At 66.2% G+C, this 54819-nt stretch carries 55 protein-coding genes and 2 tRNA genes (1 of these 57 running past the window's edge); 21 read left to right on the forward strand and 36 right to left on the reverse strand.

Going from position 1 to position 54819, the window contains the following annotated elements:
• The 3 genes from KIH07_RS15490 to KIH07_RS15500 all read left to right on the forward strand — a co-directional run.
• Positions 1–406, forward strand: the 3' portion of a protein-coding gene (locus tag KIH07_RS15490; protein ID WP_226492823.1) for a glutathione S-transferase family protein. 227 nt of this gene lie to the left of the window's left edge; only the last 406 of its 633 coding nucleotides appear in the window; its start codon lies beyond the left edge, outside the window; its stop codon occupies positions 404–406.
• Positions 407–411: 5 nt separating this feature from the next.
• Positions 412–1383: a pyridoxamine 5'-phosphate oxidase family protein gene (locus KIH07_RS15495; protein ID WP_226492824.1), complete on the forward strand. Its 972-nt coding sequence runs from the start codon at positions 412–414 to the stop codon at positions 1381–1383.
• Positions 1384–1529: 146 nt separating this feature from the next.
• On the forward strand, positions 1530–2207 hold the full coding sequence (locus tag KIH07_RS15500) for a class I SAM-dependent methyltransferase (RefSeq protein WP_226492825.1): 678 nt from the start codon (positions 1530–1532) through the stop codon (positions 2205–2207).
• A gap of 14 nt (positions 2208–2221) precedes the next feature.
• Here KIH07_RS15500 and KIH07_RS15505 read toward each other — a convergent pair whose 3' ends face one another.
• The 5 genes from KIH07_RS15505 to KIH07_RS15525 form a co-directional block, all read right to left on the reverse strand.
• Complete coding sequence (locus KIH07_RS15505; RefSeq protein ID WP_226492826.1) at positions 2222–2860, reverse strand: ATP-binding cassette domain-containing protein; 639 nt, start codon at positions 2858–2860, stop codon at positions 2222–2224.
• A gap of 11 nt (positions 2861–2871) precedes the next feature.
• Positions 2872–3507 carry a general secretion pathway protein GspB gene (locus KIH07_RS15510; RefSeq protein ID WP_226492827.1) on the reverse strand — a complete coding sequence of 212 codons (636 nt, stop codon included), beginning with the start codon at positions 3505–3507 and terminating at the stop codon, positions 2872–2874.
• Positions 3508–3521: 14 nt separating this feature from the next.
• Positions 3522–5207, reverse strand: a complete 1686-nt coding sequence (locus KIH07_RS15515) for an ExeA family protein (protein WP_226492828.1) — start codon at positions 5205–5207, stop codon at positions 3522–3524.
• Positions 5208–5300: 93 nt separating this feature from the next.
• Entirely contained in the window at positions 5301–5912 is a 612-nt protein-coding gene (locus tag KIH07_RS15520) for a bactofilin family protein (protein ID WP_226492829.1), read from the reverse strand.
• 131 nt (positions 5913–6043) lie between these two features.
• Positions 6044–6946, reverse strand: coding sequence for a crotonase/enoyl-CoA hydratase family protein (locus KIH07_RS15525; protein ID WP_226492830.1), 903 nt, complete (start codon positions 6944–6946; stop codon positions 6044–6046).
• Positions 6947–7040: 94 nt separating this feature from the next.
• On the opposite strand from KIH07_RS15525, the gene KIH07_RS15530 reads away from it, so the two are divergent.
• From KIH07_RS15530 to KIH07_RS15540, 3 genes are all read left to right on the forward strand, one after another.
• Positions 7041–7874: a helix-turn-helix transcriptional regulator gene (locus KIH07_RS15530; RefSeq protein ID WP_226492831.1), complete on the forward strand. Its 834-nt coding sequence runs from the start codon at positions 7041–7043 to the stop codon at positions 7872–7874.
• 98 nt (positions 7875–7972) lie between these two features.
• Positions 7973–9676, forward strand: coding sequence for an FAD-dependent monooxygenase (locus KIH07_RS15535; RefSeq protein WP_226492832.1), 1704 nt, complete (start codon positions 7973–7975; stop codon positions 9674–9676).
• Between the two features lie 2 nt (positions 9677–9678).
• Entirely contained in the window at positions 9679–9867 is a 189-nt protein-coding gene (locus KIH07_RS15540; protein ID WP_226492833.1) for a DUF2783 domain-containing protein, read from the forward strand.
• Positions 9868–9894: 27 nt separating this feature from the next.
• Here KIH07_RS15540 and KIH07_RS15545 read toward each other — a convergent pair whose 3' ends face one another.
• Positions 9895–10773: an AraC family transcriptional regulator gene (locus KIH07_RS15545; RefSeq protein ID WP_226492834.1), complete on the reverse strand. Its 879-nt coding sequence runs from the start codon at positions 10771–10773 to the stop codon at positions 9895–9897.
• The gene (locus tag KIH07_RS15550) at positions 10770–11240 is read right to left on the reverse strand and encodes a GyrI-like domain-containing protein (protein WP_226492835.1); all 471 of its coding nucleotides are present in this window, start codon (positions 11238–11240) and stop codon (positions 10770–10772) included. The genes KIH07_RS15545 and KIH07_RS15550 overlap by 4 nt, the downstream gene beginning before the upstream one ends.
• A gap of 160 nt (positions 11241–11400) precedes the next feature.
• Here KIH07_RS15550 and KIH07_RS15555 point away from each other — a divergent pair, with 160 nt between their 5' ends.
• Positions 11401–13785 (forward strand): YgiQ family radical SAM protein, encoded by a 2385-nt coding sequence (locus tag KIH07_RS15555; RefSeq protein WP_226492836.1) that lies wholly within the window; start codon positions 11401–11403, stop codon positions 13783–13785.
• A gap of 22 nt (positions 13786–13807) precedes the next feature.
• Here the strand turns inward: KIH07_RS15555 and choX are convergent, their stop codons facing one another.
• Together choX and betC are read right to left on the reverse strand one after the other, a co-directional pair.
• Positions 13808–14758, reverse strand: a complete 951-nt coding sequence (choX, locus tag KIH07_RS15560; protein WP_413465749.1) for a choline ABC transporter substrate-binding protein — start codon at positions 14756–14758, stop codon at positions 13808–13810.
• Between the two features lie 10 nt (positions 14759–14768).
• A complete protein-coding gene (gene betC / locus KIH07_RS15565) occupies positions 14769–16313 on the reverse strand; it encodes a choline-sulfatase (RefSeq protein WP_226492837.1) in 1545 nt (514 codons plus the stop codon).
• A 122-nt stretch (positions 16314–16435) separates the two neighbouring features.
• Between betC and KIH07_RS15570 the strand changes: the two genes are divergently transcribed.
• A complete protein-coding gene (locus tag KIH07_RS15570; RefSeq protein WP_413465750.1) occupies positions 16436–17425 on the forward strand; it encodes a choline sulfate utilization transcriptional regulator in 990 nt (329 codons plus the stop codon).
• 194 nt (positions 17426–17619) lie between these two features.
• Here the strand turns inward: KIH07_RS15570 and KIH07_RS15575 are convergent, their stop codons facing one another.
• On the reverse strand, positions 17620–18183 hold the full coding sequence (locus KIH07_RS15575; RefSeq protein ID WP_226492839.1) for a hypothetical protein: 564 nt from the start codon (positions 18181–18183) through the stop codon (positions 17620–17622).
• A gap of 222 nt (positions 18184–18405) precedes the next feature.
• On the opposite strand from KIH07_RS15575, the gene KIH07_RS15580 reads away from it, so the two are divergent.
• From KIH07_RS15580 to KIH07_RS15595, 4 genes are all read left to right on the forward strand, one after another.
• Positions 18406–19230 (forward strand): TraB/GumN family protein, encoded by an 825-nt coding sequence (locus KIH07_RS15580; RefSeq protein WP_226492840.1) that lies wholly within the window; start codon positions 18406–18408, stop codon positions 19228–19230.
• A 137-nt stretch (positions 19231–19367) separates the two neighbouring features.
• Complete coding sequence (locus KIH07_RS15585) at positions 19368–19877, forward strand: bacteriohemerythrin (protein ID WP_226492841.1); 510 nt, start codon at positions 19368–19370, stop codon at positions 19875–19877.
• A gap of 75 nt (positions 19878–19952) precedes the next feature.
• Positions 19953–20294: a ParD-like family protein gene (locus KIH07_RS15590; RefSeq protein WP_226492842.1), complete on the forward strand. Its 342-nt coding sequence runs from the start codon at positions 19953–19955 to the stop codon at positions 20292–20294.
• Positions 20295–20306: 12 nt separating this feature from the next.
• Positions 20307–20924: an AAA family ATPase gene (locus tag KIH07_RS15595; protein ID WP_226492843.1), complete on the forward strand. Its 618-nt coding sequence runs from the start codon at positions 20307–20309 to the stop codon at positions 20922–20924.
• A gap of 24 nt (positions 20925–20948) precedes the next feature.
• Here KIH07_RS15595 and KIH07_RS15600 read toward each other — a convergent pair whose 3' ends face one another.
• Positions 20949–21422 (reverse strand): Lrp/AsnC family transcriptional regulator, encoded by a 474-nt coding sequence (locus KIH07_RS15600; RefSeq protein WP_226492844.1) that lies wholly within the window; start codon positions 21420–21422, stop codon positions 20949–20951.
• A 114-nt stretch (positions 21423–21536) separates the two neighbouring features.
• On the opposite strand from KIH07_RS15600, the gene KIH07_RS15605 reads away from it, so the two are divergent.
• Together KIH07_RS15605 and KIH07_RS15610 are read left to right on the forward strand one after the other, a co-directional pair.
• Positions 21537–22229, forward strand: coding sequence for an aspartate/glutamate racemase family protein (locus KIH07_RS15605; RefSeq protein ID WP_226492845.1), 693 nt, complete (start codon positions 21537–21539; stop codon positions 22227–22229).
• Positions 22230–22252: 23 nt separating this feature from the next.
• Entirely contained in the window at positions 22253–23122 is an 870-nt protein-coding gene (locus KIH07_RS15610) for a class II glutamine amidotransferase (RefSeq protein ID WP_226492846.1), read from the forward strand.
• A gap of 9 nt (positions 23123–23131) precedes the next feature.
• Here the strand turns inward: KIH07_RS15610 and KIH07_RS15615 are convergent, their stop codons facing one another.
• Together KIH07_RS15615 and pobA are read right to left on the reverse strand one after the other, a co-directional pair.
• Entirely contained in the window at positions 23132–24052 is a 921-nt protein-coding gene (locus KIH07_RS15615) for a CoA transferase (RefSeq protein WP_226492847.1), read from the reverse strand.
• Between the two features lie 209 nt (positions 24053–24261).
• Positions 24262–25446, reverse strand: a complete 1185-nt coding sequence (pobA, locus tag KIH07_RS15620; RefSeq protein ID WP_226492848.1) for a 4-hydroxybenzoate 3-monooxygenase — start codon at positions 25444–25446, stop codon at positions 24262–24264.
• 232 nt (positions 25447–25678) lie between these two features.
• On the opposite strand from pobA, the gene KIH07_RS15625 reads away from it, so the two are divergent.
• On the forward strand, positions 25679–26461 hold the full coding sequence (locus KIH07_RS15625) for an IclR family transcriptional regulator C-terminal domain-containing protein (RefSeq protein WP_226492849.1): 783 nt from the start codon (positions 25679–25681) through the stop codon (positions 26459–26461).
• A 35-nt stretch (positions 26462–26496) separates the two neighbouring features.
• Here KIH07_RS15625 and KIH07_RS15630 read toward each other — a convergent pair whose 3' ends face one another.
• The 8 genes from KIH07_RS15630 to KIH07_RS15665 form a co-directional block, all read right to left on the reverse strand.
• Complete coding sequence (locus KIH07_RS15630; RefSeq protein WP_226492850.1) at positions 26497–27213, reverse strand: ABC transporter ATP-binding protein; 717 nt, start codon at positions 27211–27213, stop codon at positions 26497–26499.
• The gene (locus KIH07_RS15635) at positions 27210–27974 is read right to left on the reverse strand and encodes an ABC transporter ATP-binding protein (protein WP_226492851.1); all 765 of its coding nucleotides are present in this window, start codon (positions 27972–27974) and stop codon (positions 27210–27212) included. The genes KIH07_RS15630 and KIH07_RS15635 overlap by 4 nt, the downstream gene beginning before the upstream one ends.
• Entirely contained in the window at positions 27967–28968 is a 1002-nt protein-coding gene (locus KIH07_RS15640; RefSeq protein WP_226492852.1) for a branched-chain amino acid ABC transporter permease, read from the reverse strand. Before KIH07_RS15640 ends, KIH07_RS15635 begins: the two co-directional genes overlap by 8 nt.
• Positions 28965–29828, reverse strand: coding sequence for a branched-chain amino acid ABC transporter permease (locus KIH07_RS15645; protein WP_226492853.1), 864 nt, complete (start codon positions 29826–29828; stop codon positions 28965–28967). The genes KIH07_RS15640 and KIH07_RS15645 overlap by 4 nt, the downstream gene beginning before the upstream one ends.
• 75 nt (positions 29829–29903) lie before the next feature.
• Complete coding sequence (locus tag KIH07_RS15650) at positions 29904–31091, reverse strand: ABC transporter substrate-binding protein (RefSeq protein ID WP_226492854.1); 1188 nt, start codon at positions 31089–31091, stop codon at positions 29904–29906.
• A 380-nt stretch (positions 31092–31471) separates the two neighbouring features.
• A tRNA-Arg gene (locus KIH07_RS15655) sits at positions 31472–31548 on the reverse strand.
• A gap of 60 nt (positions 31549–31608) precedes the next feature.
• Positions 31609–31685: transfer RNA gene (locus KIH07_RS15660), tRNA-Pro, on the reverse strand.
• Positions 31686–31745: 60 nt separating this feature from the next.
• Positions 31746–32450: a glutathione binding-like protein gene (locus KIH07_RS15665; protein WP_226492855.1), complete on the reverse strand. Its 705-nt coding sequence runs from the start codon at positions 32448–32450 to the stop codon at positions 31746–31748.
• 73 nt (positions 32451–32523) lie between these two features.
• Here KIH07_RS15665 and KIH07_RS15670 point away from each other — a divergent pair, with 73 nt between their 5' ends.
• A complete protein-coding gene (locus KIH07_RS15670; protein WP_226492856.1) occupies positions 32524–33183 on the forward strand; it encodes a hypothetical protein in 660 nt (219 codons plus the stop codon).
• Positions 33184–33215: 32 nt separating this feature from the next.
• On the opposite strand, the gene KIH07_RS15675 is transcribed toward KIH07_RS15670, so the two are convergent.
• The 5 genes from KIH07_RS15675 to KIH07_RS15695 form a co-directional block, all read right to left on the reverse strand.
• A complete protein-coding gene (locus KIH07_RS15675; RefSeq protein WP_226492857.1) occupies positions 33216–34475 on the reverse strand; it encodes an acyl-CoA dehydrogenase family protein in 1260 nt (419 codons plus the stop codon).
• Between the two features lie 54 nt (positions 34476–34529).
• Positions 34530–35615, reverse strand: a complete 1086-nt coding sequence (locus tag KIH07_RS15680; RefSeq protein ID WP_226492858.1) for a phosphotransferase family protein — start codon at positions 35613–35615, stop codon at positions 34530–34532.
• A gap of 79 nt (positions 35616–35694) precedes the next feature.
• Positions 35695–36414 (reverse strand): Crp/Fnr family transcriptional regulator, encoded by a 720-nt coding sequence (locus tag KIH07_RS15685; protein ID WP_226492859.1) that lies wholly within the window; start codon positions 36412–36414, stop codon positions 35695–35697.
• 124 nt (positions 36415–36538) lie between these two features.
• Positions 36539–37318, reverse strand: a complete 780-nt coding sequence (locus KIH07_RS15690; protein WP_226492860.1) for an oxepin-CoA hydrolase, alternative type — start codon at positions 37316–37318, stop codon at positions 36539–36541.
• A gap of 130 nt (positions 37319–37448) precedes the next feature.
• Positions 37449–38969, reverse strand: a complete 1521-nt coding sequence (locus tag KIH07_RS15695; RefSeq protein WP_226492861.1) for a 3-hydroxyacyl-CoA dehydrogenase — start codon at positions 38967–38969, stop codon at positions 37449–37451.
• Between the two features lie 190 nt (positions 38970–39159).
• Between KIH07_RS15695 and KIH07_RS15700 the strand changes: the two genes are divergently transcribed.
• On the forward strand, positions 39160–41085 hold the full coding sequence (locus tag KIH07_RS15700) for a hypothetical protein (protein WP_226492862.1): 1926 nt from the start codon (positions 39160–39162) through the stop codon (positions 41083–41085).
• Positions 41086–41161: 76 nt separating this feature from the next.
• Here the strand turns inward: KIH07_RS15700 and KIH07_RS15705 are convergent, their stop codons facing one another.
• The 9 genes from KIH07_RS15705 to KIH07_RS15745 form a co-directional block, all read right to left on the reverse strand.
• Complete coding sequence (locus KIH07_RS15705; RefSeq protein WP_226492863.1) at positions 41162–42169, reverse strand: D-2-hydroxyacid dehydrogenase family protein; 1008 nt, start codon at positions 42167–42169, stop codon at positions 41162–41164.
• A gap of 117 nt (positions 42170–42286) precedes the next feature.
• Entirely contained in the window at positions 42287–42667 is a 381-nt protein-coding gene (locus KIH07_RS15710) for a hypothetical protein (protein WP_226492864.1), read from the reverse strand.
• Positions 42668–42802: 135 nt separating this feature from the next.
• Positions 42803–43489, reverse strand: a complete 687-nt coding sequence (lexA, locus tag KIH07_RS15715; protein WP_226492865.1) for a transcriptional repressor LexA — start codon at positions 43487–43489, stop codon at positions 42803–42805.
• A gap of 215 nt (positions 43490–43704) precedes the next feature.
• Entirely contained in the window at positions 43705–44361 is a 657-nt protein-coding gene (gene adk / locus KIH07_RS15720) for an adenylate kinase (RefSeq protein WP_226492866.1), read from the reverse strand.
• A 146-nt stretch (positions 44362–44507) separates the two neighbouring features.
• The gene (kdsB, locus tag KIH07_RS15725) at positions 44508–45302 is read right to left on the reverse strand and encodes a 3-deoxy-manno-octulosonate cytidylyltransferase (protein WP_226492867.1); all 795 of its coding nucleotides are present in this window, start codon (positions 45300–45302) and stop codon (positions 44508–44510) included.
• Positions 45299–45505, reverse strand: a complete 207-nt coding sequence (locus KIH07_RS15730; RefSeq protein ID WP_226492868.1) for a Trm112 family protein — start codon at positions 45503–45505, stop codon at positions 45299–45301. The genes kdsB and KIH07_RS15730 overlap by 4 nt, the downstream gene beginning before the upstream one ends.
• Positions 45506–45543: 38 nt before the next feature.
• A complete protein-coding gene (gene lpxK, locus KIH07_RS15735; protein ID WP_226492869.1) occupies positions 45544–46620 on the reverse strand; it encodes a tetraacyldisaccharide 4'-kinase in 1077 nt (358 codons plus the stop codon).
• A gap of 14 nt (positions 46621–46634) precedes the next feature.
• Positions 46635–47075: an ExbD/TolR family protein gene (locus KIH07_RS15740; protein WP_226492870.1), complete on the reverse strand. Its 441-nt coding sequence runs from the start codon at positions 47073–47075 to the stop codon at positions 46635–46637.
• A complete protein-coding gene (locus tag KIH07_RS15745; protein ID WP_226492871.1) occupies positions 47072–47713 on the reverse strand; it encodes a MotA/TolQ/ExbB proton channel family protein in 642 nt (213 codons plus the stop codon). Before KIH07_RS15745 ends, KIH07_RS15740 begins: the two co-directional genes overlap by 4 nt.
• A gap of 367 nt (positions 47714–48080) precedes the next feature.
• Between KIH07_RS15745 and xseA the strand changes: the two genes are divergently transcribed.
• The 3 genes from xseA to KIH07_RS15760 all read left to right on the forward strand — a co-directional run bounded on the left by xseA (position 48081) and on the right by KIH07_RS15760 (position 52643).
• Complete coding sequence (xseA, locus tag KIH07_RS15750; RefSeq protein ID WP_413465752.1) at positions 48081–49373, forward strand: exodeoxyribonuclease VII large subunit; 1293 nt, start codon at positions 48081–48083, stop codon at positions 49371–49373.
• 134 nt (positions 49374–49507) lie between these two features.
• Positions 49508–50089: a superoxide dismutase gene (locus KIH07_RS15755; RefSeq protein ID WP_226492873.1), complete on the forward strand. Its 582-nt coding sequence runs from the start codon at positions 49508–49510 to the stop codon at positions 50087–50089.
• A gap of 316 nt (positions 50090–50405) precedes the next feature.
• A complete protein-coding gene (locus KIH07_RS15760; protein WP_226492874.1) occupies positions 50406–52643 on the forward strand; it encodes an NADP-dependent isocitrate dehydrogenase in 2238 nt (745 codons plus the stop codon).
• A gap of 159 nt (positions 52644–52802) precedes the next feature.
• Here KIH07_RS15760 and KIH07_RS15765 read toward each other — a convergent pair whose 3' ends face one another.
• Positions 52803–53258, reverse strand: coding sequence for a DUF192 domain-containing protein (locus tag KIH07_RS15765; RefSeq protein ID WP_226492875.1), 456 nt, complete (start codon positions 53256–53258; stop codon positions 52803–52805).
• A gap of 202 nt (positions 53259–53460) precedes the next feature.
• Between KIH07_RS15765 and icd the strand changes: the two genes are divergently transcribed.
• Positions 53461–54714, forward strand: a complete 1254-nt coding sequence (icd, locus tag KIH07_RS15770) for an NADP-dependent isocitrate dehydrogenase (RefSeq protein WP_226492876.1) — start codon at positions 53461–53463, stop codon at positions 54712–54714.
• Positions 54715–54819 lie beyond the last annotated feature (105 nt).

Genomic DNA, 54819 nt, shown 5'->3' on the forward strand with positions numbered 1-54819 from the left:
GGTCTACCTGGCGAGCCGCTACGGCAACGGGCGCTGGCTGCCCACCGACCCGGTCGGCGCGGCGCGGGTGCAGCGCTGGCTCACGGTGGCCGCCGGCCTGGTGGCGTACGGCCCCTGCGCGGCCCGGCTGATCACGGTGTTCAAGATGGACTTCAACGCCAAAGAGGTCATCGCCCGGGCGCATGGCCTGCTGGCGGTGATGGACAAGGAGCTGCAGCGCTCGCCCTTCCTGGTCGGCGAGCGGCCCACCATTGCCGATGTGGCCAACTACAGCTACATCGCCCACGCGCCCGAAGGCAATGTGTCGCTGGCCGACTACCCCAACGTGCGCGCCTGGCTCGCCCGCATCGAGGCCCTGCCGGGTTTTGTGGCGATGCCCCGGACCGCCGCCGGCCTGCTCGCCTGAAGGCCATGGCCGCCGCCCCTTTCCATGCCGGTGAACAGGCGCTGCAGCAGCGCGCCGGCAATCTCGAGCGTCTGGCCGAGATCGGGCCCAGGGTGGTCCGTGCCGCCCTGCCCGAGCAGCACCAGACCTTTTTCGCGCAGTTGCCGTTCGTCGTGGTCGGCAGCGTGGACGCCGACGGCCAGCCCTGGGCGTCGGTGCTGGCCGGTCGGCCCGGCTTCGTGCAGGCCTCGAGCGCCGAGCGCCTGCGCATCGCCGCACACCCCTGGCCGCAGGACCCGCTGGCGCAGCATCTGCGGCCCGGCGCGCCGCTGGGGCTGCTCGGCATCGAGCCCCACACGCGGCGCCGCAACCGCGCCAATGGGCAGGTGGGCGCCATGGACGCGGCGGGTTTCGAACTGCTGGTGTCGCAGAGCTTCGGCAATTGCCCGAAGTACATCCAGGCGCGGGAGGCGCGGTTCGTCGAGCAGGGTGGTGCGGCTCCCCAACCCTTGGCGCGCGGTGATCGGCTCGACGCCGTGGCGCGCCGCCTGATCCAGAACGCCGACACCCTCTTCATCGCCAGCGCCCATCCGGCGGCCCGCACGCCGGCCAGCGCCGCCGAGGGCGTGGACGTCTCGCACCGCGGCGGCCGACCGGGCTTTGTGCGGATCGACGCCGACGACACGCTCACGCTGCCGGATTTCAGCGGCAACGGCTACTTCAACACATTGGGCAATCTGGCCCTGGACGCCCGTGCCGGCCTGCTGTTCATCGACTTCGAGCAGGGCGACATGCTGCAGGTGGCGGCGAGCGCCGAGGTGGTGTGGGATGGCTTCGACGCGGTGGCCTTCGCGGGTGCGGAGCGGCTGTTGCGCCTGCGGGTGTCCACGGTGCAGCACTGGCCGCGCGCCATGCCCTTGCGCTGGGGTGCGTCGGTCTTGTCGCCCCATCTTGCCAGCCGCGACCGGCCCACCGGCACGGCAGGGATGGAGCGGTGACCGTTGGGACACTGCCATGTCTGCGGCAGCCTGTTGCTGCGCGTTGCTCAAGTCGATCCGACAGCTGGTAACAATGGCGTTCGCGCACCCATTGCCGTGGGGCCATGGCGGGCCTATCCTGAAACCCACAGTCTTGTTGGAGTTTCATGCCCAAACCCCCTGTTTCCACGCCGCGCAACCGGACGCCCGACCGCCGCGCGGCCCTGGCGCAATACCGCTCACGCGCCAACGGCTATGACAACGAGTTGGCGCTGTTCGAACCCCTGCGCCGAGAGGCTGTCGCGCGGCTGAACCTGGGCCGCGGCGACACCGTGCTGGACGTGGGCTGCGGCACCGGCCTGAGCTTTGCCTTGCTGGACGACGCGGTGGGCCACCAGGGCCGCATCGTGGGCATCGAACAGTGCCCCGAGATGATGGACAAGGCCCGCGAGCGGATTGCCGCGCAGGGCTGGAAACATGTGAGCCTGGTCCAGGCGCCCGCCGAAACGGCGCATCTGGACGAGCTGGCCGATGCGGCCCTGTTTCACTTCACGCACGACGTGCTGCAATGCCCCGAGGCCATCGCCAACGTGCTGCGCCACCTCAAGCCCGGCGCGCGCGTGGTCGCCACCGGGCTGCATTGGGCGCCGCTGTGGGCCTGGCCGGTGAACCTGTTCGTGCTGGGGGCGGCGCTGTATTCGGTCACCGCCATGGATGGCCTGGGGCAACCCTGGAGCGGGCTGGCCACGCAACTGGACGCATTCGAGGTGGACGACGGCGCGATGATGGGGGGCGTGTACATAGCCACGGGAACGTGGCGGGGCGCGGAACACCGGGGCACTTGAAGTGAACCCCGGCCTCAGCCGCCCGGCGTTTCGCCCAGGGTGAGCACCCGGGCCAGCGGCACACCTTCTGGGGGCTGGTAATCCGCCAGCACCCAGGCCCGGCTGGGGTGATTGGCCGCTTCCTGCAGCAGCTCCAGCAAGAAGCGGATGGAGGGCGCGTCCAGCGCGGCGAAGGGCTGGTCGATCAGCGTGAGCGCGGTGCCGGCGGCAAACGCGGCGCTCAGCCAGACCTTGCGCTTGCTGCCGGCCGAGAGCATGTACAGCGGCTTGTCCAGGTGGGGTTGCAGCGTGAAGCCCGCCACCAGCTCGGTCAGCGCGGCGCGGCTGAAGGCGGGGTAGTGGTGGCTCAGACTGTCCAGGTAGCCGGCGGCGCTGATGGCGTCGTGTGCTTCGGTCTGCGGGTCGATCCAGAACACCTGCTGGCGGTAGGCATCGTGCTGCTGGTCCAGCCGCACACCGTGGACGCTGATCGTGCCGCCCTGGGCCTGCAGGTCGCCCGCCATCAGGCCCAGCAGGGTGCTCTTGCCGCAGCTATCGTCGCCGCGGATCAGGCTGACGCCCGGCGGGATGTTGAAGCTCAGTTCCTGGAACAGGGCCCGGCCGGGCCAGCCAAAGCTCAACCGGTCGGCCAGCAGCACGGGGGGCGTGTCCATGGTGGTGTGCCTCAGTAGTGGATGTTGTAGCGGGTGCCCCGGTGGTTGAGCACGGCGCCGCGCGGGCCGATCACTTCGAGCTTGAGATCGGGCGCGATGTCCTGGCCTTCGTGCACCACCTTGCCATTGGCGATGAGCATGCGGTGCGCCGGGTTTTCGGAGTAGGTGGAGCCGCTGATCTTCACGTCGGGACCCGCGCCGCCGACGTAAGCGGGCAGTGCGTCTGCGGGGCGCGCCGGGGTTGGCGCCGCCGCCACGGGTGGGGCTTCGGCCGGTGTGGCCACAGGCGCCCGTGGTGGGGCGGGCGCCATGACTGGGGGCGCAGCGGGCGGGGGCTCGGGTGCCAGGATGGGCAGCGCTGGGGGCGGCGGCGCTGGGGGCGTTGGCATTGACTGGACCATCTGGGCGGCGGCCAGGGTGGCGGCCGTGGCCGCTTGCGGGGCGGGGGCTGGCGCGCGGCCGCTCCACCACCAGAGCAGCGCCGCGGCCACCGCGAGCACCGTGGTGCCGATCATGAGCGGGCGACGGCCCATGGCCAGGGGGCCGGTCCGGGTCTGGGGGGCCGTGCCGTGGCTGCGCAGGCCCGGCACGTGGCCACGCTCGCGTTCAGCGTCGGCCCGTTGGAGTGCGTCGAGGATGAAGGACATGTTCGGGTGGGGGTTCAGGCAGGGTTCAGGCGGGGCTCGTCAACGCCGCTGGCGCGGTTGACCTGCATGTAGGTGACGGGGCCGGCCCGGCCGTCGGCGTCGATGCCGTGGGCGCGCTGGAAGGCCTGCACGCGGGCGTCCAGATCCTGGGCGTCGGGCGGCAGTTGGCCGGCGGCTTGCAGGCCGCTCAACCGTTGGTCGAGCCATTGGCCGGCGCTGCCACGGGTGCCGTCCGCGAGGCGGGTGGTCTGGCCCGGGGGCAAGCGCCAGAGGGTGGCGAACTCGCCGCGCCAGATGTCGGCCAGCGCGGTCAGGGGAATCTGCCAGCGTTGTTGCCCGGCCTGCAGGGTGGCGGTTTCGGCCGTGATGCCGGTGATCAGGGCCCAGCCCGGGGGCTGGCCCGGCAGGCGCAGCGTCAGCAGCCCCGGGCGGTTGAGCTGGCGCAGGCCGTGCAGCGTCATGCGGCCGGTGCGGTAGCACTGCAGTTGTTGGGCCGGTGCAGCGGCACAGGGTTCGCCTTCCCCGAGATGGGGGCTCCACATCAGGCCCAGGGCGCGCCAGGCCAGCGTTTGAGGGCGCAGCAGGTCGGACGCGGTGGGCAGCGTGGTCAGCGGCGGCGTTGGGAGCGGCGAGGGCGACGGGGTGGCTTCGGCCTCTGCGGGGAAAACGGCCGCAGCCAAGGGCCGGGCTGTGGTCTCGGTGGCGGCTGGCAGCGCACCGGCCGCGGGCCGGGGATCGGCCTCATTGGCCGCCCGAGCCGTCGGGCCCGGCCGCTGCAGCAGTGCCAGCGTCAACAACACGCCCACCGCGGCGCCCGCGCCCAGCCACGCCAGTTGGCCCAGGGGCCGGCGGGGGCGGGCCGGTGTGGTGGTGGCGTGGCCGTCGTCGAACACCTCGCGCGCGGCCTTGTCCACCACCGCCTTGTCCACGGTGTGCCGGCCACCGGCGTACGCGCCGAGCAGGGCGCGGTCGCACAGCAGGTTGATGCGCCGGGGCACGCCGCGCGACAGGGTGTGGATGCGGTGCAGGGCGTTGGCGGCGAAGGGCAGCGGTCCGTGCAGGCCGGCCACCTCCATGCGGTGCTGGATGTACTGGCGCGTTTCGGCCCCGTTGAGCGCGTCGAGGTGGTAGCGCGCGATCACGCGCTGCGCGAGCTGTTCGAGTTCGGGGCGGGCCAGCAGGCGGCGCAGCTCGGGCTGGCCGATCAGCACGATCTGCAGCAGCTTGCGCTCGCTGGTTTCGAGGTTGGTCAAGAGGCGCAGTTGCTCCAGCACGTCGGCCGAGAGGTTCTGGGCCTCATCGATGATGAGCACCGCGTTGCGTCCGGTTGCATGCGATGCAAGCAGAAACGCGTTGAGCGGGTCCAGGTGGTCCTTGACGGTGGCTTCCCCGGGGCCGGTGTGTGGCACCTCGACGCCGAATTCGTCGCAGATGCTGCGCAGCAGCTCGATGACGGTGAGCTTGGGATTGAAGATGTAGGCGACCTGGCATTGCGCCGGGGTCTGCTCCAGAAAGCAGCGGCAGACCGTGGTCTTGCCGGTGCCGATCTCGCCGGTGAGCAGCACGAAACCGCCACCGCCCTGCACGCCGTACAGCAGATGGGCCAGCGCTTCGCGGTGGCGCTCGCTCATGAAGAGGTAGCGCGGGTCTGGCGCGATGGAAAAAGGGTCCTGCTTCAGGCCAAAGAATTCGGCATACATGTCCTGAGCATACCGGGCCCCTCAGGGCCGGACAACGGCGCCCGGCCGCGGGTGGGCCGGGCGAGCGGGGTGCGGCGGCAGAGCGGGCTTCGCTCAGGCCGCGAGCTGCATGGAAGCGGGCTTGCTGGCGGAGGGGCTGGTGGTGGTCGTGTTGCTGGCGCCGCTGGTGCCACCCGCTGCCTTGGCGGCCGAGGCCACCGAGCATTCGATGTCACCCGAGAGCTGGCCGCCTTCTTCGATCACGACCTTGCCGTAGCGGATCTTGCCGGTGACTTTGCCGGTGGCGTAGATCACCAGCTTCTGGCGCACCGTGAGGTTGCCATCGAACACGCCGCGGATCTCGGCGATGTCGATCTCGGCCGAGCCCTTGAAGGCGCCTTGTTCGGCGATCTGGATCACGCGCGAGTCCATCGTGGCCTCCACCAGACCCTCCACCACCAGGGTGTCGCAGTCGGTGATTTCAACGCCCTTGAGCTTGATGTTCGGGCCCACGGTCAGCTTGCTGCCGCCTTCGGGCACCACGGTGCTCGACGCCATCGATGCGCTGCTGGCCACCGGGGCCGGCGCGGCGGGAGTCTGGGGCTGGGCCGGGGTTTGCGGCTGGTTTGAAACGCTGTTGCCGACCGCGCCATAGCGCTGCGGGGTCTGGCCCTGGGTCAGGGGTTTGGGGAGTTCGTTTTCGCGTTTTCCAAAATGCAATGCCATGCCAGCTCCTTCAAAAAGTGAAGCGTTCATGCTAAGGGCCATGCGGCTTACATTCCCGCTGCGACCGTAAGAGTGGTAACGGGATGAACCGTACGTCTGGTTGCGGGTCTTGCATTCTTTCTTGTAACGGCTCAGGGCTGGCGGCGCGCTTCCATGGCCTGGATCAGCGCGCGCGCTTCGTCGCCTTCGGGGATCGGACGGCCGCTGTCGCGCCATTCCACCGCGGCCTTGAAGCCCTGTTCCTGCGCATGGCGGCGGAACCACAGGCCCTCGGGGTTGTGGCGCGTGATGCCGTCGAAGACCGTGGCCATCTGCTGCGACTGCTCCAGCCCCATGGTCAGCATCACCTGGTTGACCACCATCTTGTGCATGGCGAGGTGGCCGCGCGGCACGCCCGCGATGCGGGTGGCCAGTTGCATGGCGGCGGCGTCGAGCTGCTCCAACGGCACCGCTTCGTTGGCCAGGCCCCAGGCGGCGGCGGTGCGGCCGTCGATCACGTCGCCGGTGAACATCATCTGCTTGGCGCGCGTGGGGCCGAGGCGGTAGGTCCACATGGCGGTGGTGGGGCAGCCCCAGACGCGCGTGGGCATGTAGCCGATGCGCGCGTCCTCCGCCATCACCAGCAGATCGCAGCACAGCGCGATGTCGCTGCCACCGGCCACCGCCGCGCCGTGCACCTTGGCGATGGTTGGCTTGGGGCTGCGCCACAGGCTCATGAAGTCTTCGGTGTTGCGCTTCATGCGGGCGTAGTCAACCATCGGGTCCCAGGGCGTGCTCTCCTGCTGGCAGGGGTGTTCGATGTGCTGCTGCGCGGTGTCGGCCAGGTCGTAGCCGCCGCAGAAGCCCTTGCCCGCGCCTTCGACCACGATGACGTGGACCTCCGGCTCGGCATTGGCCCAGTCCACCGCGGCGCGGATCTCGCGCGGCATCTCGTCGTTGACGGCGTTGTAGCGCTCGGGCCGGTTCAGGCGCAGGCGCGCCACGCGCGGGTGCTGTTCATCGGGGGCGATGCTGAGGGTGCTGAAGTCGGGCATGGGGTGTCTCCTGGAATGGAGGGGCGATGCTAGTCCGCCGCCCGGGGCGGGGCAGACGCCTGGGTGACGGCGCCTGCGCTACAGTGCCCGCACCATGACCGATCACTGGGTGCTGGGCAGCCGCCCGGCGTCGTCCATTGCCTTGCCGCTGGCGCAGGTGAGCGCGCTGCTGGCGCGCCTGGGGCAGGCGGAGCGCCACGCCGTGGCCGAGGACCTGTTGCGCCTGGTGGGGGCGCAGCTGCCGCTGGCGCAGTGCACCATCTTTGCGTTCGACGCAGGGCGGCGCCCGGCCATCGTGGCGGTGGGCGACCGCTCGCGCACGCAGGAGCTGCCGAACATCGCCGAGGCCTATGTGAGTCGCTTCCACCAGCTCGACGGCAGCGCCGCCGTGATGCGCGCCGAACTGGCCGCGGCGCAGAAGGCCGGCATGGCAGAACCGCGCATCGTGCTGCACCGCCAGCGCGGCGAAGACATCGCCCACCCCGAATACCGGCGCATCTGCTACGAGCTGCCGCAGGTGGCCGAGCGGCTGGCGGTGCTGGCGCTTTACGAGGGCCGGCGCTGGCTTTCGGTGAACCTGTACCGCGGCACCGAGCACGGCCCGTTCGACGATGCGGCCATTGCCGTGGTGGAGGCGTTTGCGCCGCTGATCGTGCACGCCGTGCGCCTGCACCACACCGGGCAGGCGGTGCATCAGGACGTGTCGGGCCTGCTGCTGGCGCGGCTGGTGCGGCGTTTTCCGGCGCTCACGCAGCGCGACCACGACGTGGTGGCCGCGCTGATGGATGGGCTGTCCACCGAGGCCCTGGCCGCGCGCCTGGGTCTGACGCTGGCCAGCGCCCGGACTTACCAGAAGCGCGTGTACCGCAAGCTCGGCGTGGCCGGGCAGCGCGAACTGCTGGCGCTGCTGCTCGACAGCGGCGCCTGATCGAAGCCTTTGGCGGGTGTGCGGGGAGTTGTTCCCATATGGGGACATGGTGGCGGCGTGTCGTGCCTACACTGCGCCGATCCCCAGGAGACAAAGCCATGCACCAGCCGCACGCCGAACCCCGGCGCTCCATCTACTACCGGTACCAGGTGTTCGACGCCTGGTTGCCCTCGATGCACCCCGGGCCGCAGCGCCACGCCGTGGTGATCGCCGGTGCCGGCCCGATCGGGCTGGTGGCCGCGCTGGAGCTGGCCCGCCACGGCGTGAAGTGTGTGCTGCTCGAATCGGAGCGCCAGGTCTCTGAAGGCAGCCGCGCCATCGTGTTCACGCGCCGCTCCATGGAGATCCTGCAGCAGGTGGGCGTGGCGCACCGCGTCACCCAGAACGGCCTGCCCTGGCGTTTCGGCAACTCGGTCTACCGCGGTCAGCGCGTGTTCCGCATGGAAGCGCCACACGATCCGGACGACCGCTTTTTCCCCATGATCAACCTGCAGCAGCAGTATCTGGAGGAATACCTGGTCGATGCCGTGCGGGCCAACCCGCTGATCGAGTTGCGCTGGGGCAACCGCGTGAACGCCGTGACGCAGGACGGGCAGGGCGCCACGCTGGATGTGGACACGCCCGAGGGCCCGTACACGCTGCAGACCAACTGGCTGGTGGCCGCCGATGGCGCGCGCTCCGGCATCCGCTCGATGCTGGACCTGAAGCTCGAAGGCGCGTCCTACGAAGGCCGCTTCATCATCGCCGACATCCGCATCGACCTGCCGCTGCCCACCGAGCGCTTGGCGTTTTTCGACCCCGACTGGAACCCGGGCAACACCATCCTCATGCACCGCGAGCCGCACGGCATCTGGCGCGTGGACTACCAGCTGCCGCCCGGCGAAGACGCCGAAGCGGCCCTGAAACCCGAGTCGCTCAAGGCCCGCATCGACGCCCAACTGGCCATGATCGGCCACGCTGGCGTGCCCTGGGCCATGGACTGGTGCTCGGTGTATTCGGCGCGCGCGCTCACGTTGCCGGATTACGTGCACGGCCGCGTGCTGTTCACCGGCGACGCGGCGCACCTGCTGCCCATCTTCGGCGTGCGCGGTGCCAACACCGGTTTCCAGGACGCGCAGGCGCTGGCCTGGCGGCTGGCCTTCGTGGTCAAAGGGCTGGCCGCCGCACCGCTGCTGGCGGGCTACAGCAGCGAGCGTGTGGGCGCGGCGCGCGAGATCATCGACGAGGCCGGCAAAAGCACGCGCTTCATGACGCCGCCCACGCGCGGCTTCCGCCTGCTGCGCGACGCCGTGCTCTCGCTCTCGCTCAGCGAACCCTTCGTGGGCCCGCTCTACCACTGGCGCACCTCGCGGCCCCACGAGTACCGCGATTCACCCGCCAACAGCGCGGGCGACGACAACGCGCTGTTCCAGGCCGGGCCGGGCCACGGCGCGCCGCCGCAGAACGTGCGCCTCGGTGCCGACGACCACCTGCTGGACCACCTGGACCACTGCTTTGCGCTGCTGTACTTCACCGAAGACGCCGCCGTGCCCGATGCGCTGACCGAGGTGGTGAACGAACTCCGCGCCAAAGGTCTGCCATTGCGCGTGATCGCCGTGGGCAGCGCCCAGCCCGTCGCCGGCGCTGACGACACCCTGGCCGACGCCGACGGCCACCTGCGCGTGCGCTACGGCGTGCTGGCCAGCGGTGCGGCCTACCTGCTGCGGCCCGACCAGCACGTGTGCGCCCGCTGGATGGGCCTGGATGCGACGCGCCTGCGCGCCGCCCTCGTCAACGCCGCCGGTCTGAACAAGGAGGTCTGAACATGGGCCCGAACACATTGAGCATCCCCGGCCTGGAGCAGGTCTACGACGCGCTGGCCACCGCCATTGACGCGGCTGGCCCGGAGAAGACCGAGCTGTTCCTCGTCAAGCTCGCGCTGCTGAACGCCAACGCACTGGCCGATCCGGCGGTGTTCCAGGTGCACATCGACGCGGCGCTGAAAGACCTGTGATGCGGTTGAAGGCAAAACCGCATGGACTCAGCCAGGCCCAACGGCCGTGGAAGCCGCCAACGGCAGGAAGATGTCGGTCAGCAGATCGGCCGGCGCTGTGTCGCGCGGGCTGTTGAGGTATTCCTCGAACACCGGCTGGTCGGCCAGTCCGTGGCCGGTGGCCACCAGCCAGGTGCCGTAGAGCCAGTGGTAGGCGTCGCGCATGTTGGGGTAGGGGCCTTGGTAGCGCAGCACGGCGCAGGGCGTTCCGCCGACGGTGAAGCGCTGCAAAGGTGGCGCAATGTCGGCGTCGGAGGCAATCGACAGCCCGGCGCGCGAGTTGAGCTGGGCCTCCGGGTAGGCGAACGGGTCGTCCAGGTACTGCGCCAGCCAGCGCGTGTCGGGCCGTATCAGGCCCTGCGCCGCGAGGTGGATCTGCGCGGTCTCGAAGGCCTTGCCGACCCGCATGTAGCTGCCCCGGTGGGCCATGCCTGCCAACTCGACGGCTGGTACCCGCCTGATCTCGACCGGCCAGCCGCTGGCGGCTTGAGCAGCGGTGCTGTGCCAGGGCAGTGCGTCGGTCCGCGTTTCGCGCCAGCTCTGCGGGCTCTGGCCGAAGGTCTGGCGGAACGCGCGGGTGAACGATTGCGGATTCGGGTAACCGCAGCGCCGTGCGATCTCGGTCACGGTCAGCGTGGTCTGCGCCAGGTAACCCGATGCACGGTGCAGCCGCACGCGCCGCACCGTGGCCGCCACCGTTTCACCGATCAGCGCGTGGTAGATGCGGTGCCAGTGGCAGGGGGACAGGTCCGCGACCAAGGCCAGCTCGTTGAGGTCCAGCGGGTCGGCCAGCCGGTCGTGGATGTGGGCGGTGACCCGGGTGAGCTGCGCCCGATAGTCGGTCCATTGCGGCTGGGGGTTGGTCATGGCGTCCCGGGGGTTGGCGCGAGGCCGATGTGAATGTGAATGCTGCCGTCCGGCTGGTAGCGCTCGTAGTCTGCCAGAGTGGTCTTTTTCAGGTCGGTGCGCTGCCAGATGGCTTGCCACGCGGCGCCCACCAGGTCGATACGGCCCCTTTCCACCGGGAACACCGCGCGTGTTGAGGCCGGCGCGACCACATGGGTCAGCCCCTCGGGCGGCAGCTCGGGCGTGTGGCCGGGCACGGCGTGGCCGATGACCAGCGTGTAGCGGCCGCTGTTGTCGGTGCCGGCGTTTTCGAAATTCGTATAGACCGCGTACACGTCGTCCGACAGACGGTGGGGCAACCGCTTGGCGAGTTGCGCCTGGCCGAAGGCGGCCCAGTGGGGCGGGATGGTCTCGAAGGCTTCGCCGTTGTGGGTGCGCAGGGCGATGCCGACGACGTGAAGGGCCTGGGGTTGCTGGATGATTTGCATGGTGGTGCTCCGGGTTGGGGGTGGTCGGGCCATTCTGGAGACGGGATACGGACAATTCTTGCGGTCCTTGCGTCTTTCGCCACGGCGTTATCTGCGCCCCGCCCATTAGCAAGGTTGATGGCCAGCCCCTACACTTGTGGGTTATCCCCCGATTGCCCCTATGAACGCCCCCGTCGACGTCTCCTTTTTCGCGCGCGCCGCCAAGCCGCTGACCAGCTACCGCCCCTACTGGGCCAAGCGGTTCGGCGTGGCGCCGTTCCTGCCCATGAGCCGCGCCGAGATGGAGCAGCTGGGTTGGGACTCGTGCGACATCGTTCTGGTGACGGGCGACGCCTACGTGGACCACCCCAGCTTCGGCATGGCGGTGATCGGGCGCGTGCTGGAGGCGCAAGGCTTTCGCGTCGGCATCATCGCCCAGCCCGACTGGCAGAGCGCCGAGCCCTTCAAGGCGCTGGGCAAGCCCAACCTGTTCTGGGGCGTGACCGCGGGGAACATGGATTCCATGATCAACCGGTACACGGCCGATCGGAAGATCCGCAGCGACGACGCCTACACCCCCGGTGACGTGGGCGGCAAACGCCCCGACCGCGCCGCCATCGTCTACAGCCAGCGCTGCCGCGAGGCCTACAAAGACGTGCCCATCGTGCTCGGCGGCATCGAAGGCAGCCTGCGCCGCATCGCCCACTACGACTACTGGAGCGACAAGGTGCGCCGCAGCATCGTGGTGGACAGCAAATGCGACCTGCTGCTCTACGGCAACGCCGAACGCGCGCTGGTCGAGGTGGCGCACCGCATCGCCGCGCGCGAACCCGTCGAACACATCACCGACGTGCGCGGCACCGCCTTCATCCGCCGTCCGCACGACCCGACCGCCGAGGGCTGGATCGAGTTGGATTCCAGCGAGGTGGACCAGCCGGGCCATGTGGAAGACCACATCAACCCCTACCTGACCACCAGTGAACAAGCGCAGGCGCAGGGCCAGAGCTGTTCGAAGGAAGATGGCTCCCAACCCCCTCTCCCGCCTGCGGGAGAGGGCCGGGGTGAGGGCGCTTCAGCCTACAAACCCATCACCATCCACCGCCCCCAGGGCACCGGCGGCGTGGCCAAGCTGCCGCGCGAACGTACCGTCATCCGCCTGCCCAGCTACGAGCAGGTCAGGAGCGACGCCGTGCTCTACGCCCACGCCAACCGCGTGCTGCATCTGGAAACCAACCCCGGAAACGCCCGCGCGCTGGTACAGGCGCACGGCGAAGGCGCGACCGCGCGCGACGTGTGGATCAACCCACCGCCGATTCCGCTGACCACGGCCGAGATGGACTACGCCTTCGATCTGCCGTACGCCCGCAGCCCGCACCCGGCCTACGCCGACGAACACGGCAAACACGACGGCGCGACCAAGATCCCGGCCTGGGAAATGATCCGCTTCTCGATCAACATCATGCGCGGCTGCTTCGGCGGCTGCACCTTCTGTTCCATCACCGAGCACGAAGGCCGCATCATCCAGAGCCGTTCGGAAGACTCGATCATCAAAGAGGTCGAAGACATCCGCGACAAGGTGGAGGGTTTCACCGGCGTCATTTCCGACCTGGGTGGCCCCACCGCCAACATGTACCGCCTGGGCTGCAAAAGCCCGGTCATTGAAGCGGCCTGCCGCAAGCCCAGCTGCGTCTACCCCGGCATCTGTCAGAACCTGCACACCAACCACGACCCGCTCATCAAGATCTACCGCCGGGCGCGCGCGCTCAAGGGCATCAAGAAGATCCTGATCGGCTCCGGCCTGCGCTACGACCTGGCCGTGAAAAGCCCCGAGTATGTGAAGGAACTGGTGCAGCACCACGTGGGCGGCTACCTCAAGATCGCGCCCGAGCACACCGAAGGCGGGCCACTGTCCAAGATGATGAAGCCCGGCATCGGCAGCTACGACCGCTTCAAGACCATGTTCGAGAAGTACAGCGAAGAGGCGGGCAAGAAGCAGTTCCTCATCCCGTACTTCATCGCCGCCCACCCCGGCACCAGCGACGAGGACATGATGAACCTCGCCATCTGGCTGAAGAAAAACGGCTTCCGCGCCGACCAGGTGCAGACCTTCTACCCCAGCCCCATGGCCACCGCCACGGCGATGTACCACACCAGCCTGAACCCGCTCAAAGGCGTGCACCGCGACGACCGGGCCGAAAAGGTGGACATCGTGCGCGGCGACAAACGCCGCCGCCTGCACAAGGCCTTCCTGCGTTACCACGACCCGAACAACTGGCCGCTGCTGCGTGAAGCGCTCAAGACCATGGGCCGCGCCGACCTCATCGGCAACGGCAAACACCACCTGATCCCGACCTTCCAGCCCATGACGGATGGCGGGTACCAGAGCGCGCGGAAGAAGAACTCGACGCCGGGTGGGGCCATCGCGGGCAACGCGGGGGCCAAGACGGGCGGCGGGACGGGGAAGGTGGCGTCAAGCTCCAGTGGCAAGGCGCCGGTCAAAGGGCGCATCCTCACCCAGCACACGGGCTTGCCGCCGCGTGCGGGGGTGAAGGCCAAGGGACGGTAGGTTTGGGCACCCAACCGCCACGCTAGTTCAGTGCCAGCGCTTTCTTCACCGCGACCAGCCCATCGTCGCCACCGTATGTTTTGACCCCTGCCAGCCAGCTGTCCAACACCTTGGGGTTGGCCTTGAGCTGTTTGATGGCAGCGGCTTTGGCGTCCACTCTGGCGTCCAGCACCTCGGTGATGGCCTTGTTCTCCAGGTCCACGCTGAATTCCATTTGTGCGAACAGGCGGCCCACGTTGGGGCACTGGGTGGCGTAGCCCTTGCGGGACACGGTGTTCACCGTGGCGCTACCGTAGTTGGGGCCGAAGTAGTCCTTGTCACCATCCAGGTAGCTGATGCGGAACTTGGTGTTCATCTGGTGGGGTTCCCACGCCAGGAAAACGATCCAGTCCTTGCCTTTTTCTTTGCGTGCCACCTGGCTCAGCATGCTTTGCTCGCTGGACTCCACCAGCGACCAGCCTTCGAGGCCATAGCTCTTGGCGTCGATCATTTTCTTGATGTTCTGGTTGGCGGGAGAACCGGATTCGATGCCGTAGATCTTCTTGTCAAACCTGTCGGCGAACCTGGCCAGGTCGGCGAAGGTTTTCACCCCGGCGTCCGCCACATAGGTGGGCACGGCCAGCGTGAACTTGGCGCCGGGCAGGTTGGCGCGCACCACTTCGAGTGAGCCTTCTTTCACCAACGGTTCCACCAGCGCTTTTTGTGCGGGCATCCAGTTGCCCAGAAACACGTCGATCTGCTCTTTTTTCACCCCCACGTAGGTGATGGGCACGCTCAGCGAGGCCACCTTCTGCTCATAACCCAGGGCGTTCAGCACCACGCCGGCAAAGGCGTTGGTGGCGGTGATGTCGGTCCAGCCCGGGTCGGCCATGCGGACCTGACGGCAGGACGCTGGCTCGGCCGCCTGGGCGTGGCCGGCGAGCATGCCCAGTGACCCAGCAAGGGACGCAACAACGAGGTGACGACTTCCCATGGTGAACTCCTCAAAGGTGAGATGAAACAGTGGTTTGGGCGGAACGGACAATCGGAAAACGGGCACGGGCCTCCAGCGTGTCGAGGTCGATGTGGTTGCGCATGTAGCGTTGGCTGGCGGGCTGGAATGGCTGGTGGTCCCAAGGCTGGGCCGCACCCTGGTTTTGGGCCGCGAAATGAAAGCGGCGGCGCTTCTGGCTGGCGATCACCTGGGCCATGAGCGCAGGCATGTCCCAGCGCTGCGCCACCTCGACGCGGAAGGCCTGCGCCGTGGCCGCGTGGGCAGGGTCGGCCGCCAGGTTGCACAGCTCCAGCGGGTCGGCCGCCAGGTCGTACAGTTGGTCGGGGTCCACCGGGGTGTGCACAAACTTGAACTTGCCGCGGCGCAGCATCACCAGCGGGGCCACGGCGCCTTCGCCCAGGTACTCGCCGATCACCTCGTCATGCCCGCCTGTGCCCGTGAGGTGTGGCCAGAGGCTGCGGCCGTCCAGCGGCTCCGGCAGGGCGGGCGCGGCGCCATGGAACGCCAGGTCCATCAGCGTCGGCAACAGGTCCATCGAAGACACATTCGCCGTCACCCGCGCTGCCTTGAAGCGCTGGGGTGCATGCACGATCAGCGGGATCCGGCAGGCATTCTCGAAGTAGTTCATCTTGTACCAAAGCCCGCGTTCGCCCAGCATGTCACCATGGTCGGACAGCACGACGACGATGGTGTTGTCGGCCTGGCCGGCTTGCTCCAGCGTTTTCAGGATGCGGCCCATCTGGTCGTCCACATACGACACCGCGCCGTAGTAGGCGTGGCGGGCATTGCGCACCTGGTCGTCGCTCAACGGGGTGCGGTCCATGTCGCTCACATGGCGCAGTCGCAGGGTGTGAGGGTCGCGGGGAACCATGTCGTCGCGCACCCGAGGCATGTCGATGTCTTCATGCCGGTAGCGGTCCCAGTATTCGCGGGGAATGGCGTAGGGGTCGTGCGGGTGGGTCATGGAGACCACCATGCAGAATGGGCGCTGATCTTCGTCACGGGCCATGTCAAACAGCTTTTGCTGCGCGAGGAAGGCCACCTCGTCATCGAAGTCCAGCTGGTTGGTGCGCACGCACAGGCCCGCATCCAGCACGGAGCCCATGTTGTGGTACCAGCTGGGGCGCACTTCCGGGTGCTCCCAGTCGGGGGTCCAGCCGAAGTCGGCGGGGTAGATGTCGGTGGTCAGCCGCTCTTCAAAGCCATGGGTCTGGTCAGCACCACAAAAATGCATCTTGCCCGAGAGCACGGTGCGGTAGCCCGCGTGACGCAGGTGGTGGGCAAAGGTGAGCACTTCGGACGGCATCTCGGCCGCGTTGTCATATGCCCCGATGACCGACGGCAGCTTGCCGGACAAAAAGACGTAGCGCGAAGGCGCACACAAAGGGCTGTTGGTGTACGCCGACTCGAACACCACACCGGCAGCGGCCAGCGCGTCGATGGTGGGCGTCTTGCACACCGTGTTGCCATATGCCGCCAGTGCTGAGGGCGTCAGCTGGTCGGCCATGAGGATGAGGATATTGGGTGGGCTCACGTTCAAACTACCGGTGTAGACACAACAGCAACATAAAGTTCATTTATGCGATGAGTTCAGTTTATGCAGGCTGTTTGACGTAGTGAAGGCCGTCATTTCTTATGCAGGTATAAATAGTGCTTATGAAAGACATGCGCCGACTCCCCCCTTTGCAAAGCCTGGTGTTCTTTGAAGCCGCGGTGCGGCATCTGAGCTTTACGGCGGCCGCCCGGGAGCTGGGCACCAGCCAGCCGGCGGTCAGCCAGCGCATCAGCTTGCTGGAGGACGACCTGGGCGCGCCCTTGTTCAAGCGGGAGCACCGTGGCGTCTCGCTCACCCCGGAAGGGCTGCAACTGGTCACGGCGGTGCGCGAGAGCCTGAGCTGCATCGGCGAGGTGGCGGCCAAAATCCGGGCGCGGCGCGAGCGCCAGGTGTTGACGGTGGCCACCGACTTCGGCTTTGCCACCTACTGGCTGATGCCGCGCCTGGCCACGCTGCGCGAGCTGGTGCCGGAGCTGGATGTGCGCATCGTCACCAGCCAGAACCAATTTGATATCCGCGGCGAGCCGGTGGACATGGCCATTGCCTTTGGCGACGGGCATTGGCCCGGCTGCAGCGCGGCCCCCTTGATCCCCGAAATCGTGGTGCCGGTTTGCAGCCCCGCCTTCTTTGCGCGGCAGCACCTGAGCGGGCTGGCCGCCGACATGCGCACGCTGCCGCTGCTGCACCTGGAGAGCGCCGAGCCCCAGCGCTGGCTGCAGTGGGACGGCTGGTTTGCAACCCACGGCCTGCGCAGCGCAGGCACTGGGCACGACCTCACGCTCAACAACTACCCGCTGGTGATCCAGGCCGCCATGGCCGGGCAGGGCGTGGCGCTGGGCTGGGCCCCTTTGGTCGATGAACTGGTGCGAAGCGGGCAACTGGTGCCGGCAGTGGACAGCCCGCAGCGCACGGCGCGTGGCTACTTTCTGGTGGAGCCCAACACCCGCCGCAACAGCGAGGCATTGCACCGCTTCCGCCGCTGGATGGTGCAGGAATGCGCGCAAGCGCTGGCAGACAGCCCCTTCAGTGCCGCAGTACCTGCAACCGAAAATTCACAGTCAGATCCCGACTTGGCCCGTGCAGCACCTTGAATCGCTGCGGGTCCGTTGTCAAGACCATGGGCCGCGCCGAAGGGTGCGACCGCAACCGGCAAGGCGCCGACCAAGGGTCGCATCCTGACCCAGCACACGGGCTTGCCGCCACGGGCTGGAGTGAAGGGGCCGTCGTCCGCTGAGTGGTCGCTCCGACGGAGCGGATCCCGCAACGCCCCTTGGCTTATGACCCGTTACCTGAAATCGGCGGCCAGAGGGTTGGCGGGAGCCAGGTGGTCGTTGCTGCCGGCGTCTTTCGGCAGCTGGGGCGCTACCGCCTGCTTGGCTTGGATTTTGGTATACGGAGATGCGCTTCCCCATCCCGTGGGGATTTCATTGGGGTTGTTGGTAATGACCAGAAAAAGCTGCGTTGCATTGGCGGTGATATAGCCTGGATACGCTCCGTCTGGATAGGTCATGCTCATCGTGTCGACTTCTCCGCCCAGAACATTGGCTTTGGGCCCCAGTTGGATCGTCACATTGGGGATAACGGGGATGGCGCCCAAGAGGTTTTTGCAGGCTGGGTCGGAGTAGGCAAGCGTATTGGAATCACTGCCGTTCAGCGAGGTGGCCGACGCTTTTGCCAAGTTGAAGGTGCGGGTTTGAAAGTAGGTTTTGCCGTCGATCGCTTTGTAGGAGAAACAGGCTGACTTCCAGGCTCCGACATACATGTCAGCGGGGTCGTCAGAGCCGCCGCCGCAAGCCACCAGGGCAGAAACACCCACCGACGCCAGGAAAAATTTGAACAAACGATTCACGAAAGACCTCCTTGATGAAGTGAATTAACCGAGATTGCTACAAATTGTAAACCGCGGCGCTACACCGACAATCCGACGATGTTCTCTCGATCCATTTTCTGGCGCCGCTTCACAGCCATGGCAGCGGCATTCGCCGCCTTGTGCTCAGCGATCCCGGCCATGGCTGCGCCTGCCGATGCCGCGTCATGCCCGCCCCAACCCGCACCCCCCAGCCGCGAGCTGATGCAGAAAGCCCAGCAGCAGGCCACCGACCGGGGGTTTCTCTGGCGCATCAGCCGCGATGGGCGCGATTCTTTTCTGTACGGAACGATCCATGCCGGGCGGCCGGAGTGGTTTGCGCTGGGGCCGAAGGCCGAGGCCTCGTTGTCTCGCACGGGTGCGCTGGCGCTGGAGATCAACGTGACCGATCCGGCGGTGGCGGAGGCGCTGCGTGGCGTGATGCAGGGGCCGGTGCGGTCGCTGCCGGCCGAGTTGATGCAGTCGCTGCGTTCGGCCTGGGCGGCCGAATGCCTGCCGGCGGCGGCCCTCGAGCAGGGGGCGGCTGAATACCACGCCACCCTGCTGGCCGTGGCGCAGGCGCAGCGCCAGGGGCTGTTTCCGCTGTATGGCGCGGAGTCGGCGCTGCTGATGCACAGCCTGCGCGTCCAGCGCCCGGTGGTGGGGCTGGAGTCGGTGCAGACGCAGCTCTCGGCGCTGCTGGCACGCGACGACGAAGAGGCCGCCGCCATGGTTCGCGAGATGCTGGCCGAACTGCGGCGCCCCGAGGCCGTGCGTGGCCTGGAGCGGCTGGCGCGGGCCTGGGCGAGCCGCGACCTGAAGGACCTGGAGGCCTATGCCGACTGGTGCGACTGCCTGAACACGCCGACCGACCGGGAGGTGTTTGCCCGCCTGGTGGACGGGCGCAACCCCGGCATGGCCGAGGCGATCGAGCGACTGCACGCCGAGGTGAGCGTGTTCGCGGCCGTGGGTTCGCTGCACATGGTGGGGCCGCAGGGGCTGCCGGCCCTCTTGGCGTCCAAGGGATTCAAGGTCCGTCGCGTGTTCTGAGATGGGCGGCTTGCGGACAGGAAGCGAAGACTTGAGATAAGTCATGAACTGCGCTGATTCCCCCACGGCGCAGCGGGCTTTCTTACACAATTCGTTACTTCCGGGCGGCACCTGTCGTCCATTTGGGGACACTTTCCATGGCACATCTGAACTGGACGCCCGATCTTGAAACGGGCATCCGCGAAATCGACGGGCAGCACAAGCGCATCGTCGACTACATCAACCAGCTCTACGACGCCCGTGACCATCACGACCGCGAGGCCGTGGGTGCTGTGATCGACGAAATGGTGGACTACACGCTGTCGCACTTCGCATTCGAAGAATCCTTGATGGCGGACGCCGGCTACATGTTCGCCGGCCCGCACAAGAAGGTGCACGAGCTGTTCACGCGCCGGGTGGGCGAATACCGCATGCGCTTCGAGGCGGGTGAAGACGTCGCGTCCGATCTGCACGCCATGCTCTCGCGCTGGCTGTTCAACCACATCCGCAACGACGACCGCAGCTACGCCGACGCGGTGAAGGTCTACCTGAAGAACGTCAGCCACGGCGAGGCCGACATGAAGGCCCAGATCAAGGAAGAGCTGATCCGTGAGCTGCAGCTGAAAAAGAAGCGCGGATTCTTCGCACGGCTGTTCGGCCAGGACTGAACGCTGAACCGGGCTGCCGCAGAGTGGTCAACTGGCCTGAAATGGCGCAAAATGCGCCAAACAGGAGTTTTCGCCATGTCCTCCACCCCCAGCCCGTTTGCGTCCGTGAAACTGCCCTCCGCCCTGGTGCAGCAGGCCCGAGAAGCGGCCCAGCCGCAGCGCCGCTCAATTGCGGGTCAGATCGAATACTGGGCCACCCTGGGGCGCATTGCCGACGAAACCGGCCTCACCGTGCAGGAGGCGCGCGAGGCGATTGCGCTCTACGACGCCCGCCATCGCGCCCCGGCAGATGAGTCCCTTGACGCCATCGAGGCGCGCTTCATGGCCGCCGAATCCACCGGCCGCCTGGCCCAGGCGGTGCGCGACACCGTGCTGGCCAACCGCCAGAAAACCGCGCCCACCCGCCGCGCCGCCTGACGCCGCTGCCCCTTGGCCGCTCCGGTCTTTTACCTGCTGGCCGGCCCCAACGGCGCGGGCAAGTCCACGCTGTACCGCAGCGCGGTGGTCCAGGGCCTGATTCCCGCCAACGCCGAATTCGTCAACGCCGACCTGCACGAGGCGGGCCATCTGCAACATGTGGCCGACGCCGCCGAGCGCTCGCGCCAGGCCCGCCAGTGGGCCGATGCGCGGCGGGTGCAGTGTCTGGCCGAAGGCCGCTCGTTCGCCAGCGAAACCGTGTTTTCCCACACCTCCAAGCTCGATCTGATGGCGGCGGCCCGCCGCGCCGGGTTCAGCGTGGTGCTGCTCGTGGTGTGTGTGGACGACCCGCAGCAGTTGCTCGCCCGGGTGAACCAGCGGGTGGAAGAGGGCGGCCACCCGGTGCCACCCGAGCGCATCCTGGCGCGTTACCCGCGCACCGTGCGGCACCTGAGCGTGGCGGTGCGGCGGGCCGATCTGGCGCTGCTCTACGACACATCGCAACCGCTCGACCAGGTGTTTCAGCCGCCGCGGCTGGTGGCGCGGTTGCGCGGCGGTGAGCTGGTGTGGCAGGCCGACCCGCTGCCGGCCTGGGCCCGCCACGTGGTGTCGCCCGAGCCCATGCGATGAGCGGCCGAGGCTTCTGCTCGCGGGTCAGTCCGCGTAGTCCAGCGGCAGGGCGGTGGTGAACTTCAGCTCCTCCATGGCGAAACTGCTGCTCACGTCCGAGAGTTCGATGGAGCGGATCAGACGCTTGTAGACCGCGCCGTAGGCCGCGATGTCGGGCACCACTACGCGCAGCAGGTAGTCCACGTCGCCGCTCATGCGGTAGAACTCGACGATCTCGGGAATGTCGCGCACGGTGTCGCGAAAACCCTCGAACCAGGCTTGGCTGTGCTGGTTGGTGCGCACCCCCACGAACACCGTCACGCCCAGGTTGATCTTGCGCGGGTCGACCAGGGCCACGTGGCGGGTGATGAAACCGTGTTCGCGCAGCCGCTGAATGCGCCGCCAGCAGGGTGTGGACGACAGGTTCACCGCTTGCGCCAGATCGGCCAGCGGTGTTTCCGCATCGCGTTGCAGGATCGCAAGAAGCTGCCGATCAATCGCATCCAGTTTCTTTTTCATGTCAATTCATGGAAACAGTTTCTACATTAGGCCATTTTTTGAACTGAAAAGGCAAGCCGGTTCTGCGCCCGCCCACGCACACTCCCTGCATTCGCAACACGCTTTGGAGCACGCATGAAAACCATTGGCCTGATCGGCGGCATGAGCTGGGAGTCCACCACCCTCTATTACCAATTGATCAACCGCGAGGTGGCCCGGCGCCTGGGTGGCCTCAGCAGTGCCCGCCTCAACCTGGTGAGCCTGGACTTCCAGGACATCGCCCAACGGCAGCGCGCCGGCGACTGGCCGGGCATGGCGGACATCCTGCGCCAGGCGGCGCGGCGTCTGCAGGAGACCGGCGCCCAGTGCCTGCTGATCGGCACCAACACCATGCACAAGCTGGCGCCAGAGGTCCAGGCGGCGTCCGACGTGCCCTTGCTGCACATCGCCGACGTGACCGCCGACGCCATCCTGGCGCAGGGGCTGGACGCAGTCGGCCTCATGGGCACGCGCTTCACCATGGAGCAGGACTTCTACGTGGAGCGGCTGGCCTCGCGCGGCATCCGCTGCGTCATCCCCGACGAGGCCGAGCGCATCGAGATCCACCGCATCATCTTCGAAGAGCTGTGCCAGGGGCAGTTGCCGCCCGCATCGCGCGCCTGGCTCTCGGCCTGCATCGAGTCGCTCAAGGCACGTGGGGCCCAGGGCGTGGTGCTGGGTTGCACCGAGCTGCCGCTGATCGTGGGGCCGGACGACAGCTGCCTGCCCACGTTCGACACCACCGCGCTGCACGCCATGGCGGCCGTGAACTTCGCCCTGGCCGACTGAGCGGCTTCGAGGAGCGCACCGACATGTGTCAACTGCTGGGCATGAGCTGCAACACCACCGCGTCCATCCGGTTTTCGTTCACCGGCTTTGCGCAGCGCGGGGGCTGCACCGCCGACCACGTGGACGGCTGGGGCATCGCGTTCTACGAACCCACCGGCTCGCGCATGTTTCTCGACGACCGGCCGGCGAGCGAATCGAGGCTGGCGGAATTCGTGCGCAGCTACCCGATCCAGTCGCGCACGGTGATCTCGCACATCCGCAAGGCCACGCAGGGCACGGTGAGCCTGGCCAACACCCATCCGTTCACCCGCGAGTGGCTGGGGCAGAACTGGTTCTTTGCCCACAACGGCGATCTGCGCAACTTCCACCCGGCGCTCGACGGCGGTTTTTTGCCGGTGGGCAACACCGACAGCGAGAAGGCCTTCTGCTACCTGATGCAATGCCTGCGGCAGACCTTTGCCGACCGGCTGCGCCCACCGGAGTGGGCCGAGCTGGCGCCGGTGCTGGCCCGGCTCAACCGCGAGGTGGCGCGCTACGGCAACTTCAACTACCTGCTGACCAACGGCGATGCGCTGTATGCCCACTGCTCCAGCCAGCTGGCCTGCCTGGAGCGCGCGCATCCCTTCCCCATGGCCCGGCTGGTGGACTGCGACATCCGCATGGACCTGAGCGCGCTCAATGGCGAGGCGGACCGCATGGTCATCGTCGCCACCGAACCGCTGACGCTGGACGAGCCCTGGCAAGCGCTGCGCACGGGTGAGAGCAAGGTGTTTGTGATGGGGCGGGAAGTCTGGTCGCACCACGAGCCCGAAACCATCCGCTTTCCGCTGCCCACCAGCACGGCCGGCCGGGCCTGGCCGCTGCCGCAGGCCGGGCTCGTGGCACCTGCCTGAGATCCGCGTTCAGGCCGGCAAGGTGTGCAGGGGTATGTCGCGGGCAGCGGCGAGCTGGTCGAGTTGCTGGCGCGTCTGGCCGGCCAGGAAGCGGGCGATGGCGGTGTGCACCTCGGGCCGGAACATCGTGCGCACATCGGCCATTGCCACGCCCGTGGCAGCGCAGAGGGACGCGGCGAAGTGCGGCTCCAGCGCGGCCAGGGCCACGCGGCCGTCCTGGCAGGGATAGACGCGGTAGCCCGCATGGGCGCCGCCCACCGAGCCGCTGGGCAGGGTCAGGCCCCAGTCGCGGGGCAGGGCGAGCCAGGCGGCGGCGTCGGACAGCGCGACCTCCTGGAACGACCCCTGGCCACGGGTCTTTTGCGCCAGAACGGCCTTCAGGGCCGCCTCGCTGGCCATGAGCGCGCCGCCCATGTCGGCAAACAGCGTGGCCGGCAGGTCCAGCCCGGTCACAAGGCCGGCGTGGGCCAGATACGTCAGGTCGTGCCCCGGCTCTTCGGCGCGCGCGCCCGGCGCACCCACGATGGCCACCACAGACAGCGCCGGGTAGGCCTTGTGCAGCGCCTTCCAGGAGAGGCCCAGCTTGGCCAGCGCCGAAGGGCGGAACGAGGTCAGCAGCAGGTCGGTGCGGGCCAGCTCTTTGTGCAGCCGGGCCTGGCCCTTGTCCGTCTTCAGGTCGATGCTCAGGACCCGGATGCCCGCGTGCAGCGTGGCGTAGGCGGTCGGGTTGTACTGGCCCATCGGATCGCCGCTGGTGCCCGCGGGCGCGCCCTTAGGTCCGGGCGGTTCGGCCTTGAGGCAGGTCGCGCCCATGGCCTTGAGGCGCATGAGCGCGGCCGGCCCGGGCAGGTTGAGCGCCAGGCTGAGCACGCGCACGCCGCGCAGCGGCTTGAGGGGTTTGATCGGGGTGGAGGCGGTGTTGGGCGGCATGGCGTTACAGATTGACGTTCACGTCAATGTATCGCCATGGCAGGTGGTTTCGAAGCGCGAGTGCGACAACCTTGCGACAAAATCCCGATGCAAACGCCGCCTCCGGCCCGATGTGACTTCACCCAGGATGCGGTGGAACCGGCTTTGCCGGGCCACTCGCATCGCCCCTTTGAGGGGGTGACGCCGCAGGCGGCGCGGGGGTGGGCCATCTACTCCCCGAAATTCAGCGGCAGGCCGACGTAGTTCTCGGCGATGGTTTTCAGACCCGCTTCCGAGTGCATCAGGTAGTCCAACTCGGCCTGCTGCAGCTTGCCGTTGATGGCGCCTTCGCCATCGAAGTTGTGCATGATCGACGTGAACCACCACGAGAAGCGCTCGGCGCGCCAGATGCGTTTGAGGCAACGCTCGGAGTAGCTGTCGATGCCGGCCTCGGTCTTGTCCTGGTAGAACTCGATGAGGGCGTTCGAGAGGTACTTCACGTCGGTGGCGGCCAGGTTCAGGCCCTTGGCGCCGGTGGGCGGCACGATGTGGCCCGCGTCGCCCGCCAGGAACATGCGGCCAAAGCGCAGCGGCTCGGTGACGAAGCTGCGCAGCGGCGCGATGCTCTTTTCCAGGCTCGGGCCGGTGACCAGCTGGTCGGCGGCTTCGGGGTCCAGGCGCAGCTTGAGTTCGGCCCAGAAGGCGTCGTCGCTCCACTGCTCGATCTTGTCGGTCAGCGGCACCTGCAGGTAGTAGCGGCTGCGCGTGTGGCTGCGCTGCGAGCACAGCGCAAAACCCCGCGGGTGGTTCACGTAGATCAGTTCGTGGTGCACCGGCGGCGTGTCCGAGAGCAGGCCGAGCCAGCCGAAGGGGTAGACCTTCTCGAACTCCTTGATGGCCGAGCGCGGCGCGCTGGCGCGGCACACGCCGTGGAAGCCGTCGCAGCCGGCGATGAAGTCGCAGTCAATGGTGTGGGTCTGGCCGTCTTTCTCGTAGGTGACGCGCGGCTGGGTGGTGTCGAAATCGTGCACCTGCACGTTGGCCGCTTCATAGACCGTGGGCAGGCCGGCGGCCGCGCGTGCGTCCATCAGGTCGCGGGTGACTTCGGTCTGGCCATAGACCATCACCTTCTTGCCGCCGGTGAGTTTTTCCAGGTCGATGCGGTGGCGCACGCCGTTGAACAGCATGTCGAACCCGCTGTGCACCAGGCCTTCGGCATGCATGCGCTGGCCCACGCCCGCTTCGTCCATCAGGTCGGCGGCTACCTGTTCCAGCACGCCGGCGCGGATGCGGCCGAGCACGTAGTCGGGCGTCTGGCGCTCCAGAATGATGGCGTCGATGCCGGCCTTGTGCAGCAACTGGCCGAGCAGCAGGCCGGAGGGGCCTGCACCGATGATGGCAACCTGGGTACGCATGTGAGTGGGTTCACCCCCGCGCCGCCTTCGGCGTCACCCCCTCAAGGGGGCGGAACCTGCCGCCCGGCAAAGCCGGCTCGGCGGTTCCCTGGCATTGGCTGCCTCAGGCGTGGCGGGTGGGCAAAGAATGTGGTTGAAGGAATCTGCAGAATAGGTAGAAGCCATCGGGTTTTCAATAGATGAAGTCGCTGCCTGCGCGATCATCAGTGGTTATGTGCGATCATCGCGCAGCATGAACAATGAAGCGAAACTGATTGCCAAGGCCGACTTCATCGAAGGCATGGCCAAGGGCATGGCCGTGCTGGAGAGTTTCGACACCGAACGCCAGCGGCTCAATGCCACGCAGGCCGCCGAGCGCGCCGGCCTGACCCGCGCGGCCGCCCGGCGCCATCTGCTCACGCTGGCCTACCTGGGCTATCTGGACACCGACGGCACGCACTACTGGCTCTCGGCCAAGGTGCTGCGTTTCTCGGGCAGCTATTTGTCTTCGGCCCGCCTGCCGCGCCTGCTGCAGCCCACGCTGAACCGGCTGGCGGCGCAGACGCGCGAGTCGTTTTCCGCCGTGGTGCTCGACGGCGACGAGGTGGTGATCGTGGCGCGCAGCGTGTCCATTGGCGGTCAGCGCCTCATGGCTTATGGCCTGCACCTGGGTGCGCGCCTGCCGGTGCATGCGACGTCCACCGGCCGCGTGCTGCTGGCGGCCTTGCCGCGCGTCGAATTCAACGCCTGGCTCAAGGGCCGCGAACTGGCGCGGCTGACGCCGAAGACCACCATCGACCACAAGGCGTTTCGCGCGGCCGTGGCACGGGTGAAGGCCGACGACCACGCCGTGGCCAGCGAGGAACACGAGCTCGGCGTGCACGCGCTGGCCGTGCCGCTGCGCAACATGCAGGGAAAAACGGTGGCGGCGCTCAACGTGGTGGCCTCGCCCGACCGGCTGGCGCCCGAGGTGATGCGCCAGGACCTGTTGCCGCTGCTGCTGGACGCGGCAAGAGAGCTCAGACCGTTGTTATGAAAACGGCGCCCTTTGCGGCGCGGGGGAGGGCCAGCTCAAACCCCGAGGTACTGCTCCAGCAATTCCGGCTTCGACAGCAGTTCGTCGGAACTGCCTTCGAACGCCACCTCACCCTTGACGAGGATGACGTTGCGGTCGGTGATCTGGGTCACGTGTTTCCAGTTCTTGTCCACGATCACGCTGCTGATGCCGCTCTCGCGGATCAGGCCGCAGATGCGCCAGATCTCGCGCGCGATCAGCGGCGCCAGACCTTCGGTGGCTTCGTCGAGGATCAGCACGTCGGGGTTGGTCATGAGCGCGCGGCCGATGGTCAGCATCTGCTGCTCGCCGCCACTGAGTTGCTGGCCGCCGTGGTTCAGGCGCTCGGCGAGACGGGGGAAGGTTTCCAGCACGCGGTCGTAGGTCCAGTCGCGCTGGCCCTTGCAGCCCGCGCGGGCCGACATGACCAGGTTTTCCTTCACGCTCAGGTTGCCGAAGATGCCCCGGCCTTCGGGCACGTAGGCGATGCCTTCGCGCGCGATCTCGTAGGTGGAGGCGCCCGTCATGGGCCGGCCCTTGATGAGCACGCCGCCGCCGCTGGGCTTGACGATGCCCATGAGCGACTTGAGCAGGGTCGTCTTGCCCATGCCGTTGCGGCCCATCAGACCGATGGTCTGGCCCTGGCCGACCGTGAAGTCCACACCGCGCAGGATGTGGCTGGCGCCGTAGTGGGTGTGCAGGCCGGAGGCCTGGATCAGCGGCGTGGCTTTCATGCGTGGTCCTCTCCGAGATACGCCGCTTGCACCAGAGGGTCGCTGCGCACCTGGGCCGGCGTGCCGCTGGCAATCACCTGGCCATTGACCATCACGGTGAGCTGATCGGCCAGCGAGAACACGGCGTCCATATCGTGCTCCACCAGCATCATGGCGTGGTTCTTCTTCAGCTTCTGCAGCAGGGCGATCATGCTTTCGGCCTCGGCCTGCCCCATGCCGGCCAGGGGTTCGTCGAGCAGCAGCACGGTGGGCTCGGTCGCCAGGGTCATGGCGATTTCGAGCTGGCGCTGTTCACCGTGGCTGGTGGTGCCGGCCACGGTCTGGCTGCGGTGCGTCAGGCCAGCGAGCTCGATGGCGCGCTCGCAGCGCTGGTTGACCCCGGCCATGGCCTGGGCCGAGCCGATCCAGCGCAGCGGGTTCCAGGGCCAGTGGCGCTCGCGCGATTGCGCGGCCAGCCGCACGTTGTCCCACACCGTGAAGGGCAGGAAGATGTTGGTCTTCTGGTAGCTGCGGCCCAGACCCAGGCGGGAGATCGATTCGGGCGAATGGCCGGCGGTTTCCGTGCCGTTGAGCGTGATGCTCCCCGAGGTGGGTGGCAGGTCGCCCGAGAGCAGGTTGGTCAGGGTGGACTTGCCCGCCCCGTTGGGGCCGATCACGGCATGGATGTGGTCGCGGAACAGATCCACCGACACGTCGTTCACGGCGGCCAGGCCGCCGAAACGTTTGGTCAGGCTGCGGGCGCTCAGCAGGAGATCACTCATCGCTGTTCACCCCGCGGCGGCGCTGGAACTTTTCGCTCAGGCCGAGCAGGCCACGCGGCGCGAACACCACCACCAGCACGATGAAGCCGCCCATGAGCAGTTGCCAGTGTTTGGTGAGGTCTTTGAAAAAGTGCATCACGTATTCGAACGCGAAGGCGCCCACGATGGCCCCGGCGAAATTGCCCATGCCGCCCAGGATCACCATCATGATGGCGTGCGCGCTCATGTGAAAACCCATGAGATCGGGGTTCACGAAACCGGTCTGCGCGGCCCACAGGAACCCGGCCACGCCGGCCAGGGTGCCGGCCAGCGTGAAGGCGGCGAGCTTGTAGCCGAAGGTGCCGTAGCCCACGGCGCGCATGCGGTGCTCGTTGACGCGGATGCCCGCGAGCACGCGGCCAAACGGCGAGAACAGCAGGCGGCGCAGGAAGGCGTAGACGGCCACCAGCATCGCCAGCGTGAAGTAATAGAAGGTGGTCTTGTTTTCCAGGTCGATGCCGGCCCAGCCGAACAGGGTCGCGTCGGGCCGGAAGTTGACGTACAGGCCATCCGATCCCCCGAGCTCCTTGTTGTCGAAGAACAGGAAGAACACCATCTGCGCGAAGGCCATGGTGACCATGATGAAGTAGATGCCGTGCGTGCGCACCACGAAGAAGCCGATCACCAGCGCCGCCAGCCCGGCACCGAGAGCCGACACCGGCAGCGCCCACCACAGGCTGATGGGTGTGTCGGCCGGGGTCAGGAACGCCAGCGCGTAGCCGGCCAGGCCGAAGTAGGCGGCGTGGCCGAGCGACACCAGGCCGCTCACGCCCTGCAGCAGGTCCAGGCTCATGGCGAAGATCGCCAGGATCATCATCTGCGAGAGCATCTGCAGGTAGAAGTCGGCGCTGTCGGAGGGCACCAGCGGAAACGCCGCGAGCGCGATCGCACCCAGCGCCAGCAGCACCTGCACGCTGCGCGGCAGTTTTTCGAGTTGGGCTTTGGGCGAACTCATTGTTTGAACAGGCCTTCAGGTTTGTAGAGCAGCACGCCGGCCATCAGCATGTAGACCGCCATGCCGGCGATCTGTGGCAGCAGCACCTTGCCGAAGGTGTCCACCAGGCCGACCATGAGCGCGGCCACCAGCGCGCCGCGCACCGAGCCGATACCTCCGATGACCACCACCACGAAACACATGATCAGCACCGAGCTGCCCATGCCGGGGTACACGCTGGAGATCGGCGAGGCGATCATGCCGGCGATGGCGGCCAGCGCCACGCCCAGCGCGAACACCACGCCGTGGATCAGGCGGATGTTGATGCCCAGGGCCTCGGTCATTTCGCGGTTGAAGGCGCCGGCGCGGATCTTCATGCCGAGGCGGGTTTTGGAAATCAGCAAATACAGGCCCAGCGCCAGCGCCACGCACACCGCCGAGATCACCAGCCGGTAGACCGGGTAAGACAGGTTGTCCGTGAGCGGGATGGACCAGTTCACCAGTTCGGGCACCGGGACCGAGTGCACGTCGTCGCCCCAGAGGATGGAGCGCACTTCTTCAAAGATGTAGATCAGGCCGAAGGTGAGCAGCACCTGGTCGAGGTGGTCGCGGTGGTAGAAGTGGCGGAACAGCAGCCATTCCAGCGCCCAGCCCAGCGCCACGGCGAGCAGCGTGCCCACCACGATGGCCAGCACCAGGCTGTCGAACTGCGAAGCCAGAAACCAGGCGAGGTAGGCCCCCAGCATGTAGAAGCTGCCATGGGCCAGGTTGACCACACCCATGATGCCGAAGATCAGGGTGAGGCCTGCGGCCAGCATGAACAGCAACAGGCCGTATTGCAGGCTGTTGAGCAACTGGATCAGGAAGTTGGCGAAGTCCATCGGATCGGTGATTGGGCGCAGACAGGGCCTGCACCTCGAAAGGCGCAGACCTCGGGCAAGGTTTCAGAACCGGGCTCAGCCCATGCGACAGCCGGTGGCCGGGTCGGCCACGGCCTTCTGCGCAATGCCGATGACCTTGTTTTCCTTGTTTTCCACCTTGCGCAGGTACATGTCCTGGATCGGGTTGTGGGCCTTGCTCATGGTCCACTGGCCACGCGGGCTGTCGATGGTCGCGCCTTCCATGGCCGCGTACAGCGCCTTCTTGCTCGACAGGTCGCCCTTGACCGCGTTGGCGCCCTTGACCAGCAGCAGACCGGTGTCGTAACCCTGCACGGCGTACACGTCGGGCTGGGCCTTGAAGGTTTTGGCGTAGTCGAGGCGGAATTTCTTGTTGCGCGGCGTGTCCAGCGAGTCGCTGTAGTGCATGGTGGTCAACACGCCGTCGGCGGCCGGGCCGGCGGCTTCGAGCACACCCTCGGTCAGGAAGCCCGAGCCGTAGAGCTGGATGTTCTTGTTCAGGCCAGCGGCGGCGTAGTCGCGCAGGAACTTGGCGGCGCCGCCACCCGCGAAGAAGCAGGCCACGGCGTCGGGTTTGAGCGAAGCGATTTCGGTCAGCAGCGCCTGGAACTCCACGTTCGGGAAGGGCAGGCCGAGCTTCTTGACGATGGTGCCGCCCGCGGCGGTGTAGCTCTGCTCGAAGCCTTCATAGGCCTCTTCGCCGGCCGCGTAGTTCCAGGTGATCCACACCGCCTTCTTGTGGCCGCGTTCCACCATGGCCTTGCCCAGCGCCAGCGTGGGTTGCGAGTTGCTGAACGAGGTGCGAAACACGTTGGGCGCGCACTGGGCGCGGGTGGCCACGTGCACACCGGCGTTGGGGATCAGGTTGAGCACGCCACTGTCGCGCGCCACCTTGTGGATGCCCATCTGCACGCCCGAGTGCACCGTGCCCACCAGCACGTCGACCTTGTCGCGCTGCACCAGGCGGTTGGCGTTTTCGATGCCCTTGGCGGGGTTGGACTCATCGTCCACCTTGAAAAACTCCACCTCGCGCCCGCCGAGCTTGCCGCCCTGTTCGTTGAGCGCCATGCGGAAACCGTTTTCGATCGCCACGCCGAGCTGCGCAAACGTGCCGGTGTAGGGCAGCATGAAGCCCACACGGACCTTGTCGGACTGGGCCCGGACGATCTGCGGCAGCAGCAAGCCGCTGGAAGCGGCGCCGATCACGGCGGCACTGCGGGTAAGGACAAGACGGCGGGTGGTCATGGGGTTCTCCAAGTGTGTGGTTTCAAGGGTCGGATCACTGTATGCGGGCGGCGTGGTCTTTGGGATAGTGAATTACCCGTACTTGATGTCTAAACTATTGATGCATGAATGTCACCGGTTTCGTGCTGGCGAGCCAGGCTGCTTGGTGATTTATATTGCATTCAATGGGCCCCATTCGGGGCGCCATAAGCGCGTTGGCTGATGCACTATATTGCATGATATGAAGTCTGATGCCCCGTGAAAACCCTTGGTCTGTTGCCGGGGATGGAGCATGCACGAGCGCACGCGACCAGTCCGCCGACGCGGCGTTCCAGCAAGGGGGTGGCGAAATTGGGGAAGAGGGGGCGGGAGCGTTCGCATGGACGCTGCTCGCGCAGGGGTGGCCTACCCGGAGGGACTCGAACCCCCGACCTGCTGCTTAGAAGGCAGCTGCTCTATCCAGTTGAGCTACGGGTAGACGATGGGTCTGCCGATACAAAAAAGGCCCACGACGTGGGCCTTTTTGTTCTTCGATGAATGGTCGGAGCGGCGGGATTCGAACTCGCGACCCTCTGCTCCCAAAGCAGATGCGCTACCAGGCTGCGCTACGCTCCGACTAAGCGGCGAATTGTACCCGCTGGCAGACCCGCTTCCGGGCGGGCGATGGATTTTTGTTCAGTGTTTCTGGTACTGCGTCTGTCCGAACAGCACGTCGCGCGCCTTGTCGTCGGTGAGTGGCTGGCGCGCATCGGCCAGGACGGCCACTCCACGCACCACGGCCGGCCGGGCCGCGATGCGGTCGAACCAGTCTTTCAGCCGGGGGTGGTCGGCCCAGTCAATGCCCTGGTTCCGCCAGCTCCGCAGCCACGGGAAGATGGCGATGTCGGCCACGGAATACTGGTTGCCCGCGATGAACTTGTGTTCGGCCAGTTGCTTGTCCATCACGCCGTACAGGCGCCGGGCCTCGTTGGTGTAGCGGTTGATGGCGTAGTCGATCTTTTCCGGGGCGTAGATGCGGAAGTGGTGCGCCTGGCCGAGCATGGGGCCGACGCCGCCCATCTGGAACATCAGCCACTCCAGCACCTTGAATTTGGCCCGGTCCGACTTGGGCAGGAACTTGCCGGTTTTGGCGGCCAGGTAGAGCAGGATGGCGCCCGATTCAAACAGGCTGATGGGCTTGCCATCGGGCCCATTCGTGTCGACCAGCGCGGGGATCTTGTTGTTGGGACTGATTTTGAGAAACTCGGGCTTGAACTGGTCGCCCTGGCCGATGTTGACGGGATGGACACGCCAGTCTCGCCCCAGGCGCAAGCCGCATTCTTCCAGCATGATGTGGACCTTGTGCCCGTTGGGCGTGGGCCAGGAGTAGACGTCGATCATGGGTCGCGTGCCTCTTTCTTTTGATGGGTGGTTGTCTTTCCGCCCGAACGACTTTACGGGAAAACCATTGGCGATGTTTGAGCGGTTTCAGAATCTGCTGCGCGCAGGCAGCGATGGGCTTTCGACCGATGCCGTGCACAGCTGGTCCGAGGCGCGTTCGCTGCACTTCACGCACATGCCCGAGAGCGGCTTTGTCCTCAGCGGCCTGCTGCACGGCCGGCCGCTGCGGGTTGAATACGGTGCGCCTGCGCGCCTGTTCATCCGTGGGCGCGAGCTTTCGGCGCGGGCCGAACTGGCGCTGGACACGGCGGCCACGGTGGTGCTGATGAACCGCCATCTCAAGCAGCAGTTGACCGAGCAGGCACACCGTTTGTACGAGCAGGTCACGGACGAACTGCAGACCGTGACCGAGCCGCTGCCCGAGGAGATGCGCTGGGTGTCCATGTACCGGGACCTGGGCTGGGAAGGCCCGGACCCCGCATTCTGGGCGCGCTACGCGGTGCTGGCCGACGCGGCCGACACCGCAAGACACTGGGTCGATGATGCGATGGTGGCCCGGTTGATGGCGTGGCCGGATGCCGGCGTTGATGCGCAGACGCCGGTGTTGCTGATGCTCATGCGCGGCAAGACCTATCTGCGCATGCAGGTGCCGAGCAAGAACCCCACCGCCAGTGTGCTGTACGCGCTCGACCTGTTCGAGCACGCGAGCGCCCGCGCGATGGAGCTGCCGTAGGACCGCGGGTGCTGGGACGGTGCGAGGTGGGTTCAGCAGCCGCGCGTGACCGGCATGTCCACCCCGGCCTTGATCAGGATGTGTTTGGCCAGCTCCAGCTTGGCGATCGACTGGCGGTGCACCTCGTCCGGGCCGTCGGCCAGGCGCAGGGTGCGCTGGCTGGCGTAGCTGTAGGCGAGCGGGAAATCGTCGCTCACGCCGCCGCCGCCATGCGCCTGGATGGCCATGTCGATGACGTCGCAGGCCATGTTGGGTGCCACCACCTTGATCATCGCGATCTCGGCCTTGGCCACCTTGTTGCCCACGGTGTCCATCATATAGGCCGCCTTGAGCGTGAGCAGGCGCGCCATCTCGATGCGGCAGCGCGCGTCGGCGATGCGTTCGTGCCAGACCGACTGGGTCGAGATCGGTTTGCCAAAGGCGACGCGGCTGTTGAGCCGCTTGCACATGAGTTCAAGCGCGCGTTCGGCCGCGCCGATGGAGCGCATGCAGTGGTGGATGCGGCCCGGGCCCAGGCGGCCCTGGGCGATCTCGAAGCCGCGCCCCTCGCCCAGCAACAGGTTGCGCGCCGGCACGCGCACGTTTTTCAGCACCACTTCCATGTGGCCGTGCGGAGCGTCGTCGTAGCCGAACACCGACAGCGGTCGCACCACCTCGATGCCGGGGGTGTTGGAGGGCACCACGATCATGGACTGCTGCGAATGGCGCGGTGCGTCGGGGTTGGTCTTGCCCATCACGATGTAGACGGCGCAACGCGGGTCGCCCGCGCCCGATGACCACCACTTGCGGCCGTTGATCACGTAGTCGTCGCCATCGCGCTCGATGCGGCACTGGATGTTGGTTGCGTCCGACGAAGCCACCTCGGGCTCGGTCATGAGAAAGGCCGAGCGGAACTCGCCCTTGAGCAGCGGCTCCAGCCACTCGTCCTTGATGTCTTCGCTGGCGTAACGCTCCAGCGTTTCCATGTTGCCGGTGTCGGGTGCGGAGCAGTTGAACACCTCGGCGGCAAACGGCACGCGGCCCATGATCTCGCACAGCGGCGCGTATTCCAGGTTGGACAGGCCCTCGGGCGCGCGCGGGCTGCGCGGCAGGAACAGGTTCCACAGACCCGCGGCGCGCGCCTTGGGTTTGAGCTCTTCAATGATCGTGGTGGGAATCCATGCGTTGCCGTTCGCCCGATTGGCGGCGATCTCGGCAAAGAAGCGCCCCTCGTTCGGGTAGATGTGTTCGTCCATGAACGCCAGCAGGCGTTCGCGCATGTCCTTGACCTTGTCGGTGTAATCGAAGTTCATGAGGTTCCTTGGTGGGGTGATCTGTTCGGTGCAATGAATGGAAGCGGGCTCGGCTCAGGTGCGTTGCGCAAATCGCCAGGCCATTTCGGCCAGGGGCCGCGCGCCCGCAGCAGATGAGACGGCCTGCGCGCTGGAGGCGGTGCCCATCTCGACCCGCTTGGCGATGCCTTGCAGGATGGCGGCCAGGCGGAACAGGTTGTAGGCGAGGTAGAAGTTCCAGTCGGCCTTGAGCTGCTCCGGCGTGGCAAAGCCCGTGCGCTCGCAGTAGAGCGCGATGTAGTCGTCTTCGGTGGGAATGCCCAGGGCCCGCACGTCCAGGCCGCCGATGCCCCGGAACGCCCCGGGCGGGATGTGCCACGACATGCAGTGGTAGCTGAAGTCGGCCAGCGGATGGCCCAGGGTGGAGAGCTCCCAGTCCAGCACCGCGAGCACGCGCGGCTCGGTCGGGTGGAACATCAGGTTGTCGAGCCGGTAGTCGCCGTGCACCACCGACACCAGGGACTCGTCGCGCGCCATGGCCGGCACGTTCTGCGGCAGCCACTCCATGAGCTTGTCCATCTCGGGGATCGGCTGGGTGATCGAGGCCACGTACTGTTTGCTCCAGCGGCCGATCTGGCGCTCGAAGTAGTTGCCGGGTTTGCCGTAGCCTTCCAGACCGATGGCCATCGGGTCCACCGTGTGCAGCGCGGCCAGGACCCGGTTCATCTCGTTGTAGATGGCACCGCGCTGCTCGCGGCCCATGTCGGGCAGGGATTGCTCCCACATCACGCGGCCGTCCACGCACTCCATGACATAGAAGGCGCGGCCGATCACCGATTCGTCTTCGCACAGCACGTGCATCTGCGCCACCGGCACACCCGTGCCATGCAGCGCACTCATGACGCGGAACTCGCGCTCGATCGCGTGGGCCGAGGGCAGCAGCTTGGCCACCGGGCCGGGCTTGGCGCGCATCACGTAGGCGCGTTGCGGCGTGATGAGCTTGTAGGTCGGATTGGACTGCCCGCCCTTGAACATCTCCACCGTCAGCGGCCCGGCAAAGCCGTTCAGATGGGCCGTGAGCCAGTGCTGCAGCGCCGCGACATCAAAAGCGTGTTGTCCGGACACGGCGCGTGTGCCGGTGAAGCTCTGGGTATCACTCATGCGCGGGTCTCGGTGGGGTTCGGGCACGCGCAACCCGGCGCGGAAACGAGGGACTCGGCCACGGGCCGGGCCCGGTGGTTCAGGACTCGGCTTCGGCGATGCGCATCAGCATGTCGCGGTTGCGCACCACCAGGCCACCCTGTTCGATCCGGATGGCGCCCTCGCGCTCCATCGACTTGAGTTCCTGGTTGACACGTTGGCGCGAAGCGCCCAGCAATTGCGCCAGCTCTTCCTGCGCCAGCTGCAAGCCGATGCGCATCTCGTTGCCGTCCGACAGGCAGGGCACACCGTAGCTGCGCACCAGATGCAGCAACTGCTTGGCCAGCCGCGCACGCAGGGGCAGGGTGTTGAGGTCCTCCACCAGACCGAACAGCGTGCGGATGCGCCGCGCCTGCAGCCGCATCAGGGCCTCGTACAGCTCCACGTGCATGCTGAGAATTTTCTGGAAGTCGTTGCGGGCCACGCAGAGCAGGGTGGTCGCGCCATGCGCGTAGGCATCGTGTGTGCGCTGGTCGCCGTCGAACATCGCCACGTCGCCGAACCACACGCCCGGCTCCACGTAGGTCAGCGTGATCTGCTTGCCCGAGAGCGAGGTCGAACTCACGCGCACCGCACCCTTGGCGACCGCCGTCCATTCGGTGGGCGGGTCGCCGCGGGCGACGATGAGGTCGCCATCCTTGAATCGCTTGACGTAGGCGCATCGGAGTATGTCGTGACGCAGGGAAGGTGAAAGGCTGCTGAACCAGCGACCACTGTTGATCGCCTCGCGTTCTTCCATTGTCAGAATCGGTTCGTCCATCGGCTGTCTTATGAGTGACTGGGGGTGTGCCCGATTGTCGCCACTGCGACCTGCGTGGGCATCAGGGTTTGCATGAGCCGTGTCCCGCAAGCGTCCTTGCGGTCGCCGGACGGCGGTGCCTCGCTCAGAGGTAGTTGGCGCGGCGCTTGTCGAGGAAGGCCGCGATGCCTTCACCGGCGTTCGCGTGGTGCAGGTTGCGCACGAAGTGGTCACGCTCGGCGCCGAGCTGGGCGTGCAGCGAACCGGTCATCGCCTCGTTGGCGAGCTCCTTGATGCTGGCCAGCGCGTTGGGCGCGCGTGCATTGAGCCGTTCGCACAGCGCCAGCGCGTCGCTCAGCGATTCACCCAGGGCGCTCACCTGGTTGATCACACCGAGCTGCTGCAGCCGCTCAGCGCTGATGCGCTCGCCGCCCATCAGCAGCTGCAGCGCCGTGGCGCGGGGCAGGGCGCGCATCAGGCTCCAGGTGGCTCCGCCGTCGGGCGAGAGGCCCACGTTGCTGTAGGCCATCACGAACACGCTGTTGTGCGCCGCGACCACGAGGTCGCAGGCCAGCGCCAGCGAAAAACCGGCGCCCGCGCACGAGCCTTCGACGGCCGCCACCACCGGCTTGGGAAAGGCGCGGATGGTTTCGATCCAGTTGTGCAGACCTTCGATGCTTTGCGCCTGGACCTCGGGCGGCTGCTGGCGGTTGTCCATCAGCCGCTGCAGGTTGCCTCCGGCGCAGAAGTGGTTGCCCTCGCCGGTGATGACGACGCTGCGCAGCTCCGGGTTGTTCTCGGCCACGTTGAGCGCCTCCACGCCAGCGGCGTACAGGTCCGGCCCCAGGGCGTTGCGGTGCTCGGGGTTGCTGATGGTCAGCACCATGGTCTGGCCATGGCTGTGGCTTTTGAGGCTGGCGGTCATGAGGCGTATGGCGTTTTCAGGAATCGTTGGGATGTTGCGTGACGGCATCCAGCGCACACCACGGAGCGGGCTTTGCCAAGCCGTCGGTGTGCTCCCCTGGCGGGAAGACGCGAAGCGGCGCAGGGTGGGGTTACACCTCCTCGTGCGTCAGGCTCAGGCCCAGCGCGCCGCGTCGGCGCAGCCAGGGAGACGGGCGGTAGCGGGGATCGCCATAAACCGTCTGCAGGTTGAACAGGATCTCCAGCACGTTGGTGGGGCCGATGCGGTCCCCCAGGGCCAGCGGTCCCATGGGGTAGCCCAGACCCAGTGTGACCGCCACGTCCAGGTCGGCCGGCGAGCAGATGCCCTGTTGGCACATGTCGGTGGCGATGTTGACGATGGTGGCCACCACGCGCTGCGTCACGAAGCCACCGCTGTCACGGATCACGCTCACCGCTTTGCCATCGCGGGCAAACAGGGCGTGGGCGGCATCGCGCATGTCGGGGCGGGTGGCCGGGTTGGTGGCCAGCACCCGCCGTCGCGTGGAAGCATCGTCCAGCATCATGTCGATGCCGATCGTGCGGGTGGCGTCCAGCCGCTCCACCGCAGCCAGCGTGGTCACGTCCAGCCCCAGTGGGGCCACCAGAATCAGCGCGCTGGCGGAGGGCGTCGCTGCGGTTTCGATGCTGGCACCCAGATTTTTCAGCAACTGGTAGAGCTCGGCGCGCCGAGCCGCCTTGGGTGAAACCCAGACCGGCGGCAGCGCCGATACCACGGGCGCGGGTGGCTCGGCAGGCATCTGCGCTGCGCCGTTGTCGTAGTTGTAAAAGCCCTCACCCACTTTTTTCCCGACCACCCCACCGGCCAGCCGCTGGGCCGTGATCACGCTGGGGCGGTAGCGGGGTTCTTCAAAGTACTGGTGGTAGATGGATTCCATCACCGGGTGCGACACGTCCAGCGCGGTCAGGTCCATCAGCTCAAACGGGCCGAGACGGAAACCCACCTGGTCTTTCAGGATGCGGTCGATGGTGGCGAAGTCGGCCACCTTTTCCCCAACCACACGCAGTGCCTCGGTGCCATAGCCCCGACCCGCGTGGTTCACGATAAAGCCGGGGGTGTCTTGTGCCGATACAGGGGTATGTCCGAACTGGCGTGCGTAATCCATGAGTTGCTGGCACACGACAGCGTCCGTCTTCAGGCCGGCAATGACTTCCACCACCCGCATCAGGGGAACAGGATTGAAAAAGTGAAAACCCGCCAGTTGGCCGGGCCTCTTGAGCCCTGCGCCAATCGCCGTGATCGACAGCGACGAGGTGTTGCTTGCAAGCACCGTTTTGGGCCCGACCAGATTCTCCAGATCGGCGAACAGGCGCTGCTTGATGTCGAGCTTTTCAACGATGGCCTCGACCACCAGATCGCAAGGGGCCAAGGCTTCCCAGGCATCGGCCAGGCGAACGCGGGAAATGCAGGCATCGTGCTCGGCCTGGTCCAGTTTTCCCTTGGTCAGCAGCTTTTGCCAAGTGTCCCGCAACGCGTTCAACGCGGCGTCGGCGGCACCGGCTTGGGTATCAAACAGCAGCACCTCGCTGCCCGCCTGGGCACTCATTTGAGCGATGCCACGACCCATGGCACCGGTGCCCACGACGCCGACGGTTCTGAAAACAGATTGCATATGAAAGTATTATTTGGGTCGAAATCGCGACAAGCTATGACAGAATGTTCCGACAAAGAAATGAAGGGTCTCTGACGTGCGCCAGATCTGGACAGCCTGTATTTTGCTATCAACTGCTTTGAGCAGTTCGGCGGTAACGTTGGGAAGGCACAGTGGGGCGGCCGTGATCGGGCGTCCGCTGGACGTGCGTGTGCAAGCCCTGTTGAGCCCGGGGGAGGATATCGCCGCGCTGTGCATACAGGCCGAAGTGCTGTACGGCGACGCCCGGGTTTCTGCGGGATCGGTGCGCAGCACGCCCCAGAGATCCGCTCCCGACGCCGAAGCTTCGGTGCGTATCCAGTCGAGCGAGCCGGTCACCGAACCCATTGTCACGATCCAGGTGCGGGCGGGTTGCGGTACGCCATTCACACGTCGCTACGTCTTGCTGGCCGACCTGCTCAGCGAACCGGCCCGAGGTGCGGCCGAGCCGGGCCCGTCGCAGCCCCGTGCAGCGGCACAAGCCTTGCCGTCGGCTTCTTCCGTCGCCGGAGTCCCCGTGGGGGCAGCGGCACCGGCGGTGCCTGCGAGGCGGTCGGATGCCGCCGCGAGGGCGACCGGTCCTGGCGCATCTGGCGCACGACCGGCCCGACCCCGCCTCCCCAGCGTGGTGCGTCGACCGGTGGAACCCGCGCAAGCTACCGGCCCGCGTCTGCAACTCGATCCCTTGGACCTGAGCCTGAACATCGAGCGCGATCCGGTTCTCCGACTTTCACCCTCCCTGCTCAGCGAGCCGACCGCTTCTGAGGAAGAGCGCGCCGCGGCCGGCTTGCTGTGGAAAGCCATCAATGCGTCGCCGGAGGAGATCCTGCGCGATGCCCGGAAGATGGTGGTGCTGGAGGCCGAGGCCAAGGGCCTGCGAGAGGAGGAAACCCGGAGCAAAGCGGTCATCAACGAGCTCAATGCCCGCCTGGAACAGGCCCGTTCACAGCGTTATCTGAACGGGCTGGTGTACCTGCTCGGGGCCTTGTTGTTGCTGGCCCTGCTGGCGTTGCTGATGCTGTGGCGGCGCAAAGGCCGGCAGGTCACGGATTCCGAGGCTTCCAGAGCCTGGTGGGCGCCCAGCGCCGCCAGCAAGGCCGAAAGGCGTCCGGTGGTGCGCGCGGGCGTTCCCAGGAACGAGTCCCTGGACATCGATCTGAATCTTGACCGGGAATCCTCGTTCGATGAGTACAGCCCGTTGTCCGAGGTGGGTGTTGAAAGCGTGCCGGGACTGAGGCCCAAGGACAAACGCGAGTTCGCCCCGAGTCTGATCGGTGTTTCCCGTTCGGTGGCGACCGAAGAGCTGTTCGATGTGCAGCAGCAGGCCGATTTTTTCATCTCTCTGGGCGAGGACGATCAGGCCATCCAGGTGCTGCGCCACCACCTGACTGAGAGCCAGGAGCCCAGCGCGCTGGCTTATCTGGACCTGTTCAAGCTGTACCACAAGCTCAACCGTCGCAAGGACTACGAAGGGCTGCGCGAAGAGTTCAACCGCATTTTCAACGCCGGTGCACCACCGTTTGATCAGTACACCGATGAAAGCCGTGGCCTGGAGGCGTATGAGGCCGCGTTCAGCCGTATCCAGGCGCTGTGGCCAGGTCCCAAGGTGCTGGAAGTGATCGAACAGTCGATTTTCAAAGAGCACAACGACACGGAAGCCGAGGTTTTCGATCTGGAGGCTTATCGTGAGCTGCTGTTGCTGCATGCGATTGCCAAGGAGATAAACCAGCACGAGCCGGATGCGCCTCAACCCGTCAACGATTTTCATCACACGGCCATGCAACCGCTCAAAGCAGCGGGCCGCAAGGCGCTGGCCGCGTCTGTGTTTGACCGCCAGACCGAGCCACTGGATCTGGCACCACCGATCTCACCGCGCCTGGGGCTGGATGTGGATCTGGACGAACTGGCCGAGGTGTCTGCCTTTGAGGCTTCACTGCCCGAGATCGCAGCGCCGGTGGAGCCGTCCGCTCAACCGGTGCCTGCGCCCGGTGATCCCTTGTTCAAGGCCGCCGAGGGCAATCTGATCGATTTTGAGGTTCTGGACTTCATGCCCCCCGACGGGGAGTCGCAGAACAAACCGGCCGACCAGAAGAAGTGACGTCGGAAAAAAAGAAAACGCTGGGTCAGTCCGGCGTTTTTTATGTCCGGGGGAATCCCCGGCGTTCGTCGATGCTTCAGCGGCGCACCTGCAGCGCACCCGGGTTGACGATGTTGGTCGGCGTGCCTTTGATGTAGCTGACCACGTTGTCAAACGCGGACGCGAAATAGGTTTCATAGCTCTCCTGCTCGACATAACCAATGTGTGGCGTGCAGATGCAGTTCTCCAGACGCAGCAGTGCGTGGCCCTGCAGGATCGGTTCGGACTCGAACACGTCCACGGCGGCCATGCCAGGACGGCCACGGTTCAGGGCCGCCAGCAGGGCTTCGGGTTCAAGAAGCTCGGCGCGGGAGGTGTTCACCAGCAACGAGGTTGGCTTCATGCGGGACAGGTCCTCCAGCGTGACGCTGCAGGCGTTGGTTTCACCCAGCCGCAGATGCAGCGTCAGCACGTCGGAAGACTCGAAGAGATCGATCTTGTCTTTCGCGGTTTCGTAGCCATCGGCCGAGGCCCGCTGCCTTGAGGCCTCGCTGCCCCACACGATCACCCGCATGCCAAAGGCCCGGCCGTACCCGGCCACCAGCTGGCCAATGCGGCCGTAGCTCCAGACCCCCAGGGTTTTGCCTCTGAGCACCATGCCCACCCCAAAGTTGACAGGCATGGACGACGACTTCAGGCCGGCCTGTTGCCAGGCGCCATGCTTCAGGTTGGCCACGTACTGGGGAATGCGCCGCATGGAGGCCATGATCAGGGCCCAGGTCAACTCGGCCGTGGCAAAGGGCGCGCCCACGCCCTCGGCGACGGCAATGCCCCGTTCGGTGCAGGCATTGACATCGATGTGCCCACCGACCCGACCGGTCTGCGCGATGAGCTTGAGCTTTGGCAGTTTTTCGACCAGTTGGCGGGTGATCTGGGTTCTCTCCCGGATCAACACCAGCACGTCGGCGTCGCGCAAACGGATGGACAGCTGCCCCACGCCTTTGACGGTGTTGGTGAAGACCTTGGCCGGATAGGCCTCGAGCTTTTCGGCGCAACGCAGCTTGCGGACCACGTCCTGGTAGTCATCGAGGATCACAATATTCATGGGGCTATTGTGCCCGCATGGTCATGCCTTACCGCACCGGAACATGCCCTGCGATCTGGCCCCGATCAACACAGCGAGGATGCGGCAAAGATCGGGGGCGGCGGAACCGATCTCGGCTCAGGTGGGGCGGGTCTCGGCTTGATGCTCCAGCGCGGCCAGTCGGTCGAGTTCGGCGCACACATCGCTGATGCGGCCCGAAATCACCAGGCGCGGACTGTTGCGGTCGCTGGCGGATGCGCCGTCCGAACGGAGCACTCGCACGTGACAGGCACGGTGGGCAACTGGCGGCTGAATGGCTCTGTTGCCTGTGGCCATGCGGTTGTTGGCGGCAGGGGCCGAAACATCCATGGCACGGCCCAGCCAGCCTGCGCGGGTGAAATGCCGCACCACCTGCGACATGGTGCGCGGTGTGGACGGGCGTTGTGGGGCAGCCGGCAACCAGCAGTCGATCAACTGCAACGGTGCGCGCCAGGTGTTGGTGGTGAAGCGGATTCCCATGCGAAACTCCAAAAAGGGGTTGAACACAGGCAGGATTGCGAGTGGGGCCGCCAGCGCAGGGATGTGCCGGGCCCGTAAATTTCACGAGCCCGGCCAAACGCCCGCCACCTGCTGAGGCGACATGGACCCGGTGGGTCAGATCTGGAAACTGTTGCGGATCAGGCCGACAGCCAGGCCTTCGATTTCAAAGGGTTCGCCCGGTTCGACCACGATGGTCTTGTAGTCCGGGTTTTCGGCGTGCAGCTCGATCAAATGCTGGCGCCGCATGAAGCGCTTGACGGTCACATCGTCGCCCAACCTGGCCACCACGATCTGGCCATTCTTGGCCTCTTTGGTGGCCTGCACGGCGAGCAGATCGCCGTCGATGATGCCCACGTCCCGCATGGACATGCCGCGTACCTTGAGCAGGTAGTCGGGCGTGTGCTGGAACAGGCTGCGTTCGACATGGTAGGTTTGATCGACATGTTCTTGGGCCAGGATGGGCGAGCCCGCCGCAACACGGCCAATCAGGGGCAGCATCAACTGCGACAGACTGGGTAGGGGCAGCGTCATCTGGCGCCCACGCGATTCGTTGATGGACTGGAGGTCTTCGCTGCGCAGCCGGATGCCGCGCGAGGTGCCGCTGACCAGCTCGATCACGCCTTTGCGCGCCAGTGCCTGCAGATGCTCTTCGGCCGCATTGGCCGACTTGAACCCCAGTTCGGTGGCGATCTCGGCCCGGGTGGGTGGCGCGCCGGTGCGCGCAATGGCGCTCTGGATGAGTTCCAGAATCTGTTGCTGGCGGGCCGTGAGCTTGGGCGGATAGAACGCAGACTCGATCATGGAATACCTCTTGTAGGGCGTCGGGCGCAGGCAGGAATGTGCAGCAAAAGGGGCGGAAAGCAGCTCCGGCGCGAATGGTGTCGGATGGAACTGTCTTCTTATCCAGTGGCTGTATTTTTAACCAGTTTCAAAGTCTTTGCAAGCGAGGATTGAAAAGAGAGCGGACAACAAAAAGCCCGGCGTCGGGCCGGGCTTGGGGCGGGGTGGTGTCGGACTTACGCCGACAAGGCCGCAAAGGCGCGGGTGGTGATGTCGTCCACCGAACCCATGCCGCTGATGGCGCGGTATTTGGGCGCGGCAGCGGCATCGGTTTTGGCCCAGTTGCTGTAGTAGTCCACCAGCGGGCGGGTTTGTGCGCTGTAGACCTCCAGGCGCTTCCGGACAGTTTCTTCCTTGTCGTCCTCGCGCTGGATCAGCGGCTCACCGGTCACGTCATCGAGGCCGGCCACTTTGGGCGGATTGAATTTGACGTGGTAGGTGCGGCCCGAGGCAGGGTGCGAACGGCGGCCGCTCATGCGCTCGATGATGGCGTCGAACGGCACGTCGATTTCGAGCACGTAGTCCAGTTTCACGCCGGCGGCCTTCATGGCGTCGGCTTGCGGGATGGTGCGGGGAAAACCGTCGAACAGGAACCCATTGGCGCAGTCGGGCTGGGCGATGCGTTCCTTGACCAGATTGATGATGAGATCGTCGCTCACCAGGGCGCCCGATTCCATGACGGCCTTGGCCTGTTGGCCCAGCGGCGTGCCGGCCTTGACGGCGGCGCGCAGCATGTCGCCCGTGGAGATTTGGGGAATGCCGTATTTCTGGCAGATGAAAGTGGCTTGCGTTCCTTTGCCGGCACCCGGAGCGCCCAACAGAATCAGTCTCATCACGTTCCTTTTTCAGAGTTTCAATGCGGAGGCCACGTGTCTCTCGTGGCGGCCCCCTGGGCCGGGAGCCGGGGGCGACCGGTCGAGGATAGCACGGGCATCCCGGGCCCCGGCTTACAGCCAGCGGGCCGGTTTTGAGCGTGAAATCAGCGTGCGCCGAGCAGGGCGCGGACCCGTTCCAGGTCTTGTGCGGTGTCCACGCCGGGCCCGGGCGCCATCGGGCTCAGATGCACCGCAATGCGCTCGCCGTGCCAGAGCACACGCAGCTGTTCCAGCGACTCCGTGATTTCCAGTGGTGCGGGTTCCAGCCCGGGGAATCGGCGCAGAAAGCCGGCGCGGTAACCGTAGATGCCGATGTGGCGCAACGGCGCCGGCGAGGGGAGGGTGTTGTTCAGCGCAGCCCCATCCAGCGCCGCCATGCCGTCGCGCCACCAGGCGATGGGTGCCCGGCTGAAGTACAGCGCGGTCTGGGCCCGGTCCAGCACCACTTTGACCACATTGGGATTGAGGAAGTCGGCCATGGAGTCCACAGGGTGCGCGGCGGTGCTCATGACACAGTCGGGGCGGCGCTGGAGTTCGGCCGCCACCGCGTTGATCAGCGCGGGCTCGATCAGTGGCTCGTCGCCCTGCACGTTGACCACCGTTTCATCGTCGGCCAGACCGAGCAGGGAGCAGGCTTCGGCCAGGCGGTCGCTGCCCGAAGGGTGATCGGTGCGGGTCAGCAGGACCGGGATGCCATGGGCCTCGCAGGCCTGCACGATGCGGGCATCGTCCGCGGCCACCACGCAGCGGGTGGCGTGGCTCAACCGCGCGCGCTGGGCCACGCGCACCACCATGGGCAGGCCTGCGATGTCGGCCAGGGGCTTGTCGGGCAGGCGGCTCGACGACAGCCGGGCCGGGATCAGGACGGTGAAGCCCGTGTTCTCGGCGGGGCGGCTCATGGAAGCGGTGTGGGAGCCGGTGGACGGGCCGCTTCTTCCTCGGTCAGGGTGCGGGCCACGTGTTCGAGCAGGATAGGGATGCCATCGCGCACCGGATAGGCCAGACGCGCGCTGCGTGAGAGCAGTTCCTGTTTCTCGCGGTCGTAGATCAGGGGGCCTTTGGTGACCGGGCAGACCAGCAGTTCAAGCAGTTTGGTGTCCATGCCGCGATGATAGTCGCGGCCGGCACGGGCCATGCGTCTCAGTGCCGGGTTTTCAGACGAGCCAGATGCGCATCGACGGCGGCGAAAAATGCGGGCTCGGGCGCGAGTTCCAGCGGTATCGCCCAGACATCGGCACGGACCTGAGTTGCACCGTCGGGACGCAGGGCAAACAGCTTGACCGCATCCTTCTCGGTACACACCACCGTGGTGGCCGGGGGTGTCAGCAGGGCTTCGTAGGCCGCCTGATCCGCATGATCGGGCAGCGCCACCTCACGGGTCAGCGTGAGTCCGCGTGCGCGCAGCATGTCGAAAAACACCGGGGGTCGGGCAATGCCAGCCACGGCGGTCAGGGCCTGGCCTTGAAGCGCCTCAAGGGATATCCGCTGATCGCCAGCACCCACGGCGTGGTCCGCCAAGCGGCGCACCGCATGGAACACGGGCACCCCCGCAGTCGATGGAACCCCGGTGGCGGGATGGTCTTCTCGGCGCTGAATCAGCACCAGGTCGGGGCTGAACGGTGTGCCCGGGGCGGGGGGCCAGGGCTCGCGCAACAGCCCGGCGGGCAACAGCCAGCCGTTGCCGGTGCCACGCTCGTCAAACACGGCGATGCTCAGATCGCGCGCCAGCGCCAGATGCTGCAGCCCGTCGTCACAAAGCAGCACGTTCACTTGCGGGTGCGCCGCGAGCAGCGCTTGCGCGGCGTCAACCCGGCGCCTGGCCACGAAAACCGGCACTCCGGTGGCGCGGCGGATCAGCGCGGGCTCGTCGCCGCTGTCCGCTGCGGGTGTGTCTGGCCCGACGTCGATCACCCGCTCACTGTGGCGGCCGTAGCCGCGTGAGATCACACCAGGATGCCAACCGAGTGCACGCAGGTGCTGCACCAGCGCGATGACCGTGGGGGTTTTTCCCGCGCCACCCACGACCACGTTGCCCACCACGATCACTGGGACGGGCAGACGTCCGGGCCTGAACACGCCGACGGCGTACAGCCAGCGCCGCAGGCCCATGAGCACGCGGTACAGCAACGAGAGCGGCCACAACAGCCTGGCCCGGGGGCCGCGCTCCTGCGCCGCAGCCAGCCAGCGCGCTTGCCGGTCGGCTGGCCCTGGGTTCATGGGGAGAGAGGGGCTCAGGACTTGCCGCGGGCAGCCTTGGCGCCGGAGGACTGCTGGGTGGCAAAGGTGATCTGAACCAGGCCTGCGCGCCGTGCAGCGTCCATCACGTTGATGACGGACTGATGGGTGGCCGCCGCATCGGCGCTGATGACCACCACCGCCTCGCGGTTGTCCTGGGCCGACAGCGACAGCGCGCGCGTGAGCATCTCGACCCCGTTGCCTTCGAGCAGCTGTTTGTTGATCGAGTAGCGCCCATCGTTGCTGACCGAGACGATCACTTCCTTGGGATTCTCACGCGGCGCCTGCGCGTCGGCCACCGGCAGGTTGACCTGCAGCTCGGTGAACTTGCTGTAGGTGGTGGTGAGCATCAGGAAAATGAGCACCACCAGCAGAACGTCGATGAACGGGATCAGGTTGATCTCGGGCTCGTCACGGGAACCGGGTCGAAAGTTCATTTGCGCAGGCTCAACAAATGCCGCACGAAGCGCTCGGCCGCCAGTTCCATGGCCAACAGGTATTCGTCCACGCGGGCCCGGAAATAGCGCCAGAAGATCAGCGCGGGAATGGCGATCATCAGACCGAAAGCGGTGTTGTAGAGGGCGATCGATATGCCGTGGGCGAGTTGGGCGGGGTTGCCACCACCAGGCACGGTGCCCATGCCGCCTTCACCGCCTTGCGAACCGAAGATCTCGATCATGCCGATGACCGTGCCCAGCAACCCCAGCAAAGGCGCGGCCGAAGCGATGGTGGCGAGCGCACCCAGGTAGCGCTGGAGCTTGGCGGCGGCCTGGCGGCCCGCGATCTCGAGGTTGGCGCGCAGATCGTCTTCGGTGGCCACCGGGTTGCTGTTGAAGGTGCGGAACCCGCTGGCGAGCACATGGCCCAGCACCGAGTTCTGTTCCAGCTGCTTGACCACGTCCGGGCCGGGTATGCCGTTGCGCGACACCATGATCGCTTCATCGAGCAGTTTGGGGGGGGCGATTTTGGCGGTTTTCAGGCTGATGAAGCGCTCGATGACGAGGGCCATGCCCAGCACGGAACAGAGGATCAGTGGCCAGATCGGCCAGCCGGCGGCTTGTATGATGGAAAGCAAATCAGGGCTCCAGGAAAGGCCGACGCGTTGCGGCCGAAGGGCGGTCCGGCGATTATGGCTCAGCCTCCAAAGTGGTCGGCACCAGCGCAGACCAGCGCGCCGTGGCCCAGCAGATGCCATCCCCACCATCGCGCCGCCGAGGGCCCGCCGCGATGCACAGATTCTGTGGATAACTTTGTGAAGAACCCGGTCCATCCCACCCCTCAAGCCGCACCAGGCCTCGTTCCAGACAATTCGATGACAAAACAGGCAACAGAAACTGCTTTGATTTCAAGGGCTTGGCGCTCGGGCCCGGTGGCGTGCGGTCTTTTGGGGTGCACCCCAAGAAATCACGCGGATTGTGGACACATTTGGTCTGGAGAGCCCTGTGTCTGAGCCATTTTTCGATTCCGATGCAGTGTCGGCGCGCCGTGTCTGGGCGGTTGGGCCGCTCATGCGCGCCATTGCTGACACTTTGTCCGCGCGCTTCAATCCGGTGGCGGTGCGTGGCGAGATTTCGGGCTTCTCGCGTGCGGCCAGCGGGCATTGTTACTTCTCGCTCAAGGACGACACCGGGCAGGTGCGCTGCGCCCTGTTTCGCCGCTCGGCCGAACAACTGAGCTTTGCCCCGCGCGACGGGCAGGTGGTGGAGGCCCAGGGAAAACTTGACGTGTACGGTCCGCGCGGCGACCTGCAACTGATCGTGGACAGTCTCAAACCGGCCGGCCAGGGGGCGCTGTTCGAGGAATTCCTGCGCCTCAAGGCGCGGCTTGAGGCCGAGGGGCTGTTTGATGCGGCCCGGAAACGGGTGCTGCCACCCCAGCCGCGCAGCATCGGCGTGGTCACATCGCTGGGGGCGGCGGCGTTGCGCGACGTCATCACCGCGCTGCGTCGGCGGGTTCCGCACCTGCCCGTGGTGGTGTACCCCGCAGCGGTGCAGGGCGCACAGGCACCGGCCGAACTGTGTGCGGCGCTGCAGACCGCCTACCGTCGCCACGAGGAAACGGGTGAAAGCGCCGTGCTGCTGCTGGTGCGGGGTGGCGGTTCGCTGGAAGACCTGTGGTCGTTCAATGACGAAACGCTGGTGCGCACCGTGGCACGGGCCCCCATGCCCGTGGTGTGTGGGGTGGGCCACGAAACCGATTTCACCCTGGCCGACTTCGTGGCCGACCTGCGCGCGCCCACACCCACGGCCGCGGCCGAGCTGTGTGCCCCCGCACGCGAGGCGCGCCTGGGCGAACTGGTCTATCTGAGCGAACGTCTGGCCGAGGCCGCCTACGGCGCCATCGACCAGCGCGCGCAGCGACTGGATCGGCTCGGCCAGCGTCTGGGCAGGCCTTCGGGTCGGCTGCACGAGAGCCGTCAGCGGCTCATGGGTCTGCAGCACCGGCTGCAGAGCGGGCTGTTGCTGGCCGCACAGCGTCAGCAGAGCCGGCTGCTGTCTCTGCAAACCGCCTTGCCGCAGGCCTTGCGGCGCGCGCAGGATCAGCACAGCGGGCGCCTGCAGCGTCTGGAAGCCGCCCTCGGTCTGCTCGATCCACGTCTGGTGCTGGAGCGGGGCTACGCGTTCCTGACCGACGCGCAGGGCCAGGCCTTGACCCGCGCGGCGCAGGCCCGGGCGGGGCAGGCGCTGCGGGCCACGCTAGCCGACGGCGAACTGGGCCTGACGGTGGATTCCTGAGGGTGTGAACCCAAGAAACCCTGATATCTGCTGTCCCTTTGTGCGTGCCTACAATTCGCGATCGTCTTGCTGGAGGGCTTCGCGTCCGGCCCAGCTTTCTTTCCCCACAACAAACCCACCTACGAGGAACCTCCATGGAACACACCTTGCCCGCACTGCCCTATGGCCTGGACGATCTGGCGCCCCACTACAGCCGCGAAACGCTGGAGTTCCACCATGGCAAGCACCACAACGCCTATGTGGTGAACCTGAACAACCTGCAAAAGGGCACCGAATTCGAGGCCATGGACCTGGAGTCCATCATCAAGAAGTCCAGCGGCGGCGTGTACAACAACGCCGCCCAGATCTGGAACCACACCTTCTTCTGGAACTGCATGAAGCCCAACGGCGGCGGCGAGCCTTCCGGTGCGCTGGCTGCGGCCATCAATGCCAAATGGGGCAGCTACGCTGCCTTCAAGGAAGCGTTCGTCAAGAGCGCCGTGGGCAACTTCGGTTCCGGCTGGACCTGGCTGGTGAAGAAGGCCGACGGTTCGGTCGACATCGTCAACATGGGCGCTGCCGGTACCCCGCTGACCACCGGCGACAAGGCCCTGCTGACCGTGGACGTGTGGGAACACGCCTACTACATCGACTACCGCAACCTGCGTCCCAAGTTCGTCGAAACCTATCTCGACAAGCTGGTGAACTGGTCGTTCGCTGAAGCCAACTTCGCCTGAAGTCGTTTTTTGCGCTGACAGAAAAAAGGCTCGGAGGCCATGCCTTCGGGCCTTTTTTGTTGCCGGTGGGTGCGGCGTGGCGGGCGGCCAGACCGGCGCGAAAAGGGACCCCGATCTCCTGGATCGAGAGGTCGTTATCGTCGATTCGAGAAAAAAAAGTTGGTCACACGGACTCAATAATTCGCATTGTGAGATGGCGGTTCAAAAAGCGGGGTCTGGGTCAGTGCACTGAAAGCAAAATTGCGGACTATCCGCCGATTCGGCTGGCCTGCCACGCGAGCCAGCGGGATGCCTACAACGATATCTGGAGAAAACCGTGAGCAACCAGCAACCCACCATCATCTACACGCTGACCGACGAAGCGCCGCTGTTGGCCACCAGTGCCTTCTTGCCCATCATCCGGGCGTTCACCGCACCCGCTGGCGTCAACGTGGTGCCCAGCGACATCTCGGTGGCGGCGCGCATTCTGGCCACGTTCCCCGAATGCCTGACCGAAGCGCAACGCGTGCCCGATGCGCTGGCCGAGCTGGGCAAGCTGACGCATCGGCCCGAAGCCAACATCATCAAATTGCCCAACATCAGCGCCTCGGTGGGGCAATTGGTCAGTGCCATCAAGGAACTGCAATCCAAGGGTTACGCGCTGCCCGACTATCCCGAGTCGGCCAAGACGCCCGAAGAAGAGGCCATCCGCGCCCGCTACGCCAAGTGCATCGGCAGCGCCGTCAACCCCGTGCTGCGCGAAGGCAACTCGGACCGCCGTGCGCCCAAGGCCGTGAAGGAATACGCCCGCAAGAACCCGCACAGCATGGCCGAATGGAGCCAGGCCTCGCGCTCGCACGTCTCGCACATGCACGCCGGCGACTTCTACCACGGCGAAAAGTCGATCACGCTGGACCGCGCGCGCGACGTGAAGATGGAGCTGATCACGAACAGCGGCAAGACCATCGTGCTCAAACCCAAGGTTTCGCTGCTCGACCGCGAGGTGATCGACAGCATGTTCATGAGCAAGAAGGCGCTGGAAGCGTTCTACGAGAAAGAGATCGAGGACGCCCACAAGACCGGCGTCATGTTCTCGCTGCACGTGAAAGCCACCATGATGAAGGTGTCCCACCCCATCGTGTTCGGCCACTGCGTGAAGATTTTCTACAAGGACGCTTTCGCCAAGCATGGCGCCTTGTTCGACGAACTGGGCGTGAACGTCAACAACGGCATGGCCAACTTGTACGACAAGATCGCCACGCTGCCACAGAGCAAGCAGGACGAGATCAAGCGCGATCTGCACGCCTGCCACGAAGGCCGCCCCGAACTGGCCATGGTGGACTCGGCCAAGGGCATCACCAACTTCCACTCGCCCAACGACATCATCGTGGACGCGTCCATGCCCGCCATGATCCGCAACGGCGGCAAGATGTGGGGCGCCGACGGCCGCCTGAAGGACGTGAAGGCGGTCATGCCCGAGTCGACCTTCGCCCGCATCTACCAGGAGATCATCAACTTCTGCAAATGGCATGGCGCCTTTGACCCCAAGACCATGGGCACCGTGCCCAACGTGGGCCTGATGGCCCAGCAGGCCGAAGAGTACGGCTCACACGACAAGACCTTCGAGATCCCCGAAGATGGCGTGGCCAACATCACCGATCTGGCCACGGGCGAGGTGCTGCTGAGCCAGAACGTGGAAGCCGGTGATATCTGGCGCATGTGCCAGGTCAAGGACGCCGCCATCCGCGACTGGGTCAAGCTGGCCGTGACCCGGGCGCGCAATTCCGGCATGCCCGTGGTGTTCTGGCTGGACCAGTACCGTCCGCACGAGGCCCAGCTGATCACCAAGGTCAAGATGTACCTGCACGAGCACAACACCACCGGTCTGGACATCCAGATCATGAGCCAGGTGCGTGCCATGCGCTACACCCTGGAGCGTGTGGTGCGCGGTCTGGACACCATCAGCGCCACCGGCAACATCCTGCGCGACTACCTGACCGACCTGTTCCCCATCATGGAGCTGGGCACCTCGGCCAAGATGCTGTCCGTGGTGCCGTTGATGGCCGGCGGTGGCATGTACGAAACCGGCGCTGGTGGCTCGGCCCCCAAACACGTGCAGCAGCTGGTGGAGGAAAACCACCTGCGCTGGGATTCGCTCGGTGAATTCCTGGCGCTGGCGGTCTCGCTGGAAGACCTGGGCATCAAAACCGGCAACAACCAGGCCAAGATTCTGGCGAAGACGCTGGATGCGGCCACCGGCAAGCTGCTGGACAACAACAAGAACCCGTCGCCCAAGACCGGTCAGTTGGACAACCGCGGCAGCCAGTTCTACCTGGCCATGTACTGGGCCCAGGAACTGGCCGCGCAGTCCGAAGATGCGGCGCTGGCCGCTCATTTCGCACCGCTGGCCCAACGACTGACGGCGAACGAACAGACCATCGTGGCCGAGCTGGCGGCGGTACAGGGCAAGCCGGTGGACATCGGCGGGTACTACAAGCCCGACTTTGACAAGCTGGCCGCCGTGATGCGTCCGAGCCCCACGCTCAACGCGGCGCTGGAAACCGTTTCCGCTTGAGGCACTGAAGGCCGCTCTACCGTTCAGGTGGACGCGCCTTCATCGACGGCGTCTGATCTCAAAGGCGACCCGGACAGCAAGGGCTGTGCGGGTCGCCTTTGTCGTTCACGGGTGTCGGGGCCGGGGTGCGGCCGACCGACGGCAGGGCTCCGGCTCTGGCTATTTGCTGCGCTCAAAGGGCGCACCACCCAGCCTGGAGCCCGACTTGAGCCCGCGTTTGGCGAACCAGCCCTTGTTCATTTCCAGCACATAGCGCACCGGCTGGGCCGAGCAGTGCGAGTCCAGCGTCTGCGGCTTCATGTCCGCCAGGTTGACGATGGTGCCGTCGTCGGCCACGAAGGCGGCGGTCAGCGGCAGCAGCGTGTTTTTCATCCAGAAGCATTGGCCCGCGGGCTGTTCAAAGACGAACAGCATGCCCTCGTTCGCCGGCATCTCCTGCCGGAACATCAGCCCGATGGTGCGCTGCTCCGGCGTGGCCGCCACCTGGGCGTTGATCAGGTGCATGCCCGCCGAGAGTGTCACGCGTGGCAATTGGAGCTGGGGAGCGTCCTGCGACCATGCCGGGAGTGTGAAAACGGCCAGCAGGCAGGACAGTAGGGCGAGCAGTCGGTTCATGAAGCAAGTGCGGTGGTCATGGGCAGCGCACATTGTCCGCCATTCGCCGTGGTAGGGCTGTGCTGGCTGGGCCCCAAGGGGGCGCCTGGCCTGGGCGGAACAATCGGAACTAGAATTTGCGAGCACGATCCCGTGCGGCCGCCGGACCACGTCAACATGGGCCGACGCCTCACCCCACAGCCTCTCACGGAGACCCGTCCCCATGTACCAGCACATCACCATCCCTGCCCAAGGCGAGAAGATCACCGTCAACGCCGACATGTCGCTCAATGTGCCTGACCAGCCCATCGTGCCGTACATCGAAGGCGACGGCACGGGCCTGGACATCACCCCGGTGATGCTCAAGGTGGTGGATGCGGCCGTGGCCAAGGCCTATGGCGGCCAGCGCAAGATCCACTGGATGGAGGTGTATGCCGGGGAGAAGTCGACCAAGGTCTACGGCCCCGACGTGTGGCTGCCCGAAGAAACCCTGGCCGCGCTGCGCGAGTACGTGGTCTCCATCAAAGGCCCGCTGACCACCCCCGTGGGCGGTGGCATCCGTTCGCTGAACGTGGCACTGCGCCAGGAACTCGATCTCTACGTCTGCCTGCGCCCGGTGCAGTACTTCAAGGGCGTTCCTTCGCCGGTGAAAGAGCCCGAGAAAACCAACATGGTAATCTTCCGCGAGAACTCGGAAGACATCTACGCCGGCATCGAATACGAGGCCGAGTCCGACAAGGCCAAGAAGCTCATCAAGTTCCTGATGGAAGAGATGGGCGTGACCAAGATCCGTTTCCCGAACACCTCGGGCATCGGCATCAAACCGGTGTCGCGCGAAGGCACCGAGCGCCTGGTGCGCAAGGCCATCCAGTACGCGATCGACAACGACAAGCCCAGCGTGACCATCGTGCACAAGGGCAACATCATGAAGTACACCGAAGGCGGCTTCCGGGACTGGTCGTATGCCCTGGCCCAGAGGGAGTTTGGCGCCGAACTGATCGACGGTGGCCCGTGGTGCAGGTTCAAGAACCCGAAGACCGGCAAGGACATCGTGATCAAGGACAGCATTGCCGACGCCTTCCTGCAGCAGATTCTGCTGCGCCCGGCCGAGTATTCGGTGGTGGCCACGCTGAACCTGAACGGGGACTACATCTCCGACGCCCTGGCTGCGCAGGTTGGCGGCATCGGCATCGCCCCGGGCGCCAACCTGTCCGACTCCGTGGCCTGTTTTGAGGCCACCCACGGCACGGCGCCGAAGTACGCCGGCAAGGACTACGTGAACCCGGGTTCCGAAATCCTTTCCGCCGAAATGATGCTGCGGCACATGGGCTGGAAAGAAGCCGCCGATCTGATCATCAGCTCGATCGAGAAGTCCATCGCGAGCAAGAAGGTGACCTATGACTTCGCCCGCCTGATGGATGGCGCCACCCAGGTCAGCTGCTCCGGGTTTGGTCAGGTCATGATCGACAACATGTAACACGGCGCCGCCCCCCGCCGGACCCGGTTGCCGGGCGGCTCGTCAGGGCGGTGGAAGATCACGAAAAACCGCCAGGAAGCCGGCTTCCTCGGCGGTTTCCTTTTG

Origin of the sequence: Hydrogenophaga taeniospiralis (assembly GCF_020510445.1) — a bacterium.
Taxonomy (GTDB): Bacteria; Pseudomonadota; Gammaproteobacteria; order Burkholderiales; family Burkholderiaceae_C; genus Hydrogenophaga.

Excerpts from the sequence above, each read along its gene's own strand:
- kdsB (WP_226492867.1), bottom strand. The coding sequence starts at position 45,302 with ATGAGCCGCCCCGCCGAGAACACGGGCTTCACCGTCCTGATCCCGGCC.
- KIH07_RS15585 (WP_226492841.1), top strand. The coding sequence starts at position 19,368 with ATGGCACATCTGAACTGGACGCCCGATCTTGAAACGGGCATCCGCGAA.
- KIH07_RS15530 (WP_226492831.1), top strand. The coding sequence starts at position 7,041 with ATGACCGATCACTGGGTGCTGGGCAGCCGCCCGGCGTCGTCCATTGCC.
- KIH07_RS15695 (WP_226492861.1), bottom strand. The coding sequence starts at position 38,969 with ATGCAATCTGTTTTCAGAACCGTCGGCGTCGTGGGCACCGGTGCCATG.
- KIH07_RS15685 (WP_226492859.1), bottom strand. The coding sequence starts at position 36,414 with ATGGACGAACCGATTCTGACAATGGAAGAACGCGAGGCGATCAACAGT.
- KIH07_RS15670 (WP_226492856.1), top strand. The coding sequence starts at position 32,524 with ATGTTTGAGCGGTTTCAGAATCTGCTGCGCGCAGGCAGCGATGGGCTT.
- KIH07_RS15625 (WP_226492849.1), top strand. The coding sequence starts at position 25,679 with ATGAACAATGAAGCGAAACTGATTGCCAAGGCCGACTTCATCGAAGGC.
- KIH07_RS15535 (WP_226492832.1), top strand. The coding sequence starts at position 7,973 with ATGCACCAGCCGCACGCCGAACCCCGGCGCTCCATCTACTACCGGTAC.
- KIH07_RS15755 (WP_226492873.1), top strand. The coding sequence starts at position 49,508 with ATGGAACACACCTTGCCCGCACTGCCCTATGGCCTGGACGATCTGGCG.
- KIH07_RS15600 (WP_226492844.1), bottom strand. The coding sequence starts at position 21,422 with ATGAAAAAGAAACTGGATGCGATTGATCGGCAGCTTCTTGCGATCCTG.
- lpxK (WP_226492869.1), bottom strand. The coding sequence starts at position 46,620 with ATGAACCCAGGGCCAGCCGACCGGCAAGCGCGCTGGCTGGCTGCGGCG.
- KIH07_RS15580 (WP_226492840.1), top strand. The coding sequence starts at position 18,406 with ATGCAGAAAGCCCAGCAGCAGGCCACCGACCGGGGGTTTCTCTGGCGC.
- choX (WP_413465749.1), bottom strand. The coding sequence starts at position 14,758 with ATGGGAAGTCGTCACCTCGTTGTTGCGTCCCTTGCTGGGTCACTGGGC.
- KIH07_RS15525 (WP_226492830.1), bottom strand. The coding sequence starts at position 6,946 with ATGCCCGACTTCAGCACCCTCAGCATCGCCCCCGATGAACAGCACCCG.
- KIH07_RS15515 (WP_226492828.1), bottom strand. The coding sequence starts at position 5,207 with ATGTATGCCGAATTCTTTGGCCTGAAGCAGGACCCTTTTTCCATCGCG.
- KIH07_RS15630 (WP_226492850.1), bottom strand. The coding sequence starts at position 27,213 with ATGAAAGCCACGCCGCTGATCCAGGCCTCCGGCCTGCACACCCACTAC.
- KIH07_RS15540 (WP_226492833.1), top strand. The coding sequence starts at position 9,679 with ATGGGCCCGAACACATTGAGCATCCCCGGCCTGGAGCAGGTCTACGAC.
- lexA (WP_226492865.1), bottom strand. The coding sequence starts at position 43,489 with ATGATCGAGTCTGCGTTCTATCCGCCCAAGCTCACGGCCCGCCAGCAA.
- KIH07_RS15570 (WP_413465750.1), top strand. The coding sequence starts at position 16,436 with ATGAAAGACATGCGCCGACTCCCCCCTTTGCAAAGCCTGGTGTTCTTT.
- KIH07_RS15710 (WP_226492864.1), bottom strand. The coding sequence starts at position 42,667 with ATGGGAATCCGCTTCACCACCAACACCTGGCGCGCACCGTTGCAGTTG.
- KIH07_RS15520 (WP_226492829.1), bottom strand. The coding sequence starts at position 5,912 with ATGGCATTGCATTTTGGAAAACGCGAAAACGAACTCCCCAAACCCCTG.
- pobA (WP_226492848.1), bottom strand. The coding sequence starts at position 25,446 with ATGCGTACCCAGGTTGCCATCATCGGTGCAGGCCCCTCCGGCCTGCTG.
- adk (WP_226492866.1), bottom strand. The coding sequence starts at position 44,361 with ATGAGACTGATTCTGTTGGGCGCTCCGGGTGCCGGCAAAGGAACGCAA.
- KIH07_RS15635 (WP_226492851.1), bottom strand. The coding sequence starts at position 27,974 with ATGAGTGATCTCCTGCTGAGCGCCCGCAGCCTGACCAAACGTTTCGGC.
- KIH07_RS15505 (WP_226492826.1), bottom strand. The coding sequence starts at position 2,860 with ATGGACACGCCCCCCGTGCTGCTGGCCGACCGGTTGAGCTTTGGCTGG.
- KIH07_RS15665 (WP_226492855.1), bottom strand. The coding sequence starts at position 32,450 with ATGATCGACGTCTACTCCTGGCCCACGCCCAACGGGCACAAGGTCCAC.
- KIH07_RS15610 (WP_226492846.1), top strand. The coding sequence starts at position 22,253 with ATGTGTCAACTGCTGGGCATGAGCTGCAACACCACCGCGTCCATCCGG.
- KIH07_RS15500 (WP_226492825.1), top strand. The coding sequence starts at position 1,530 with ATGCCCAAACCCCCTGTTTCCACGCCGCGCAACCGGACGCCCGACCGC.
- KIH07_RS15645 (WP_226492853.1), bottom strand. The coding sequence starts at position 29,828 with ATGGACTTCGCCAACTTCCTGATCCAGTTGCTCAACAGCCTGCAATAC.
- KIH07_RS15590 (WP_226492842.1), top strand. The coding sequence starts at position 19,953 with ATGTCCTCCACCCCCAGCCCGTTTGCGTCCGTGAAACTGCCCTCCGCC.
- KIH07_RS15545 (WP_226492834.1), bottom strand. The coding sequence starts at position 10,773 with ATGACCAACCCCCAGCCGCAATGGACCGACTATCGGGCGCAGCTCACC.
- KIH07_RS15690 (WP_226492860.1), bottom strand. The coding sequence starts at position 37,318 with ATGACCGCCAGCCTCAAAAGCCACAGCCATGGCCAGACCATGGTGCTG.
- KIH07_RS15650 (WP_226492854.1), bottom strand. The coding sequence starts at position 31,091 with ATGACCACCCGCCGTCTTGTCCTTACCCGCAGTGCCGCCGTGATCGGC.
- KIH07_RS15765 (WP_226492875.1), bottom strand. The coding sequence starts at position 53,258 with ATGAACCGACTGCTCGCCCTACTGTCCTGCCTGCTGGCCGTTTTCACA.
- KIH07_RS15605 (WP_226492845.1), top strand. The coding sequence starts at position 21,537 with ATGAAAACCATTGGCCTGATCGGCGGCATGAGCTGGGAGTCCACCACC.
- KIH07_RS15495 (WP_226492824.1), top strand. The coding sequence starts at position 412 with ATGGCCGCCGCCCCTTTCCATGCCGGTGAACAGGCGCTGCAGCAGCGC.
- KIH07_RS15640 (WP_226492852.1), bottom strand. The coding sequence starts at position 28,968 with ATGAGTTCGCCCAAAGCCCAACTCGAAAAACTGCCGCGCAGCGTGCAG.
- KIH07_RS15680 (WP_226492858.1), bottom strand. The coding sequence starts at position 35,615 with ATGAGTGATACCCAGAGCTTCACCGGCACACGCGCCGTGTCCGGACAA.
- KIH07_RS15615 (WP_226492847.1), bottom strand. The coding sequence starts at position 24,052 with ATGCCGCCCAACACCGCCTCCACCCCGATCAAACCCCTCAAGCCGCTG.
- KIH07_RS15730 (WP_226492868.1), bottom strand. The coding sequence starts at position 45,505 with ATGGACACCAAACTGCTTGAACTGCTGGTCTGCCCGGTCACCAAAGGC.
- icd (WP_226492876.1), top strand. The coding sequence starts at position 53,461 with ATGTACCAGCACATCACCATCCCTGCCCAAGGCGAGAAGATCACCGTC.
- KIH07_RS15740 (WP_226492870.1), bottom strand. The coding sequence starts at position 47,075 with ATGAACTTTCGACCCGGTTCCCGTGACGAGCCCGAGATCAACCTGATC.
- KIH07_RS15705 (WP_226492863.1), bottom strand. The coding sequence starts at position 42,169 with ATGAATATTGTGATCCTCGATGACTACCAGGACGTGGTCCGCAAGCTG.
- KIH07_RS15555 (WP_226492836.1), top strand. The coding sequence starts at position 11,401 with ATGAACGCCCCCGTCGACGTCTCCTTTTTCGCGCGCGCCGCCAAGCCG.
- KIH07_RS15675 (WP_226492857.1), bottom strand. The coding sequence starts at position 34,475 with ATGAACTTCGATTACACCGACAAGGTCAAGGACATGCGCGAACGCCTG.
- KIH07_RS15550 (WP_226492835.1), bottom strand. The coding sequence starts at position 11,240 with ATGCAAATCATCCAGCAACCCCAGGCCCTTCACGTCGTCGGCATCGCC.
- KIH07_RS15510 (WP_226492827.1), bottom strand. The coding sequence starts at position 3,507 with ATGTCCTTCATCCTCGACGCACTCCAACGGGCCGACGCTGAACGCGAG.